Source organism: Halomonas sp. GD1P12 (genome assembly GCF_025725645.1).
Classification (GTDB): domain Bacteria; phylum Pseudomonadota; class Gammaproteobacteria; order Pseudomonadales; family Halomonadaceae; genus Vreelandella.
The window spans coordinates 3,180,868-3,236,996 of sequence record NZ_CP107007.1; the positions used below are offsets into that span (position 1 = coordinate 3,180,868).

At 64.1% G+C, this 56,129-nt stretch carries 56 protein-coding genes and 1 tRNA gene (2 of these 57 only partly in view); 19 read left to right on the forward strand and 38 right to left on the reverse strand.

The features are described 5' to 3' along the window. The 5 genes from OCT39_RS14655 to radC all read right to left on the reverse strand — a co-directional run. Nucleotides 1–1,162, reverse strand: partial view of a class I SAM-dependent rRNA methyltransferase gene (locus tag OCT39_RS14655; protein WP_318152969.1) — the 5' portion only. 47 nt of this gene lie to the left of the window's left edge; only the first 1,162 of its 1,209 coding nucleotides appear in the window; it begins with the start codon at nt 1,160–1,162; its stop codon lies off the left edge, out of view. Between the two features lie 21 nt (nt 1,163–1,183). Further along, a complete protein-coding gene (gene mutM / locus OCT39_RS14660; protein WP_263585194.1) occupies nt 1,184–2,011 on the reverse strand; it encodes a bifunctional DNA-formamidopyrimidine glycosylase/DNA-(apurinic or apyrimidinic site) lyase in 828 nt (275 codons plus the stop codon). 157 nt (nt 2,012–2,168) lie between these two features. After that, on the reverse strand, nt 2,169–2,324 hold the full coding sequence (gene rpmG, locus OCT39_RS14665) for a 50S ribosomal protein L33 (protein WP_227391162.1): 156 nt from the start codon (nt 2,322–2,324) through the stop codon (nt 2,169–2,171). A 46-nt stretch (nt 2,325–2,370) separates the two neighbouring features. Then, nucleotides 2,371–2,607: a 50S ribosomal protein L28 gene (gene rpmB, locus OCT39_RS14670; protein ID WP_038481085.1), complete on the reverse strand. Its 237-nt coding sequence runs from the start codon at nt 2,605–2,607 to the stop codon at nt 2,371–2,373. 228 nt (nt 2,608–2,835) lie between these two features. After that, complete coding sequence (gene radC, locus OCT39_RS14675; RefSeq protein WP_252109492.1) at nt 2,836–3,510, reverse strand: RadC family protein; 675 nt, start codon at nt 3,508–3,510, stop codon at nt 2,836–2,838. A gap of 171 nt (nt 3,511–3,681) precedes the next feature. Here radC and coaBC point away from each other — a divergent pair, with 171 nt between their 5' ends. From coaBC to slmA, 5 genes are read left to right on the forward strand one after another with little or no spacing between them, the layout of a single operon-like run. Then, entirely contained in the window at nt 3,682–4,953 is a 1,272-nt protein-coding gene (gene coaBC, locus OCT39_RS14680; protein ID WP_263585195.1) for a bifunctional phosphopantothenoylcysteine decarboxylase/phosphopantothenate--cysteine ligase CoaBC, read from the forward strand. Beyond that, on the forward strand, nt 4,953–5,408 hold the full coding sequence (gene dut, locus OCT39_RS14685; protein WP_263585196.1) for a dUTP diphosphatase: 456 nt from the start codon (nt 4,953–4,955) through the stop codon (nt 5,406–5,408). Before coaBC ends, dut begins: the two co-directional genes overlap by 1 nt. A 33-nt stretch (nt 5,409–5,441) precedes the next feature. Further along, complete coding sequence (locus OCT39_RS14690; protein ID WP_263585197.1) at nt 5,442–6,836, forward strand: phosphomannomutase/phosphoglucomutase; 1,395 nt, start codon at nt 5,442–5,444, stop codon at nt 6,834–6,836. A 47-nt stretch (nt 6,837–6,883) separates the two neighbouring features. Continuing rightward, the gene (gene argB, locus OCT39_RS14695) at nt 6,884–7,783 is read left to right on the forward strand and encodes an acetylglutamate kinase (RefSeq protein ID WP_263585198.1); all 900 of its coding nucleotides are present in this window, start codon (nt 6,884–6,886) and stop codon (nt 7,781–7,783) included. A gap of 16 nt (nt 7,784–7,799) precedes the next feature. Then, nucleotides 7,800–8,408: a nucleoid occlusion factor SlmA gene (gene slmA / locus OCT39_RS14700; RefSeq protein WP_263585199.1), complete on the forward strand. Its 609-nt coding sequence runs from the start codon at nt 7,800–7,802 to the stop codon at nt 8,406–8,408. Between the two features lie 75 nt (nt 8,409–8,483). Here the strand turns inward: slmA and rpoH are convergent, their stop codons facing one another. The 4 genes from rpoH to ftsY form a co-directional block, all read right to left on the reverse strand. Beyond that, entirely contained in the window at nt 8,484–9,350 is an 867-nt protein-coding gene (gene rpoH / locus OCT39_RS14705) for an RNA polymerase sigma factor RpoH (protein ID WP_263585200.1), read from the reverse strand. A 180-nt stretch (nt 9,351–9,530) separates the two neighbouring features. Next, nucleotides 9,531–10,610, reverse strand: a complete 1,080-nt coding sequence (ftsX, locus tag OCT39_RS14710) for a permease-like cell division protein FtsX (RefSeq protein ID WP_263585201.1) — start codon at nt 10,608–10,610, stop codon at nt 9,531–9,533. After that, a complete protein-coding gene (gene ftsE / locus OCT39_RS14715; RefSeq protein ID WP_263585202.1) occupies nt 10,607–11,275 on the reverse strand; it encodes a cell division ATP-binding protein FtsE in 669 nt (222 codons plus the stop codon). The genes ftsX and ftsE overlap by 4 nt, the downstream gene beginning before the upstream one ends. Further along, complete coding sequence (gene ftsY, locus OCT39_RS14720; RefSeq protein ID WP_263585203.1) at nt 11,272–12,798, reverse strand: signal recognition particle-docking protein FtsY; 1,527 nt, start codon at nt 12,796–12,798, stop codon at nt 11,272–11,274. Before ftsY ends, ftsE begins: the two co-directional genes overlap by 4 nt. A 90-nt stretch (nt 12,799–12,888) precedes the next feature. On the opposite strand from ftsY, the gene rsmD reads away from it, so the two are divergent. Together rsmD and zapB are read left to right on the forward strand one after the other, a co-directional pair. Beyond that, the gene (rsmD, locus tag OCT39_RS14725) at nt 12,889–13,500 is read left to right on the forward strand and encodes a 16S rRNA (guanine(966)-N(2))-methyltransferase RsmD (RefSeq protein WP_263585204.1); all 612 of its coding nucleotides are present in this window, start codon (nt 12,889–12,891) and stop codon (nt 13,498–13,500) included. Between the two features lie 71 nt (nt 13,501–13,571). Next, on the forward strand, nt 13,572–13,763 hold the full coding sequence (gene zapB, locus OCT39_RS14730) for a cell division protein ZapB (protein ID WP_263585205.1): 192 nt from the start codon (nt 13,572–13,574) through the stop codon (nt 13,761–13,763). A gap of 8 nt (nt 13,764–13,771) precedes the next feature. Here the strand turns inward: zapB and OCT39_RS14735 are convergent, their stop codons facing one another. The 19 genes from OCT39_RS14735 to OCT39_RS14825 all read right to left on the reverse strand — a co-directional run bounded on the left by OCT39_RS14735 (nt 13,772) and on the right by OCT39_RS14825 (nt 32,537). Continuing rightward, on the reverse strand, nt 13,772–14,245 hold the full coding sequence (locus OCT39_RS14735) for a GNAT family N-acetyltransferase (protein ID WP_263585206.1): 474 nt from the start codon (nt 14,243–14,245) through the stop codon (nt 13,772–13,774). After that, the gene (locus OCT39_RS14740; protein ID WP_263585207.1) at nt 14,242–15,060 is read right to left on the reverse strand and encodes a hypothetical protein; all 819 of its coding nucleotides are present in this window, start codon (nt 15,058–15,060) and stop codon (nt 14,242–14,244) included. Before OCT39_RS14740 ends, OCT39_RS14735 begins: the two co-directional genes overlap by 4 nt. Beyond that, entirely contained in the window at nt 15,057–15,365 is a 309-nt protein-coding gene (locus tag OCT39_RS14745; RefSeq protein WP_263585208.1) for a BolA family protein, read from the reverse strand. Before OCT39_RS14745 ends, OCT39_RS14740 begins: the two co-directional genes overlap by 4 nt. 41 nt (nt 15,366–15,406) lie before the next feature. Then, nucleotides 15,407–16,807 (reverse strand): MFS transporter, encoded by a 1,401-nt coding sequence (locus OCT39_RS14750; protein ID WP_263585209.1) that lies wholly within the window; start codon nt 16,805–16,807, stop codon nt 15,407–15,409. 178 nt (nt 16,808–16,985) lie between these two features. Then, nucleotides 16,986–17,372, reverse strand: a complete 387-nt coding sequence (locus tag OCT39_RS14755) for a hypothetical protein (RefSeq protein WP_263585210.1) — start codon at nt 17,370–17,372, stop codon at nt 16,986–16,988. 63 nt (nt 17,373–17,435) lie between these two features. Beyond that, entirely contained in the window at nt 17,436–18,947 is a 1,512-nt protein-coding gene (lysS, locus tag OCT39_RS14760; protein ID WP_263585211.1) for a lysine--tRNA ligase, read from the reverse strand. A 33-nt stretch (nt 18,948–18,980) separates the two neighbouring features. Further along, nucleotides 18,981–20,079 (reverse strand): peptide chain release factor 2 gene (gene prfB, locus OCT39_RS14765; RefSeq protein ID WP_409335780.1). Its coding sequence is split into 2 segments (ribosomal slippage): nt 18,981–20,003 and nt 20,005–20,079, totalling 1,098 coding nucleotides; the frame shifts between segments, so codons are not numbered across the junction. Between the two features lie 232 nt (nt 20,080–20,311). Further along, complete coding sequence (locus tag OCT39_RS14770) at nt 20,312–21,667, reverse strand: OmpP1/FadL family transporter (RefSeq protein WP_263585212.1); 1,356 nt, start codon at nt 21,665–21,667, stop codon at nt 20,312–20,314. Between the two features lie 304 nt (nt 21,668–21,971). Further along, a complete protein-coding gene (locus OCT39_RS14775) occupies nt 21,972–22,589 on the reverse strand; it encodes a YitT family protein (RefSeq protein WP_263585213.1) in 618 nt (205 codons plus the stop codon). A 52-nt stretch (nt 22,590–22,641) separates the two neighbouring features. After that, complete coding sequence (locus OCT39_RS14780; RefSeq protein ID WP_412031128.1) at nt 22,642–24,441, reverse strand: single-stranded-DNA-specific exonuclease RecJ; 1,800 nt, start codon at nt 24,439–24,441, stop codon at nt 22,642–22,644. An 8-nt stretch (nt 24,442–24,449) separates the two neighbouring features. Continuing rightward, complete coding sequence (gene thrC, locus OCT39_RS14785) at nt 24,450–25,844, reverse strand: threonine synthase (RefSeq protein ID WP_263585215.1); 1,395 nt, start codon at nt 25,842–25,844, stop codon at nt 24,450–24,452. Nucleotides 25,845–25,848: 4 nt separating this feature from the next. Next, the gene (locus OCT39_RS14790; RefSeq protein WP_263585216.1) at nt 25,849–27,165 is read right to left on the reverse strand and encodes a homoserine dehydrogenase; all 1,317 of its coding nucleotides are present in this window, start codon (nt 27,163–27,165) and stop codon (nt 25,849–25,851) included. 93 nt (nt 27,166–27,258) lie between these two features. Continuing rightward, entirely contained in the window at nt 27,259–28,020 is a 762-nt protein-coding gene (locus OCT39_RS14795; protein ID WP_263585217.1) for a DsbC family protein, read from the reverse strand. Between the two features lie 5 nt (nt 28,021–28,025). Further along, the gene (xerD, locus tag OCT39_RS14800; RefSeq protein ID WP_263585218.1) at nt 28,026–28,907 is read right to left on the reverse strand and encodes a site-specific tyrosine recombinase XerD; all 882 of its coding nucleotides are present in this window, start codon (nt 28,905–28,907) and stop codon (nt 28,026–28,028) included. Between the two features lie 99 nt (nt 28,908–29,006). After that, entirely contained in the window at nt 29,007–29,363 is a 357-nt protein-coding gene (rplS, locus tag OCT39_RS14805) for a 50S ribosomal protein L19 (RefSeq protein WP_263585219.1), read from the reverse strand. A 137-nt stretch (nt 29,364–29,500) separates the two neighbouring features. Continuing rightward, the gene (gene trmD, locus OCT39_RS14810; RefSeq protein WP_263587351.1) at nt 29,501–30,262 is read right to left on the reverse strand and encodes a tRNA (guanosine(37)-N1)-methyltransferase TrmD; all 762 of its coding nucleotides are present in this window, start codon (nt 30,260–30,262) and stop codon (nt 29,501–29,503) included. 59 nt (nt 30,263–30,321) lie between these two features. Then, nucleotides 30,322–30,864 (reverse strand): ribosome maturation factor RimM, encoded by a 543-nt coding sequence (gene rimM, locus OCT39_RS14815; protein WP_263585220.1) that lies wholly within the window; start codon nt 30,862–30,864, stop codon nt 30,322–30,324. A gap of 83 nt (nt 30,865–30,947) precedes the next feature. Then, complete coding sequence (gene rpsP, locus OCT39_RS14820) at nt 30,948–31,196, reverse strand: 30S ribosomal protein S16 (protein WP_007111767.1); 249 nt, start codon at nt 31,194–31,196, stop codon at nt 30,948–30,950. A gap of 345 nt (nt 31,197–31,541) precedes the next feature. Beyond that, entirely contained in the window at nt 31,542–32,537 is a 996-nt protein-coding gene (locus OCT39_RS14825; protein ID WP_263585221.1) for a LacI family DNA-binding transcriptional regulator, read from the reverse strand. 160 nt (nt 32,538–32,697) lie between these two features. On the opposite strand from OCT39_RS14825, the gene OCT39_RS14830 reads away from it, so the two are divergent. The 5 genes from OCT39_RS14830 to OCT39_RS14850 are packed head-to-tail and all read left to right on the forward strand — an operon-like array spanning nt 32,698 to nt 37,431. After that, a complete protein-coding gene (locus tag OCT39_RS14830; RefSeq protein WP_263585222.1) occupies nt 32,698–33,732 on the forward strand; it encodes an ABC transporter ATP-binding protein in 1,035 nt (344 codons plus the stop codon). Further along, on the forward strand, nt 33,729–34,895 hold the full coding sequence (locus OCT39_RS14835; protein WP_263585223.1) for an extracellular solute-binding protein: 1,167 nt from the start codon (nt 33,729–33,731) through the stop codon (nt 34,893–34,895). The genes OCT39_RS14830 and OCT39_RS14835 overlap by 4 nt, the downstream gene beginning before the upstream one ends. A gap of 59 nt (nt 34,896–34,954) precedes the next feature. After that, nucleotides 34,955–35,827 carry an ABC transporter permease gene (locus tag OCT39_RS14840; protein ID WP_263585224.1) on the forward strand — a complete coding sequence of 291 codons (873 nt, stop codon included), beginning with the start codon at nt 34,955–34,957 and terminating at the stop codon, nt 35,825–35,827. Continuing rightward, entirely contained in the window at nt 35,824–36,636 is an 813-nt protein-coding gene (locus OCT39_RS14845) for an ABC transporter permease (protein WP_263585225.1), read from the forward strand. Before OCT39_RS14840 ends, OCT39_RS14845 begins: the two co-directional genes overlap by 4 nt. Before the next feature lie 27 nt (nt 36,637–36,663). Next, nucleotides 36,664–37,431, forward strand: a complete 768-nt coding sequence (locus OCT39_RS14850; protein ID WP_263585226.1) for a metallophosphoesterase — start codon at nt 36,664–36,666, stop codon at nt 37,429–37,431. A gap of 93 nt (nt 37,432–37,524) precedes the next feature. On the opposite strand, the gene ffh is transcribed toward OCT39_RS14850, so the two are convergent. Next, a complete protein-coding gene (gene ffh, locus OCT39_RS14855) occupies nt 37,525–38,943 on the reverse strand; it encodes a signal recognition particle protein (RefSeq protein WP_263585227.1) in 1,419 nt (472 codons plus the stop codon). A 255-nt stretch (nt 38,944–39,198) separates the two neighbouring features. Between ffh and OCT39_RS14860 the strand changes: the two genes are divergently transcribed. Together OCT39_RS14860 and OCT39_RS14865 are read left to right on the forward strand one after the other, a co-directional pair. Continuing rightward, nucleotides 39,199–39,996, forward strand: coding sequence for an inner membrane protein YpjD (locus tag OCT39_RS14860; protein WP_263585228.1), 798 nt, complete (start codon nt 39,199–39,201; stop codon nt 39,994–39,996). 77 nt (nt 39,997–40,073) lie between these two features. After that, nucleotides 40,074–41,348, forward strand: a complete 1,275-nt coding sequence (locus tag OCT39_RS14865; protein ID WP_263585229.1) for an HlyC/CorC family transporter — start codon at nt 40,074–40,076, stop codon at nt 41,346–41,348. A 58-nt stretch (nt 41,349–41,406) separates the two neighbouring features. Here OCT39_RS14865 and OCT39_RS14870 read toward each other — a convergent pair whose 3' ends face one another. After that, a complete protein-coding gene (locus OCT39_RS14870; protein ID WP_263585230.1) occupies nt 41,407–42,108 on the reverse strand; it encodes a 1-acyl-sn-glycerol-3-phosphate acyltransferase in 702 nt (233 codons plus the stop codon). Then, complete coding sequence (locus OCT39_RS14875; RefSeq protein WP_263585231.1) at nt 42,105–42,749, reverse strand: TetR/AcrR family transcriptional regulator; 645 nt, start codon at nt 42,747–42,749, stop codon at nt 42,105–42,107. Before OCT39_RS14875 ends, OCT39_RS14870 begins: the two co-directional genes overlap by 4 nt. 181 nt (nt 42,750–42,930) lie before the next feature. Here OCT39_RS14875 and OCT39_RS14880 point away from each other — a divergent pair, with 181 nt between their 5' ends. Together OCT39_RS14880 and OCT39_RS14885 are read left to right on the forward strand one after the other, a co-directional pair. Continuing rightward, on the forward strand, nt 42,931–43,608 hold the full coding sequence (locus OCT39_RS14880) for an SOS response-associated peptidase (protein WP_263585232.1): 678 nt from the start codon (nt 42,931–42,933) through the stop codon (nt 43,606–43,608). 24 nt (nt 43,609–43,632) lie between these two features. Next, the gene (locus tag OCT39_RS14885) at nt 43,633–46,482 is read left to right on the forward strand and encodes an insulinase family protein (RefSeq protein ID WP_263585233.1); all 2,850 of its coding nucleotides are present in this window, start codon (nt 43,633–43,635) and stop codon (nt 46,480–46,482) included. Between the two features lie 16 nt (nt 46,483–46,498). Here OCT39_RS14885 and sbcB read toward each other — a convergent pair whose 3' ends face one another. From sbcB to minC, 4 genes are all read right to left on the reverse strand, one after another. After that, the gene (gene sbcB / locus OCT39_RS14890; protein WP_263585234.1) at nt 46,499–47,995 is read right to left on the reverse strand and encodes an exodeoxyribonuclease I; all 1,497 of its coding nucleotides are present in this window, start codon (nt 47,993–47,995) and stop codon (nt 46,499–46,501) included. 158 nt (nt 47,996–48,153) lie between these two features. Further along, nucleotides 48,154–48,408 carry a cell division topological specificity factor MinE gene (minE, locus tag OCT39_RS14895; RefSeq protein ID WP_252109457.1) on the reverse strand — a complete coding sequence of 85 codons (255 nt, stop codon included), beginning with the start codon at nt 48,406–48,408 and terminating at the stop codon, nt 48,154–48,156. Next, the gene (minD, locus tag OCT39_RS14900; protein ID WP_263585235.1) at nt 48,405–49,223 is read right to left on the reverse strand and encodes a septum site-determining protein MinD; all 819 of its coding nucleotides are present in this window, start codon (nt 49,221–49,223) and stop codon (nt 48,405–48,407) included. Before minD ends, minE begins: the two co-directional genes overlap by 4 nt. 159 nt (nt 49,224–49,382) lie before the next feature. After that, complete coding sequence (gene minC / locus OCT39_RS14905; RefSeq protein WP_263585236.1) at nt 49,383–50,141, reverse strand: septum site-determining protein MinC; 759 nt, start codon at nt 50,139–50,141, stop codon at nt 49,383–49,385. Nucleotides 50,142–50,333: 192 nt separating this feature from the next. Here minC and OCT39_RS14910 point away from each other — a divergent pair, with 192 nt between their 5' ends. Continuing rightward, entirely contained in the window at nt 50,334–53,144 is a 2,811-nt protein-coding gene (locus tag OCT39_RS14910) for a DUF349 domain-containing protein (protein ID WP_263585237.1), read from the forward strand. Nucleotides 53,145–53,270: 126 nt separating this feature from the next. Here the strand turns inward: OCT39_RS14910 and phbB are convergent, their stop codons facing one another. After that, a complete protein-coding gene (phbB, locus tag OCT39_RS14915) occupies nt 53,271–54,017 on the reverse strand; it encodes an acetoacetyl-CoA reductase (RefSeq protein ID WP_263585238.1) in 747 nt (248 codons plus the stop codon). 289 nt (nt 54,018–54,306) lie between these two features. On the opposite strand from phbB, the gene OCT39_RS14920 reads away from it, so the two are divergent. After that, nucleotides 54,307–54,383 (forward strand) — tRNA-Met (locus OCT39_RS14920). 163 nt (nt 54,384–54,546) lie between these two features. On the opposite strand, the gene OCT39_RS14925 is transcribed toward OCT39_RS14920, so the two are convergent. Together OCT39_RS14925 and OCT39_RS14930 are read right to left on the reverse strand one after the other, a co-directional pair. Then, nucleotides 54,547–54,747, reverse strand: coding sequence for a helix-turn-helix domain-containing protein (locus OCT39_RS14925; protein ID WP_263585239.1), 201 nt, complete (start codon nt 54,745–54,747; stop codon nt 54,547–54,549). Beyond that, nucleotides 54,738–55,848, reverse strand: a protein-coding gene (locus tag OCT39_RS14930; protein ID WP_263585240.1) for an IS3 family transposase whose coding sequence is annotated in 2 segments (ribosomal slippage) — nt 54,738–55,596 and nt 55,595–55,848 — 1,113 coding nt in all. Because the reading frame shifts where the segments join, the coding sequence is not laid out codon by codon here. The genes OCT39_RS14925 and OCT39_RS14930 overlap by 10 nt, the downstream gene beginning before the upstream one ends. Nucleotides 55,849–55,985: 137 nt before the next feature. Here OCT39_RS14930 and OCT39_RS17450 point away from each other — a divergent pair. Next, nucleotides 55,986–56,129: the 5' portion of a BPSL0761 family protein gene (locus tag OCT39_RS17450; RefSeq protein ID WP_172515350.1), read on the forward strand. Its footprint extends 75 nt past the window's final position; the window shows 144 of its 219 coding nt (coding positions 1–144); its start codon is at nt 55,986–55,988; its stop codon lies off the right edge, out of view.

Consider the following 56,129-nt stretch of genomic DNA (forward strand, 5'->3'; position numbering starts at 1 on the left):
CGGGAATCGCCGGGTGCACCGGGTGATCCGGCCCCTGATGGCCCTGGAAAATGACCTGGCCGTGGCGGTCCTGGTGGCGCACCGCGCCGCGCACCACGTCGACCAGGCGGTCGTGGGCCAGGTGCATCGAGCAGGACGCCGAAAGAAGCAGGCCATCGCGGCCCAGAAGGCGCATCGCCTCGCGGTTGAGCCGCGCGTAGGCGCGCTCGCCGTTGGGGATGTCCTTGCGCTTTTTGATAAACGCCGGCGGGTCGAGAATCACCACGTCGAACTGCTCGCCGTCCGCCTTGAGCGCGGCCAGCGCCTCGAAGGCGTCACCTTCGCCCACCGCCACCTGCTCATGCACGCCGTTGAGCTCGGCGTTACGCGCGACCTGCTCGAGCGCCGCCCCGGAGCTGTCCACACAGAGCACTTCACTGGCGCCGCTGGCCGCCGCCTGAACGCCCCAGCCGCCGACGTAGCTGAACACGTCCAGCACGCGCTTGCCCGCCACCTGGCCGTTGAGCCAAGCGCGGTTGACGCGGTGATCAAAGAACCAGCCGGTCTTCTGACCGTTAAGCACCGGCACCACGAAGCGCACACCGTTCTCCTCGATCACGACCTCGTCGGGCAGCACGCCCTTGACCACCTCGACCTGGGCCTCGAGCCCCTCCTGACGGCGGCCGCCGGTGTCGTTACGAAACACGATCACTTCGGGTTTGACGACTTTTTCCAGCGCATCGACGATCTCGTTCGCCAGCGCCTGCATGCCAGCGGTGTTGAGCTGTACCACCAGCACGTCACCGAAGCGGTCGATGATCAGCCCCGGCAGCAGGTCGCCCTCGCCGTGAATCAGGCGGTAGAACGGCTGGGCGAACATGCGCTCGCGCAGCGCCAGCGCCTGGTTGAAGCGGTGCACGAACAGCGACCGGTCCAGGCGCATCTCCGGGTCGCGGGACATGATGCGTGCGCAGATCAGCGAGTGCGGGTTCACGTAGGCCACGCCAATGGCCTTGCCGTTGGAGGCCTCGATCAGCGCGGCCTCGCCGGCGCCAAACTCCTTGAGCGGCGTCTCTTTGGTATCCACCTCGTTGGAGTAGATCCATAGATGCCCCGCCTTCAGGCGGCGGTCGGCATTTTTATTCAAGCGCAGGCGTTGGGTCACTGGTTTCTCCAAAAACATCGGCAAAGCGTGAAAATGAGTTTAGCGCTGACATCCCGGGCAGAAAACACTCGCCCGCTGGCCCAAAACGATACGCTTCAAGGGCTGCCCGCAGCGCCGGCAAGGCTCGCCCTGACGCCCGTAGACGTTGAGCTTTTGAGCGAAGTAGCCAGGCTCGCCCTGACCGCTGACGAAATCGCGAAGCGTGGTGCCGCCTTGCGTAATGGCGGCGGCCAGCACGTCCTTGACCGCCAGCGCCAATCGATCGAAGCGCGCTTTCGAAATGCGACCGGCGGCGCGGCGAGGGTCGATGCCGGCGAGGAACAGCGCCTCCGCGGCGTAGATGTTCCCCGCCCCGACCACCACGCGGTTGTCCATTAAAAACGGCTTGACCGCCATGCGCTTGCCCAGCGAGAGCCGGTAGAGCCAGGCGCCGTCGAAGGCCTCGCTCAAGGGCTCCGGGCCCAGGTGGGCCAAACGCGTATCCTCGGTGCCATCGCCCTGCTGCCAGTCGACGAAGCCGAAACGGCGCGGGTCATGATAGCGAAGCACGAAGCCCTCACCGGTCACAAGATCCACATAATCGTGCTTTTTGGGCAGATCCCCGACACGGGCGATGCGCAGGCTGCCGGACATTCCCAGGTGCCATAGCAGCGTACCCTCGCCCTCACTCGAGGCCAGCGGCAGGCGCAGATACTTGGCCCGGCGCGTGACGCATCCCACCCGGGCGCCGATCAAGCGCTGCTCGAAGTCCTCGGGTACCGGCACGCGCAGGCGGCGGTTGCGCACGCGCACCTCAACGATTTCACGCCCCTCGACGTAGGGCGCGATTCCCAGACGGGTGGTTTCGACCTCGGGCAGCTCGGGCATGACGGGGTCCTGTGAGAGTTGACGTCAGGCAAGGGTAGCGTAGCGAGCGCAGATGACTATCCGGCGGCGCAGGGGCCATGCATGCAAAAACCCGGCTTTTAGGGCCGGGTTTTCGGCAGGCCAGGCCTGCGGTGAAAGCCGATCAGCGTAATCGAAATTACTTGATCTTGGCTTCCTTATAGATGACGTGCTTGCGAACCACCGGATCATACTTCTTGAACTCGAACTTGTCGGGGGTGTTCCGCTTGTTCTTGTCGGTGGTGTAGAAGTGGCCGGTACCGGCGCTGGACACCAGACGAATCTTATCGCGCATGGTTCAATCTCCCAAAATGCGTCGCTAATAATAGCTGAAAACGAGCTTAGATGGCGTCGCCGCGCTTGCGGATGTCGGCCAACACGGTCTCGATACCTTTCTTGTCGATGATGCGCATGCCCTTGGAGGAGACGCGCAGCTTCACGAAACGGTTCTCGGATTCGACCCAGAAACGGTGCGTGTGCAGGTTCGGCAAGAAACGACGACGTGTCTTACGCTGGGAGTGTGAAACGTTATTACCAGTTACCGGACGCTTGCCGGTAACCTGACATACTTTGGACATGAGAGCCTCCAACCGCTTGGCCAGGGTATAAGCCTGAGTGTTCAAAACTGTCGGGCAAACCGGAAGGGAGGGAGTCAGTCGATGCCGCGATGGCCTGGCTGTACCCGAATCCGTTATTCAACCCAAGTTTAAAGGTGGCACTTTATACCAGAGCATCCGATCAGCGGCAAGCAAAAGCGTGCCTGAAGGGTCAAAAAGGCCCTTTTGAACGGTAAAACGCCGACTTTTTCAAAGCCAGCCGCGCTCGGCAAAAGAGATGACATCCGCATCCCCCACCACGAAATGATCCAGTACCCGCACGTCGAAAAGCCCCAGTGCCTGGGTCAGACGCTCGGTGATGCGTCGATCGGCATCGCTGGGTTCGGCTACACCGGAGGGGTGGTTGTGAGCCAGAATCACCGCGCCCGCATTGAGTTCCAGGGCGCGCTTGGCGACATCGCGAGGGTAGACAGATGCGCTGTCTAGGGTACCGCGAAACAGCGCCTCATAGCGAATGATTCGGTGCTGAGTATCCAAAAAAAGCACCGCGAACTCCTCATGGCCCAGATGCCTCAACTGCGAGCGCAGATAGTGGCGCACGAGTGACGGCGAGGTCAGCGCGTTACCCCGGGCGAGCTGGGTGGCCAGGTGGCGCCGCGAGAGCTCAAGCGTTGCCTGTAGCTGGGCGAACTTCGCCGAGCCCAGCCCATGGGCCTGGCAAAAGGCGCGCTCATCGGACTCCAGAAACGGCCTGAGCCCGCCAAAGCGGGTGAGCAGGTCGCGGGCGAGATCCACCGCCGAGCGCCCCTTGACGCCAACGCGCAGAAAGATCGCCAGCAGTTCGGCGTCCGACAGCGCCTGGGCGCCCAGCGTTAAAAGCTTCTCCCGGGGGCGCTCGCCCTCCGGCCAGTGATTGATGCCCATCGCCTACCCCTTGCGTATCGCTATTGTGTCGATGTGCGCGGTCAGCGCTCACTATACCTAGCCTAGAAGCCCGCGAGCGAACCTGCCAAAACCGGCGCCCAAATGGTATGGTGAGCCCCTTCACGGCGGGCAGTAGCCCGGCTTTTAAAGCGTTTCATTCAGGAGGCGTGTATGGCGTCGACCCAGGCCTTCCCGCACGCGGCGCTGGCGGGCAAACGCATCCTTCTAGGCGTCAGCGCCGGCATTGCCGCTTATAAAAGCGCCCAGATCATCCGGCTGATCAAGCAGGCCGGCGGCGAGGTGCGCGTGGTGCTCACCGACGGCGCCCAGGCGTTCATCACCCCGCTGACCCTGCAAGCGCTCTCCGGCGAGGCCGTGCGCACCTCCCTTCTGGACCCGCAGGCGGAAGCCGGCATGGGCCATATCGAGCTCGCCCGCTGGGCGGATGCGCTATTGATCGCGCCGGCCACGGCGGATCTGATCGCGCGCCTGGTGCACGGCCTGGCCGATGACCTACTCACCACGCTGAGTCTTGCCTGCGAGGCGCCCCGGCTGATCGCCCCGGCGATGAACCAGGCGATGTGGCGCCATCCGGCGAGCCAGCGAAACGCGGCTCAGCTCGATCACGACGGCTGGCAGGTGATCGGCCCCGCCGCCGGCGAGCAGGCCTGTGGTGACGTCGGCCCCGGGCGCATGAGCGAGCCCGAAGAGATCGTCGACGCCCTGGCGCGGCACCTGACGCCGGCGGCGCATACGCCGGATGCACAGCGCCCCCACGTGGTGATCACCGCCGGCCCCACCCGGGAGGCGCTCGACCCGGTGCGCTACCTCACCAACCAAAGCTCCGGCAAGATGGGCTACGCGCTTGCCGCCGCCGCTGTCGAGGCGGGCTGTCGGGTAACGCTGATCAGCGGCCCGGTCACGCTGGCCACCCCGGCCGGCGTTGAGCGCATCGACGTCGAAAGCGCCCGGCAGATGCACGATGAGGCGCTGCGTCTGGCGCCGAGTGCCGCGCTTTTCATCGGCTGCGCGGCGGTGGCGGACTACCGCGCCGAGCACCCCGCCGAGCACAAGATCAAAAAGACTCAAGGTGTCGACACGCTGACCCTGACGCTGGTCAAGAACCCGGACATCATCGCGGACGTCGCCGCGCTCGACGCGCCGACGCGCCCCTTCGTGGTGGGCTTTGCCGCCGAAACGCAAGACGTGGCGCACTACGCCGGCGAGAAGCTGTCACGCAAGCGCCTCGACATGGTAGTGGCCAACGACGTCTCCCACGCGGGCCTCGGCTTTGGCAGCGATGACAACGCCGCGCTGCTAATCTGGCGCGTCGGCGCAGACGTTGACCAGCAAAGTGCTGCGCCCCAACCCAAGACCGCCCTTGCCCGCCTGATCGTCGGCAAGGCGCTTTCACTGATCGACTCAACCGCGGAAACGATGTAATGAGCCACACCCCCTTGAAGTGCAAGGTGCTCGACGAGCGTATGCTGGATTATCTACCGAGCTACGGCTCCGAGGGCGCGGCAGGCATGGACCTGCGCGCCCTGTTGGATGCGCCCCTTACGCTTGCCCCCGGCGAGTGCGAACTCGTGGGTACCGGCCTTGCCATCCATATCGGTGACCCAGGCCTTGCCGGCATGATCCTGCCGCGCTCGGGGCTTGGCCACAAGCACGGCATCGTGCTCGGCAACCTGGTGGGGCTGATCGACTCAGACTACCAGGGCGAGCTCAAGATATCGGTGTGGAACCGCGGCCAGACGAGCTTCACCATCGCCCCCTTCGAGCGGCTCGCTCAGTACGTGCTGGTACCGGTGGTGCAGGCGTCGCTCGAGATCGTCGAGCGCTTCGACGACAGCGCGCGCGGCGCCGGCGGCTTCGGCAGCACCGGGCGCGGCTAGCTTCTTCCTTTTGGCTGACTTCAGGACACGCTCATGACGGTACCCGCCTCCATCTTTCGCGCCTACGATATCCGCGGCGTCGTGGACGACACCCTGACCGAGGCCACGACCGCGCTGATCGGCCAGGCGGCAGGCTCCGAGGCCGCGGCCAGGGGCGAGCGCGCGGTGATCGTTGCCCGCGACGGGCGCCTCTCCGGGCCCAGACTCCACCAGGCACTGGTGGCAGGGCTTCTGCGCGCCGGCGTCGACGTCATCGACATCGGCCGGGTGCCCACACCAACACTCTATTTTGCCACCCATACGCTCGCGACCAGCCGCTCCGGGGTGATGATCACGGGCAGCCACAACCCGCCTGAGTACAACGGCTTCAAGATCGTGCTCGGCGGCGAAACGCTCTCCAATGAGACCATCACCGCGCTTTACGAGCGCATCAAAAGCGGCGAACTGGCCGAGGGCCACGGCACGTACCGCGAGGTCGACGTGCGCGAGACGTATCTTGCGCGCGCAACCAGTGACGTCACCGTGGCCCGGTCGCTGCACGCCGTGGTGGACTGCGGCAACGGCGTGGCCGGCGAACTCGGGCCCGAGCTGATCCGGCGCCTGGGCGTTCATGTCACGCCGCTTTTCGATGAAATCGACGGGCGCTTTCCCCACCACCACCCGGACCCGGGCAAGCCGGAAAACCTTACGGCGCTGATCGACGAGGTCAAACGACAGGGAGCGGATATCGGGCTGGCTTTCGATGGCGACGGCGACCGGCTGGGCGTGGTCACTCAAAGCGGGCGCATCATTAACCCGGACCATCTGCTGGCGCTGTTCGCCACCGACCTGCTCGACCGCCACCCGGGGGCCGGCGTGATTTTCGACGTCAAGTGCAGCCGCCGCCTCGCCCACACCATCATTGATGCCGGCGGCGAGCCGGAAATGTGGCGCACCGGCCACTCGCTGATCAAATCGCGCATGATCGAAACCGGCGCGCTGCTGGGCGGCGAAATGAGCGGACATATCTTCTTCAAGGAGCGCTGGTACGGCTTCGACGACGGCCTCTACGCCGCCGCCCGGCTTTTGGAAATCTTGAGCGGGCAAAGCGAGAGTGCAGAGGCGCTGTTCGCGCGCTTTCCCCAGGAAATCAGCACCCCGGAAATCAACGTCGCGGTCGCCGATGAAGAAAAGTTCGGCCTGGTGGAAGCGCTTGCCAGAGATGGCGACTTCGGCGAAGGTATCAAGACCACGATCGACGGCATTCGGGTGGACTATAGCGATGGCTTCGGGCTTTGCCGGGCATCGAACACCACGCCGGCGCTGGTGCTTCGCTTCGAAGGGGAAAGCGACGCCGCACTTGCCAGGATCAGGGCGCGCTTTGCCCGGGCGCTGGCCCGCACCGCGCCTGATCTGGACATCGCCGTGATTGCCGAGCCGACATCATAGAGCGCGCCCAACGCGCCGTAAAAAAAGACAAGCCAAGGGATAATCCAATGAATCCAAACAGTCGCGACCCGCGGGTCGTCGTGGAGGTGCTGTCAGAAGCACTTCCCTATATCCAGCAGTTCTCCGGCAAGACCGTCGTCGTCAAGTACGGCGGCAACGCCATGACCGAAGACACCCTGATCAACTCCTTCGCCCGCGACATCGTGTTGATGAAGGAAGTCGGCATCAACCCGGTGGTGGTCCACGGCGGCGGCCCGCAGATCGGAAGCCTTTTGGAGAAGCTCAACATCGAGTCGCGCTTCGTCAACGGCATGCGCGTCACCGACGCCCAGACCATGGATGTGGTCGAGATGGTGCTCGGGGGGCTGGTCAACAAGAGCATCGTCAACCTGATCAATCAAAGCGGCGGCAAGGCGATCGGTCTGACCGGCAAGGACGGCGCCCAGATTCGCGCCCGCCAGCTCAAGGTCGAGCACAAGACGCCAGAGATGACCGCTCCAGAGATCATCGATATCGGCCACGTCGGCGAGGTGGAGTCGATCTCCACCGATCTGATCGAGATGCTCGCCGCCCGCGATTTCATCCCGGTGATCGCGCCGATCGGCGTGGATGACGAAGGCCACAGCTATAACATCAACGCCGACCTGGTCGCCGGCAAACTCGCCGAGGCGCTCGGCGCCGAGAAGCTGATGCTTTTGACCAACGTGGCGGGGCTGATGAACAGCGAAGGCCAGGTGCTCACCGGGCTGACCACCGCTCAGGTCGACGAGCTGATCGAGGACGGCACCATCTACGGCGGCATGCTGCCCAAGATTCGCTGCGCGCTGGACGCCGTGAAAGGGGGCGTGGTCAGCGCCCAGATCGTCGATGGCCGCGTGCCCCACGCCATTTTGCTCGAAATCTTCACCAAGGCGGGCGTCGGCACCTTGATCAGCGACGCTGGCTAAAGCAAGGGGATGGCACATGAGCGATGACAATAAACCGCGCCGGCGCGAACAAATCCTGCAGGCGCTGGCCATCATGCTCGAAGAGGACAGCGGCAAGCGCATCACCACCGCCGCGCTGGCCCGCCAGGTCGGCGTCTCCGAGGCGGCGCTGTATCGCCACTTTCCGAGCAAGGCGCGCATGTTCGAAGGTCTGATCGACTACATCGAGGAGAGCGTCTTCGCGCGCATCACGCGCATTCTCGAGGACATCCCCGACGCCGAGCGCCGCTGCGCGACGATCCTCTCGCTGCTTTTGGGCTTTGCCGAGAAGAACCCCGGGCTTGCCCGGGTGCTCGGTGGCGACGTGCTCACCGGCGAGACGGCCAGGCTCCGACAGCGGGTGCACCAGCTCTTCGAGCGTTTGGAGACTCAGCTCAAGCAGATTCTGCGCGAGGCGGAAATTCGCGAAGGGCGACGCACGACCATCACCGCCTCGGCGGCGGCGAATTTATTGATCGCCCAAGCTGAAGGGCGCATTTCGCAGTACGTGCGCAGCGACTTCAAGCGCGCCCCGACCGAGTACTGGGACGACCAGTGGGCACTGATCGCCTCCGGGTTATTGAAAGAGAGCGCCTTGTCCGCCTGACCGCTCCATCCAGGACGTGCGGACATGAAAAAGCCCCGGAGACTGCCGGGGCTTTTCGTTTTGAGTCGCTTCTCATCAAGCAGCGAGTGTGTCGCCCATTTTCGCGCGAAGCTTCTTCATGGCGTTCTTCTCGAGCTGGCGAATCCGCTCGGCGCTCACACCGTACACGTCGGCCAAATCGTGAAGCGTCGACTTGTCGTCGGTCAACCAGCGACGCTGCAGAATATCCCGCGAGCGGTCGTCGAGCTCGCCCAGCGCCAATTGAAGGCGGCGCGTGGAGTCCTCTTCGAAATCGCTGTCCTCGAGCTGAGTCGCCGGGTCGAGGGTGGCATCGTCCAGAAACTGCGCCGGCGCCTGGTAGGGGCTGTCCTCATCATCGCTCGGCGAGGCATCGAAGCCCGCATCGAACGCCGACAGCCGCCCTTCCATGTCGCGCACGATCTCGGGTTTGACGTCGAGATCCTTGGCGATGGCGGCGACTTCATCGTTGTTCAGCCAGGCCAGGCGTTTTTTCGCGCTGCGCAGGTTGAAGAACAGCTTACGCTGCGCCTTGGTGGTCGCAATCTTGACGATGCGCCAGTTACGCAGCACGAATTCATGAATTTCGGCCTTGATCCAGTGCACGGCAAAAGAGACCAGCCGCACGCCCTGATTGGGGTCGAAGCGCTTGACCGCCTTCATCAGGCCCACGTTGCCTTCCTGAATCAGGTCGGCCTGAGGCAAGCCATAGCCCGAATAGCTGCGCGCAATATGCACCACAAAGCGCAGGTGCGACATGACTAGCCGCCGCGCCGCCTCGAGATCGCCCTCGTCATAGAGCCGGCGCGCCAACGCCTGCTCCTCTTCGACGGTCAGAACGGAAATGCCGTTGACCGCTTGAATGTAACCGCCCAGGTCGTTGCCTGGAGACAGCTGACCCACCGGTAGAAGACTAGTGCTCATGCAGATGGTCTCCTTGTCACCTATCCTGATCGACCTGCTATCGTCATCAACATGAGCCAATGTGTGCGGTTCACGATCGACATAGCGTGTCGGAGTAATCACTAAGACAGTAACTAAAGTATAAGGTTCAAGGTATCCCGACCAATAACCGGTCGGGCAACGCGCCCGCTCAAAACCGACTCAGCGCGGGCGAATGCTGGATAGATGGCGCGACACGGCAAGCCATGCGCCCAGCCAGCCCAATAGTGTACTGCAGAATAGCAAAATTGTAGAGCCTGCCACGTCGAGCTGGGGCAGGCTGAAGCTCGCCCCGTAGCTCGCCGCCAGCGCCGCCACCGGAAGCGAGAGCCAGTGGTTGCCCAGCGCCAGCAAAAGGAGCGCGATCACGCCCCCACCAACGCCGTACCAGGCGCCGCTGTACAGAAACGGGCGACGCACGAAAGCGTGGGTCGCGCCGATCAGCATGACCACCTCGATCTCCCGGCGCCGGCTCTCCACCGATAGCCGTATGGTGTTGCCCACCACCAGCAGCACGCCAAAGCCGAACAGCACGCCGAGCGCCAGCGCCACGCGCCGGCCCAGGTCCGCCAGATGACGAAGCCGCTCCACCCACGCCAAATCCACGCGCACTTCGTCCACCCCGGCAAGTTGCTCGAGCTGCCCGGCAAGCGCCTCCATGGACGCGGACTCGACGCTTTGCGGGTTGATCACGATGCTCGCCGGCAGCGGGTTCTCCGTAAGGCCCATCAGGGTGTCATCGATGCCCAGCGAGCGCTGGAACGTCGCCATGCCCTCCTCGGCGCTGATCAGCCGGGTTTGCGAAACGCCGGCCTCGGCGCCCACCGCCTGTTCGATGCGTTCGGCCTCGGCCGGCCCTACGTCGGTTTGTAGATACACGGTGAGCGTGGCGCTCTCGTCGAGCTCGGCGTCCAGCAGTCGGGCGCTGTCCAGAGTCAGCCAAAGCGCGGCAGGCAGTACCAGGGCGATCGCGATGGCGAGCATGGTGAGCAGGTTACCCAGCGGATGGCGCACCAGCCGGTAGAGGCTATCGCCGAGCATGGCGCGATGGTGGCGCCCCCAGGCGCGCGCCCGGCTGCCGAACCCCGGGCCCGTCGGGCGCGGCTTTTTGGGCGCAGGCGGTACCGGCGCCTTGCCGGCCTTGCCGGCCTTGCCCGCCGGTGCGCCACGGCGGCTCACCGCGCCGCTGCGTCGGGAGGCCGCGCCGCGGGGCTCCGAGGGCGGCGGTGTGGGGCGCTTCATACCGCCCCCTCGTCGCCGATCAGGCGCCCATCGCGCAGGCGCAGAATGCGGTGGCGCAAACGGGCGATCAGTGCCAGGTCGTGGCTTGCGATCATGACGGTGGTACCGATGCGGTTGAAGTCCTCGAACAGGCCCATGATGTCGGCTGATAGATGCGGATCGAGATTCCCCGTGGGCTCGTCGGCGAGCAGCAGCGCGGGCTTGTTGACCACGGCGCGGGCGATGCCCACGCGCTGCTGCTCGCCGCCGGAGAGCTCTACCGGCAGCGCCTTCTCGCGATGCAAAAGCCCCACCTTGTCGAGCGCGGCGCGTACCCGGCGCGCGGACTCGCGCGGCTCGAGGCCCTGAATTTCCAGCGGAAGCGCGACGTTTTTGAACACGCTGCGGTCGAACAGCAATTGGTGGTCCTGAAACACCACGCCGATCTGGCGCCGATAAAACGGTACCTGGCTTGCGTGGAGTTTGGCGATGTCGTGACCGGCGACCACCACGCGCCCGCGGCTGGGTTTCTCCAGACGCATGATCAGGCGTAAAAGCGAACTCTTGCCCGCCCCGGAGTGGCCGGTCAGAAACACCATTTCGCCAGGGGCGACGTGAAAATTGAGATGCGCCAGCGCCTCGAAACGGCCGCCGTAGCGCTTACCGACGTGCTCGAACGCAATCATCCGCGCGTTGCGCCCTCGGGCTGATCGAACAGCGCGTTGACGAAATCGTTGGCGCTGAACGGGCGCAGGTCGTCGAGGCTTTCACCGACGCCGATGAAGCGGATCGGCGTTTCGAGCTGTTTGGCGAGGGCAAAGATCACACCGCCCTTGGCGGTGCCGTCGAGTTTGGTCAGCGTGATGCCGCTGATCGGAACGGCTTCATTGAAGGTGCTGGCTTGGGAGATGGCGTTCTGACCGGTCCCGGCGTCGAGCACCAGCATCACCTCGTGCGGGGCGCTGGCGTCGATTTTCTGCATTACGCGGTGAACCTTCTTGAGCTCCTCCATCAGGTGGCTCTTGTTGTGAAGCCGCCCGGCGGTATCGGCGATCAGCACGTCGACCCCGCGGGCCCTGGCTGCCGACACCGCGTCATAAATCACCGAGGCGCTGTCGGCGCCGGTGTGCTGGGCGATCACCGGCACGTCGTTGCGCTCGCCCCACACCTTGAGCTGCTCGACGGCCGCGGCGCGAAAGGTATCGCCGGCGGCGAGCATCACGCTTTTACCCTCGCGCTGAAAGCGCTGGGTGAGCTTGCCGATGGTGGTGGTCTTGCCCACGCCGTTTACCCCGACCACCAGAATAACGAAAGGGCCGTCGCCTTGCTTGTCGAAATCGAGCGGCTTGGCCACCGGCTCGAGCATCCGCCCGAGCTCTTCCTGCAGCCCCTTGTAAAGCGCGGCGGGATCATTGAGCTCCTTGCGCGATACCCGCGCCTGAAGGCGCTCGATGATCGCGGTAGTCGCCTCGATCCCCACGTCCGCCATCAGAAGCTGGGTCTCGAGGTCCTCCAAAAGCTCGTCGTCGATCTGCTTTTTGCCCAGAAAGAGATCCGCCAGCCCGTCGGTCAGATTTGCCCGGGTCTTGCCGAGCCCGGATTTGATCCGAGCGAAGAACCCCTTCTTCTCCTCTTTTTTCTCCTCCCTGGCCGCGACCGGCTTGTCCTGGGGCGAGGGGCTGGGCGCGCTCGGCCCCGGCTCGATTTCAGGCGCGCTGGGCGCAGGCTCGACTTCCGGTGCGCTGGGTTCGGGCGCTACCTCGGGCGGACGTTCGGGCTCGATTTCCGGCGTTTGAGGCGCCGGTTCGATCTCGGGCTCAACCTCGGGTTGTGCCGGTTCCGGCTCGACTTCCGGGGTTTTATCGGGCTCGACCTCGGGCTTTTCGGGTTCCGGCTCCACCTCGGGGGGTTCCGGCGCAGGCTCGATTTCGGGCTGCTCGGGTTCGGGTTCGATCTCGGGCTTTTTGGGCTCGGGTTCGACCTCGGGCTCTATCTCGGGCTTCTCCGGGCCCGGCTCGCCGTCCGGCTCGCTGGGGCGCGGCGCCGGCTCGGCTTGCTCCTCGACCGGCGCCTCTTTCACGACCGGGCTTAGTGCGGGTTCGCGCTCGGCGCTCTCATCCTTCGCGTCGCCCAGGCCCACCTCGTCGCGTTTGCGCTCGTCCTGGGGCTGCGAATCCTGCTTTTTCTTGCGTTTTAAGAAACCGAACATGGAGGTATCCAACTAAAAAAGGTGAACATTGTGCCCATCCTAACACCGCCGGCCAGGACTTTGGACACGGACCCCGCTACAATCGGCGCCATGAAACGACAACGCTCTACACGCAAAACCACCGCGTCGCGCGAGACGTCCAAAGCGTCCGGCAAGCTACGTATTATCGGCGGTGATTACCGCCGCCGCCAGCTTCCCGTGCTGGATCACCCAGGGCTTCGCCCAACGCCGGACCGGGTGCGCGAAACGCTGTTCAACTGGCTGGGCCCGGCGCTTGCCGGCAAGCGCGCCCTCGACTTGTTCGCAGGCTCCGGAGCGCTGGGTATCGAGGCACTCTCCCGGGGGGCGCGTGAGGCGACCTTCGTCGAGCTGACCCCGCGCGTGGCCGGGCTGATCGAGCAGAACCTGGCCACGCTTGGTGCGGCCAACGCCCGGGTCGTGACCATGGAGGCCGGCGCGTTCCTGGCGAGCGCACCGAGCACGTATGAGCTGGTGTTTCTCGACCCGCCCTTTCACAAGGGCCTGGCCGGGCCGTGCTGCCAGGCCCTGGAGAACGGCTGGCTTTCGCCAAAGGCGTTCATTTATCTCGAAACCGAGCGGGATTTGGCCGTCGAGGTGCCTGCCACCTGGCAACTTCACCGCGAAACCAGCGCCGGAGAAACCAGCGCGCGGCTTTACCGGCGCGGCGCGCTTGCCCAATAGTCGGCGTGGCGTTACGCTCAACGCGTCATTTACCGGGGGCAGGGCTTTCTGCCCCGTTTTTGGAGGTCGGCATGAGCCTTGAACTATTCAATCAGCTGGAACAGAAAGTCACCGATACCGTCGAAGCGCTGGAGCTGATGAAGCTCGAAAACGAAGAGCTTCGCCGCGAAAACGCCGAGTACAAGCAGGAGCGCGAAGAGTGGGAGCGCCGCCTGCAGGGGGTGCTGTCGAAGTTCGAGGAAAGCGCCACCGAAAGCGCCTGAGTCAACCGTCAGGGCGCGCGCGACATTAGCAGCGCGTCCTCTCGCCCGGTCGCCGAATCGCTGGCCGCCGGAGCGCCGGCCGCCGGGGCGCCGGGCGAATAGTAGTTGCGCCGCCGACCGTCCACGCAAAACCCCGCCGCCTCGTAAAGTCTGATCGCTGAGTGATTGGATGCGCGCACCTCGAGCAGCGTGCGCTCGCTTTGCCACGTGCGGGCATGCGCCAGCACAGTCTCCAAAAGCGCGCCGCCGATGCCCTGACCGCGCTGCCCGTTTGCCACGCCGATCGCCTGCAGCTCCGCCTCGAACGGCAGCCTTGCAAGCAGCGCGTAGCCGACCAGCGCTTTTTCTTGCCACGCTCCCAGCACGATCATCGCCTCATCTTCTAATGCGCGCGCAAGCGATGCCGCGCTCGCGCCGCTTTGCGCATCCGCCTCCAGCGCGACCAGCGCCGCAAGGTCACCCGTCGAAAGCGGTCGTATCACGTCGGGCCGCTTTGAGTCAGTTTCAAAAGCTTTGGCCAGAGCGCGCGCTTGGCGGGCGCGTCAAACAACGAGCCCAGCGCCGGAGCGCGCCAGACGGGAAGTTCGAGGGTGCGGCTGTGGTCGCCTTCAAACGCCAGTACCCGAGCGAGCGTATCCTCGCCTTCGTCCTGCGTCGGCGCGTTCGCCCAATAAAGCAGCCGCTCGAGGTGCCACCCCTGGCGCTGCGCGGCGCCGGCGATGAACGCCGCCACGCCTTCCCGGGCCTCGGCAAGCGGGTCGTCCGAAGCGAAAGCGCCGGCCATCGGCGGCCATTTGAAAACGGTGAACGTGGGCGTGGTGCCGGCCGGGGCGCCGGCGGCGATAAGCATGTTGGCAAGCAGGCGCCGCTCGGTGGGGCCCAACTCTCCGGCATGTACGCTGAGCCAGCGCCCGTCGATGCAGGCGCAGGTCAGGGTGAACACGACCGGCTCGGCGCGCGCCGCAGGCTCGCTCTGTGGAGTGGCGGGCGCGGCGGCGGGTTCCAGCGCCGGCCGAGCGGGTGGGGCGATATCGCCCAGCAGCGCTCGCGCGGATTTGGGCGGCGCGCTCGAAGGCGCTTCCTGGGGTGGCGCGCTCGGGGCGCTCTCCGGGGCCCTAGCGGGGGCTTTCTGCGGCTCGTCGAGCAGCGCGTGCAGCGCCTGGCGCGGCTCGGCTTTCTCTGGCGCTTCCCACTCGCAGGCCTCGGTCGCCAGGGCGTTGGGCAGCTGATAGCGGCACGCCCAGGCGGTGATGCCCATGGCGTCCAGGTAGTGGCGTCGGCTGGCTTCCGGGGTCACTTCTCGCCGCCACGACAGTTCGGAGAATTGGGTCGCTCGCCGCCGCGCGCAGCCCACTCCTCAGGTGTATAAAGGTGCATCGCCAGCGCGTGGACCGGGCCGCCGAGCTCGTCGGCGAGCAGCGCATAGATCTGCTGATGGCGCTTGACCGGCATCATCGCCTCGAAGCTGTCAGAGACCAGCGTCACCTTGAAGTGGGTTTCGGAATTGGCCGGCACGTTGTGCAGGTGACTTTCGTTCTCTACGCGCAGCACGTCCGGCGAAAGCGCCGTTAATTTCTGCTCGATCTGTGTCTGCAACGTCATGACAGGCCTCCTCGGTGTGTGGACGGCTTCATTGTACGCCCTTACCGAGGCCTCGACGATGCCCGCCGTTCAACGAGTGCGCGCCCGGCAAGCGACACCCGCGAAAGGCTCGCTGCCAGCGCCAAAAGCGTCGTGAAAGCGCCGAACCAGAGCGTGACCTGCACCGAAAACCCCAGCGCCAGCGCCGCGCCCACCACCGCCACGCCGAAAGACTGGCCGACGGTGCGTACCGTGCTCATCATGCCGGAGACGTTGGCACTGCGCTCCGGCGGCAGGCTCGCCATCATTTCGCGGTTATTGGGCGGCTGGAAAAGCCCGAAGCCGATCCCGCACAGCGCCGTGCGCCAGAGACTGCCCGCCGCCCCGGTGGTCTCATCCACCAGCGCCAGCGCCATCAGCCCAACCACCAGAAAGCCAAGGCCCACGCTCGACAGGATGCTCGGGTTGACCTTGTCGGCAAGGCGCCCGGCCAGCGGCCCCACCACCATGATGGCAAGCGGCCACGGGGTGAAGAGCCAGGCGGTTTCGAGCGGCGAGAACCCCATCTGGTTCTGGTAAAAAAGCGACAGCGCGACGAACGTCAGCCCGTGGCCGATGAACGCAAGCCCCGAGGTACAGACTGCCAGGGTGAAGCGCATCTCGCTAAAGAGCGTCAGCGGTAAAAGCGGATAGCGCGCCCGGCGCTGGCGGCGAATGAACAGCGTCGCGGCGATCAGGCAGAGCCCGGCCCAGGCGAGCGCCGCCAACGGCTCGGCATGACCCAGCGCGTCCATCGAGAGAAAGAAGCTCGCCAGCATCACGATCGAGCAAAGCGCTCCGGCGATATCGAAGGCGCCCGAGCGCGGCGTCTCGCGAGGCAAGGCCGTGGCGGCAAAATAGAGCGAGCAGAGCCCGAGCGGCACGTTCAGCGCAAAAAGCCAGGGCCAATCGGCAAAAGAGAGAATCGCCCCGCTCACCGTGGGCCCGGCGGAGTAGCCGGCGGCGACGATCAGCGCGCTCAGACCCAGGGCACTGCCCAAAAGCCGGGTCGGAAAAATCATCCGATAAAGCGACGGGCCGATGGAGAGCGTGGCCGCCGCGCCCAGGCCCTGGAGTGCCCGAAACACCAAGAGCGTCTCAAGATGTCGGGAGAGGGCCGCCCCGATGGAGGCGCCAACGAAGATGGCCAGCCCCAGCAGATAGAGCCGGCGCCGGGTGATCAGCTCACTGAGCCCCGCAAACACCAGCAAGAACGCCGCGCACACGACCTGAAAGATATTGGTGATCCACACCGAACGCGAGGCGGAGGCGCCCAGATCCTCTGCGATGGTGGGCAGCGCCAAATTGACCATGGTGGTATCCATTACCGCCATGGTGGTACCGGTCATCAGCGCCAGAAGCGCCAGCGCACGTTCACGGCCGGGCAGGCCGTCGTCGCCTGGGCGGGTTTCGAACAGTCGCATGGAGCAAGGCTTCCTTAAGGCAGGCCTGCGTTTGAGTAAAGCGCTCCCTGGGCAGGACTTCGAGCAGGACGTTATTGCAGGGCTTTTTTACAGCGCTTTTTTACAGCGCTTTTTTGCAGGGCCTTGACGGCAAAACCGGCCGAAGCCGGTTTCGAAAAACGTACGCTCTGCGAAAGCGTCAGGCCGGGTCGTTGTCGAGCAGCAGCGCGTCGTCGACATCGGAAATTTCAAGCGCCGTTTCATCGTCGAGATCGATCGCCAGGTAGCTGTGCTCGACGCGCAAAAACGACTGGAACAGTGACCAGTCCAGCGTCTCGGGCCACTGACGCTCGTCCTCTTCCCAGGCGCGCAGTTCGGTTTCGAGAATTTCCACGCAGCGCTCGCGCACGAAGGTCTCTAGCGCCTCGGGGGTGTCCATCTCGGGGATCAGGTAAATGGTACTTTCACGTTCGACGTCGTCCAGTGTCAGGTCGTCGTCTCCCATGGTGGGTTCCAGCGCGTTGATCCAATCCAGAAAGGATTGGGTCGGCCTGACGCTCAGAGCGGAGCGGTTAAGCAGTTTCATGGGATTCTCCTCGCCGTCGAAACGTTGACCATTATGGGCGCTAAAACGCGCCCTTACCAACTTTTACTCGACTTCCGGACGCATCGCCGGGAACAGCAGTACGTCGCGAATCGAGGGGCTGTCGGTGAACAGCATCACCAGCCGGTCGATCCCGATGCCCTCGCCCGCCGTGGGCGGCATGCCGTACTCCAGCGCCCGCACGTAGTCGGCGTCATAGTACATCGCCTCCAGATCGCCCGCGTCCTTCTCGGCGGCCTGCTCGCGAAAGCGCTCGGCCTGGTCCTCGGCATCGTTGAGCTCGGAGAAGCCGTTGGCGATCTCGCGCCCGCCCACGAAAAACTCAAACCGGTCGGTGACGAAAGGATCGGCGTCGCTGCGCCTTGCCAGCGGGCTCACCTCCGCCGGGTACTGGGTAATGAAGGTGGGCTGATCGAGGCGATGTTCGGCAACCTCCTCGAAGATCTCGGTCTGGACCTTGCCCAGCCCCCAGCTCGGCTTCACCTTCACGCCCACGCGCTCGGCGACTTTCACGGCGCCTTCAAGCGACTCGAGCTCAGCGGCATCGATGCCGTCACCGTACTCGAGAATCGAATCCTTGAGCGTCAGACGGCGAAACGGCGCGCCGAAATCGTACTCGTTGCCTTGATAGCTCAACGTGGTGGTACCGAGTACCTGCTGGGCGGTGGCGCGCAGCATCGCCTCGGTCATGTCCATCAGGTCGTTGTAATCGGCGTAGGCCCAGTAGAACTCGACCATGGTGAACTCGGGGTTGTGCCGGGTCGAGAGGCCTTCGTTACGGAAGTTGCGGTTGATCTCGAAGACCTTCTCGAAGCCGCCCACCACCAGCCGCTTCAAATAAAGCTCCGGGGCGATACGCAGGTACATGTCCATGCCCAGCGCGTTGTGGTGGGTGATGAACGGGCGCGCCGTGGCCCCGCCGGGGATCGGCTGCAGCATGGGGGTTTCCACCTCCATGAAGCCCTTGTCCTCGAAAAAGCGGCGCATCGCGCTGATTACCGCAGCGCGGGTCTCGAACGCTTTGCGCGACTCCGGGTTCATGATCAGGTCGACGTAGCGCTGGCGATAGCGCGCTTCCTGGTCGGTCAGGCCGTGAAACTTGTCAGGAAGCGGGCGCAGGCTCTTGGTCAGAAGCTGGGCATCGACCATCATCACGTAGAGATCGCCCTTGCCGGATTTATGCACCGGGCCGCGCGCGGCGACGATATCGCCGATGTCCCAGCTCTTGATGTCTTCCAGAAGCTCGGCGGGCAGGCCCTTTTTATCCACGTAGAGCTGGATCTGACCGGCCACGTCCTGAATGACGATGAAGGGGCCACGCTTTCGCATGATGCGCCCGGCCACCGCCGCCTGATGATCCAGCGCCTCGAGCTCCGCCTTGTCCTTGTCACCGAACTGCGTTTGCAGCTCGACGGTCAGGCTATCCCGGCGAAAGTCGTTGGGAAAGGCGCTCTTGCCGGTGGTGGCGGCGCTCTCGCGGCGCGCGGCGAGCTTGCCGCGGCGCTCCATGATCAGATGATTTTCGTTTTCCGCAGAAGACGCGTCCTGGTTGGCCATCAGACACCCTTGAATGATCGAACCCAAAAAAGATTACAAACCCTGCTTGAGGCTTGCGATGATAAATTGATCCAGATCGCCGTCGAGCACCTTGTCGCAGTTGCTGGACTGCACGCCGGTGCGCAGATCCTTGATGCGCTGGTCGTCGAGCACGTAGGAGCGGATCTGGCTGCCCCAGCCGATGTCGGCCTTGGAGTCCTCGGCTTCCTGCTTGGCGGCGTTGCGCTTTTGCATTTCGTGCTCCCAGAGCTTCGCCTTGAGCTGCTTCATGGCGAAGTCCCGGTTGGCGTGCTGGCTGCGCTGGTTCTGGCAGGCCACGACGATACCGGTCGGCTCGTGGGTGATCCGCACCGCCGAGTCCGTGGTGTTGACGTGCTGACCGCCGGCGCCGCTGGAGCGGTAGGTGTCCACGCGCAGATCCGACGGGTTGATCTCGACCTCGAAGCTGTCGTCGACTTCCGGCGATAAAAACACCGAGGCGAAGGACGTGTGGCGGCGACCGCCAGAGTCGAACGGGCTCTTGCGCACCAGCCGGTGAACGCCGGTTTCGGTTCTGAGCCAGCCAAAGGCGTGATCGCCCTGAATATGCACCGAGGCCGACTTGATGCCCGCCACTTCGCCGGCGGAAGCTTCGATGATCTCGGCCTTGAAGCCGTGATGCTCGGCCCAGCGCAGGTACATGCGCAGCAGGATATTCGCCCAGTCCTGGGCTTCGGTGCCGCCGGAGCCGGACTGAATGTCGAGGTAGGCGTTGTTTTCGTCCATCTCGCCGGCGAACATGCGGCGAAACTCGAGCCGTTCGAGCGACGCCTGCATGGTATCGAGTTCGCGCTTGACCTCTTCGACGGTGCTCTCGTCCTCCTCCATCTCGGCCAGCTCCAGAAGATCCCGGCTATCGCCAAGCCCCTGGTCCAGCTCGTCGATAGTGGCGACGATGGTCTCAAGCGTTGCCCGCTCCTTGCCGAGTTTCTGGGCGTACTCCGGGTCGCTCCAGACGTTCGGGTCCTCGAGTTCGCGGGTAACCTCTTCTAGCCGATCCTTCTTCTCGGCATAGTCAAAGATACCCCCTAAGAACGTCTGTCCGCTCAGACAGGTCCTTGATTTGGGTATGAATCGGGTTGGTTTCCAACATGGGTCGCGCCTTGATCTGATCAGTACCGCCAGGGTACTCAAATGGGGTGGTCGTTGGTCGGGGCGCTCGCTGAGCACGGGGGGCGGCGCAAGGCCGCTGACCCGACAAACGAAACCGATGCATTAATGGGCGCCTAGTGTAACGAAAGCGGGGGGTGGGTGCATCTACCGCCCTGCCCGCACACGCAAAAACCCGGCCGGAGCCGGGTTTTCAAGAGAGTACCGAGACGTACTTAGAAGCGGTAGGTCAGCTGCGCGCCAAAGCCATGAGCTTCGTTTTTGTAGTCCGCCGAGTAGGTCGCCCCGCCCACCGGGATACCGCGAGTCGCCGGGCTTGCCAGCAGATCCTGGCGCGACTGCTCGACGGAAGTGCCGCGCTCGGTCAGGTACGAGTAGGCCACGTCCAGCGTCAAATCGGGAATCGGCGTCCAGCCCGCGCCCAGTGAGAAGATGCGCCGGTCATCGGAGGGAATGCGCACGCTTCTGAACTCGTCATTGGTCGGCGTGAAGTCGAGCGTGACGCCCGCGCGCAGCGCAAGCTCGGGGGTGAGCTGGTACTCACCGCCGGTGGCGAACGCCCAGGCGTTGGAGTAGTCCTGCTGCTCCTGAGTGATCACGCCGCCGCCGGTGCCGGTGACGCGAATCTCGTCGAACTGGCTCCAGCGTACCCAGGAAGCGCCGAACATCAGCTTGAGTCGGTCGCTCATCTGCTGGGTCAGCGAGAAGTTGACCGTCTCCGGCGTGGTCAAATCGAGCGAGGCGTTTGAGTCGGCGCGCACCACGTTGCCCAGCGGGTCGGTCGCGGAGAAATCGCCTTCCAGGGTGTAGTCGACCTTGGAGCGGTAGGTCAGACCGAAGGTGGTCTCCGGGACCGGCTGATAGATCACGCCGAGGTTATACCCCCAGGCCTCGTCGTCGCCTTCGACGCGCGAGTCGATATCGGTGGCGGCGCTGAACGCCGGGCCGGAAGGCAGCTGGCGGCGCAGCTCACCGTCGACCTTGTTGTAGGTAACGCCCGCGCCCACCGACCACTGGTCGTTGAAGCGGTAGGAGACCGTCGGCTGCGCCGACTGCACGACCACTTCGGTGTAGTCCCCGAAGTAGCGGCCCTGAAACGAGCCTTCGTACTCGGTCTTGGAGCCAAACGGGGCGTAGACGCCGAAGCCGAACGCCAGCCGCTCGTTGACCGGATGCGCGTAGAACGCGAACGGCACCAGCGTGCCGGGCACCATGTCGCCTTCGTTGGTACCGGGGATACCGCCCACGGGCACCTGAACGCCGTTGGGTGCGCCGCCGGTCGCCACGCCCGAGTCCAGCGTGCGGCTGGCCTGAACGTTACTGATGTCGGTTTTCGGGTTCAGGTACGTGCCGCCGGCGGTGATCTGCGCGCGGTCGAGAAACGACATGCCCGCCGGGTTGCCGTAAACGATGGTGGCGTCGTTGACGTTGGAGCTGCGTCCGGCGTGCCCATAACCTTGGCCGCTGACGCTCTGTTCGTTGATCTGGTAGCCCCCGGCGTTGGCCTGGCTTGCGAAGGCCGCCGCCGCAACGGCGGACACCAGCGCGAGTTTTTTTACGTTGTTATGCATAGTGAGCCTCGTTTTCGAATGATCCGGCAGGCACTACGACTCGCCCGCCCTATTATTGTGTTCCAGTGATTAGTTTTCGCCCAATGCGGGCGCGGGTTCAAGAGGCAAACGCTCGTTTTATTTATTTTCGGGGCTATCCATTAGTCGTACGAGCATTTTAATGCGCGCCGAACGGCTTTTCTCAAACTCGTAGGCACGGTTTTAATGCCGCCATGAAAACACAGCGCAGCGTTGAAAGGACGGGTAAAGATCGCCCCCGCCGGGGCTAAAGTTTTGGCCCGCCGACACGAGCGCCAGCCGCGGCCTAGCTCACGCCGATATAGCGCCCGGGCTTGTGGTTGAGCGCGATGATGAGATTGAGCGTCAGCGCGCCCAGCACCGAGTAAGCGACGCGATCCAGCGGCAGCTGGGTGAGCGCGACGGCGAGAATCACGGAGTCGACGCCAAGCTGCACGTAGCCCGCCCGCAGGCCATGGCGCTGCTGCAGGTAAAGCGCGAGGATGTTGATGCCACCCAGGCTCGTGCGATGGCGAAAGAGCATCAGCATGCCAAGACCCATCAGCGCCCCGCCCATCAGCGCGGCGTAGAGCGTGGGTACGCTCTCGAAGACCACCCACTCGCCGGTCAGCTCGGAGAAAAGTGACACCAGGCCGATGGCAATGAAAGTGCGCAGGGTAAAACTCCAGCCCATGCGCTTGATCGCGAGATAGTAAAACGGCAGGTTGATGGCGAAGAACCAGGCGCCGAAGCCCCAGCCGGTCATGTAGTTCAACAAAAGCGCCAGCCCCGCCGTGCTGCCGGTGAGCAGGACCGCGTGGGTATAGAACGTCACCCCCAGCGCCACGAACAGCGTGCCGAGCAGCATCGCGATGGCGTCTTCGACCAGGGTATGCGGGTCCTGGGGCAGGTCTTCCACGCGCATGAGTGCGTCCCTTTTATGTCCTTGTTGATACTACGGCCGCGTCGCCAGGCGCTTATATGATCTCGGCGTGCTCGACCATCAGCTGCAGTGACTCGCGTCCGCGCCAGCGGTTGCGGTTGAGTTTGAACGCGCAGGTCAGCGTATCGCCGACGCCGAAGGCGGGCAGCTCCCCGGGCGTCAGGGCGCGAAACCAGATCGCCTTGCAGGTCACCGGGCCGCTCGAGAGCTCCAGCATCAGGTGCACGCCGTCGCCGCCCACCGGGCGCAGCGACTCGACGATGAAGTCGCCCTGAAACAGCGGCGCCTCGAACTCGCGGCCAAACGGGCCCAGCGCATCGATTTCGCCAAGCGTCGCCAAATTTAGCTGGGCGGGATCGAGCGTGCCGTCGGTGTAAAGCTGCGGGGTGCGCGGTTCGCTACCGAGTTGCTCGGTCACGGCCTGTAGAAACGCCGCCTTGAACGCCTCGCGCTGCTCGAGCGCCAGGCCCACCCCCGCCGCGCCGCTGTGCCCGCCAAAGCGCGGCAGCGCCTCGGGGGCAAGTTCAAAAGTGCGCTGCAGGGCGTCGCGCAGGTGAAGCCCATCGATGGAGCGCCCGGAGCCGGTGAGCATATTGGGTGCGGCGGCTTTGGTCAGTACCACCGCCGGGCGCCCGTACGCCTGCACCAGGCGGGAAGCGACGATGCCCTGCACGCCGGCGTGGCCGTCTTCGAGAAATACCACTACCGCGGGCTCGCCGGCCTCGATCGCCGGCAGCGCCAGGCGCTTGGCCTCTTCGGCCATGTCCGCCTCGATCGCCTTGCGCGACTGGTTGTCCTGATCCAGCACCTCGAGCTGGCGATTGGCTACCGCGTCGCTTTCGGCCAGCATATAGTGAAGCGCCGCGTAGGGGTCATCGAGGCGCGAGCGGGCGTTGATGCGCGGGCCCATTTGGAAGGCCAGCGTCTCGGCGTTGAACGGCACGCTGTCCGCCCCGAGCCTTGCTGCCATGGCGCGCCAGCAGGCGGCGTCCATCCGGTTGATCAGGGTCAGCCCGTGGCTGACCACCGCGCGGTTGGCGGGGCTTGCGCCGAGCGAGACGCAGTCGGCCACGGTCCCCAGCGCCACGTACGAGAGCCAGGGCGAGAGCTTGGGCGTGGCCTCGTTCAAAACGCCCCACTCGATGAGCACGCCGCGAGCCAGCGACATCAAAAGCCAGGCCACCATGCAGCCGGCGATGGTCTTGTCCGGATAGTCGCAGTCCTCGCGCGTCGGGTTGATACAGGCGTATGCCGAGGCCGGCGGCCCCGCCTGGGGCAGCGCGTGGTGATCGCTCACCACCACGTCGATGCCCGCCTCCTTCAAGCGCGCGATCCGCGGCTCGTCACTACTTCCGCAGTCGGCGGTAATCACCACGCTCGGGCGCGGCGACAGCGCCAGCGTGCGCTCGACCAGCGGCAGGCTGATACCGTAGCCGTCGTTGATACGATGGCCGATCAGGCTGTGAAGCCGCTTTTCCGGCACGCCAAAAAGCTCTACCAGCGTGCGCCGAATCACCACGTGAGAGGTGATACCGTCGACGTCGTAGTCGGTCAGGATGCCGATCGACTCGCCCTCGGCGACGGCCTTGGCGATACGCTCGGCGCCGCGCCTGCCGTGGGCCAAACGCGCCGGATGGGCGAGGTAACGAAGGCTCGGCGACACCAGCGGCGCAAGCGGCTCGGTGTAGCCCGGCAGGCGCGAGGCCAGAAGCCTTGACTGCAGCTCGGAGAGGCCCTCTTTTTGGGCGCGAGCGTAAACCGCCTCGTCCAACGGACGAGGCGTCAAGCGGGGCCGGCTGGCGTTTTGCGAAAGCGTTGCGATGGCGTCGCTCACATCAACCATCAGTGCTTGCGACGATGATCGATCACGAACTGCTGGACGCTTTCAAGCTCGGCCGGCAGCACCGCGTAGCGCTCTTCGCGCTCGAGCAGGTCGTCCATGTGGGTCGGCAGCGCCACGCCCTGAAAGCCCGCCTTGACCACGGCCTCGGCGAACTTGGCCGGGTGAGCGGTGGCCAGCGTGATCACCGGTGTGTGGCTGTCGGCGCGTTCGCGCTCGGCGGCCCGGTAGCCGGTCGCGGTGTGCGGGTCGAGCATCTCGCCGGTGCGGTGATGCGCCTCGCGGATCACTTCCAGAATGGTCGCGTCATCCACGCTGTGGCTGGCGAACTTCTCCCGCAGCCGCGCAAGCGGGGCCTCGGCGAGCGCCGTCGGCTCTTTTTGGAAGCGCTCGAGCAGTGCCGCGACCGCCTTGCCGTCGCGCTCGTAGGCGTCGAACAACAGCCGCTCGAAGTTCGACGAGACGACGATGTCCATCGACGGCGCAAGCGTCGCTTCGAGCTCCTTTTTGGAGAAGTCGTTGGCGGCAAGCGTACGGTGCAGAATGTCGTTGGCATTGGTGGCGATGATGAACTGCTTCACCGGCAACCCCATCTTGTAAGCGGTGTAGCCCGCAAACACGTTACCGAAATTCGCCGAGGGCACACAGAAGCTCACTTCGCGGTGCGGCGCGCCGAGCGCGACGCCGGCGGCCACGTAGTAGACGATCTGGGCCATGATGCGCGCCCAGTTGATCGAGTTGACCGCGACCAGCCGGGTACCCTGCAAAAAGTGTTGATCGGCGAAGCTCGCCTTGACCATCGCCTGGGCGTCGTCGAAATTGCCTTCGATGGCGATATTGAAGACGTTATCGGCCAGCACCGAGGTCATCTGGCGTCGCTGCACCTCGGATACCCGCTTATGCGGATGCAGAATGAAGATATCCAAATTGTCGCAGTGGCGACAGCCCTCGATCGCCGCCGAGCCGGTGTCCCCGGAGGTCGCGCCCATGATCACCGCGCGCTCGCCGCGCTTTTTCAAGAAGTGATCGAGCAGACGCCCCAGAAGCTGCAGCGCGACGTCCTTGAACGCCAGCGTCGGGCCGTGGAACTGTTCGAGCAAAAAGTGGTTGGCGTCGAGCTGCTTGAGCGGCACCACCGCGTCGTGGCTGAAGGTGGCGTAAGCCTCCTCCACCAGACGCTTGAAGGTAGCGTCGTCGATCTCGCCGCCGACGAACGGCTTCATGACGCGAAAGGCGATCTCGGCGTAGGAGAGCCCGGCCATCGCCTCAAGCTCTTCCTGCGAGAACGTGGGTAGCGTTTCCGGCACATAAAGCCCGCCGTCGCTGGCCATGCCGGTCAGCACCACTTCCTCGAACGAGAGCGCGGGGGCCTGGCCCCGCGTGCTGATATAGCGCATGTGACTACTCCCCTTCGTCCAGGCTCTCCACGCGGATACGCGTGACCGGGCCAGCAATATCGGCCATCGCCTCGATTTCGCGAATCGCCTCGTTCATCTGCTTCTCCCGGGTGCGGTGCGTCAGCAGGATGATCGGGACGAGCTCGCCTTCGGTGGCCTCTTTCTGAATCAGCGCTTCGATGGAGATGCCCTGCTCGGCCAGAATGGTGGCGACCCGTGCCAGCACGCCGGGACGGTCCACCGCCAGAAGGCGCAGGTAGTAGGCCGTGGTGATCTCCTCCATCGGCATGATGGGCAGATCGTTGATATCGTCTTCGATGCCGCTGAAGGCGAGATACGGCACGCGATAGTGATGGTCGGTGGTGATGTCGCGGGCGACATCGAGGATGTCCGCGACCACCGCCGAGGCGGTCGGCTCGGCGCCGGCGCCGGCGCCGTAGTAAAGCGTCGGGCCGACCGCATCGCCCATCACGGCGATGGCGTTCTTGACGCCGTGCACGTTGGCGAGCAGGCGCTCTTTCGGAATCAGGGTGGGGTGAACGCGAAGCTCGAGCCCCTTGTCGGTGCGCTTGCAGATGCCCAGATGCTTGATGATATAGCCCAGGTTGTCCGCCTGCTCGACGTCCTCGGCGGTGATGCGCGCGATGCCCTCGGTGAAGGCTTTCTCGAACTGCAGCGGCACGCCAAAGGCAATGGAGGCCAGAATGGTCAGCTTGTGGGCGGCGTCGATGCCTTCCACATCGAAGGTCGGGTCGGCTTCGGCGTAGCCCAGCGCTTGGGCTTCGGCGAGCACGTCCTCGAATGCCCGCCCTTCGTCGCGCATGTGGGTCAGAATGTAGTTGCCGGTACCGTTGATGATACCCGCCACCCAGTCGATGCGGTTGGCGCCCAGGCCCTCGCGCAGCGACTTGATCACCGGGATACCACCCGCCACCGCCGCCTCGAACGCCACGATCACGCCCTTCTCATGCGCGGCGCGGAAGATTTCGTTGCCGTGCACGGCGATCAGCGCCTTGTTGGCGGTGACCACGTGCTTGCCGTTTTCGATGGCGGTGAGCACCAGCTCGCGGGCGACGTCGTAGCCGCCGACCAGCTCGACGAGTACGTCGACGTTGGGGTTGGTCGCCACTTCGAACACGTCGGTAGTGGCGTTGATGCCGGTAATGTCGCAGTCGGGATGAATGCTGCGATGGGCGACCTGCTCGATCACGATCGGACGGCCGGCGCGGCGAGCAATGTCATCCGCGTTGCGCATCAAAACGTTGAACGTGCCGCCACCGACGGTTCCCAAACCACAAAGGCCTACTCTTACCGGTTTCAAAATACTTCCCCTCTAGCTTCGCACCCTAGGGTGCGGCGTCTTGATAGTTGAGTTTGGCGTGCGCCACCCGTGGCGGCATTTTAATCGTTTACGTCAGTCATCCAAGCCTAACATGCCGACCAGCCGATCCGGCGGAACAAATCCCGGCACCAGCTGCCCATCGGGCAAAATAATCGCCGGCGTGCCCGTGACGCCGAGCTGCATGCCGAGCTGGTACTGATCCGCCACCGGATTGTCGCAGATCTCGCCGCTCACGCTCTCACGGCTCTGGGCGCGCGTCATCGCTTCGCTGCGATTATCCGAGCACCAGGCGCGCTCCAGTGTTCTGGCAGCGTCGCTGTCCATGCCTGCCCGCGGAAAGGCCAGGTAGTGCACCGCAATGCCGCGCTCGTTGAGCTCCGGCACGCTTTCGTGCAGCCGCTCGCAGTAGGGGCAGGTCGGGTCGGTGAAGACCACCACGGTCGCCCGGGGCTCGTCCACGCCGCGATAGACGAAGCGCTCGGACGCCGGCACCGCGTCGAGCGCGGCCATGCGCTGCTGGTTTTTCGCCTGCTCGGTCAGGTTCACCAGGCCCTGCTCGGCGTTCTGATAAAGATCGCCGACCAGAAAGTAGCTGCCGTCTTCGTTGGCGTAGAAGGACTCGCCGTTTTCCAGACGCACCTGGTAGATGCCCGTCATGGGCGTTTCGAGCACTTCCTCGACGAGCATGGGCTGGCCGTTGACTTCGAGCGACTCGGCCAGGCGCTCGGCGTCGGCCTGGGCGGCGGCGGGCAGAAGCGCCGCGCCCACCAGCAAAAACGGCGCAAACCGTGAGCCCGACCCGGCGCGTGATGATAACGTCGTGCGTTGACGCATGATATTCAACCTCGTGGATGGTGATCGGCGTGCAGCTGCTCCAGACGCGCCTGGGCAACGTGCGTGTAAATTTGCGTCGTGGACAGGTCGCTGTGTCCAAGAAGCAGCTGTACGACCCGCAAATTGGCCCCATGATTCAATAAATGCGTCGCAAACGCGTGGCGCAGCGTATGCGGCGATAAAGAGCGGGTGATATTGGCCGTGACGGCGTGAATTTTAATCCGATGCCAGAAGGTTTGTCGCGTCATGGCGTTGCCGCCGCGGCCGGGAAACAGTGCCGGGCGAGTCACGTCCGCCATCAGCGCGGGCCGGCCGCGCGCCAGATACTCCTCGAGCCACCCTACCGCCTCGTCGCCCATCGGCACCAGCCGATCCTTGTCGCCCTTGCCGCGTACCCGCACCACGCCCTGGCGCAGGTTCACCGTGTCACTGGAAAGCCCCACGAGCTCCGAGACACGCAGCCCACAAGCGTACAAGAGCTCGAGCATGGCGCGGTCGCGAAGCCCGAGCGCGGTGGTGGTGTCCGGGGCGAGCAGCAGCCGGTCGACCTCTTCCTCTTCGAGCGTATTGGGCAGGCTCGGGCGCACCCGGGGCAGCGCCACCTCGGCCAGCGGGTCGTGGTCGATGTGACCACCGAGCTGCGCCCAGCGGTAGAAGCTTCGAAGCGACGACAAAAGCCGGGCGTTGCTTCGAAGCTGATAGCCGGCCTGCTGGCGCTCGTCGAGCCAGGCGGAAAAGCGCGCGGGGTCTGGCGCCAGCAGGGTCTCGTCGAAGCGTTCGAGATACGTCTGCCAGGCGATCAAATCGCGCCGGTAGGCCGACAGCGTATGCTCGCTTGCGCCCTGCTCGAGCCACAGGGCGTCCAAAAACACATCGATGTCGTTCAAGGCCAGACTCCCGGCGCGCAGCCAATAAAAAACCCCGCCCCGCAAAGCGGAGACGGGGTTGTGTACCCGGGCGCGAACGCGCCCGCAAAAAAGCCGCGATTACGCCAGCTTTTCCTTGATACGGGCCGACTTACCGCTGCGCTCACGCAGGTAGTAGAGCTTGGCCTGACGTACGTCACCGCGGCGCTTGACTTCGATAGAGTCGACCAGCGGGCTGTAGGTCTGGAAGGTACGCTCGACGCCGACACCGTGAGAGATTTTACGCACGGTGAACGCGGAGTTCAGGCCACGGTTACGCTTGCCGATGACCACACCTTCGAAGGCCTGCAGACGCTCGCGAGTGCCTTCCTTGACCTTGACCTGAACGACGATGGTGTCGCCCGGTGCAAAGCCCGGAATTTCCTTGCTCATCTGCTCGTTTTCGATCGCCTGGATCACCTTGTTCTTGCTGCTCATGTCTTACTCCTGAATAACGTAATGGTTTGCCACGCAGTTGTGGAAGGGGCAAACCGTGATCCCGGCGCTCGAAACGAGCCACGCGGGAGTCGTTATGGGTGACGCAGGTGCGTTAAGCCCTGCACCGCCGCCCTGGCCTACCCGTGGGGCAGGGCGTTTTCTTCGATGAACTCGTCAAGCAGACGCTGCTGCTCGGCGCTCAAGGTGCGTCCGGCCAACAGATCGGGCCGACGCTGCCAGGTGCGCCCAAGCGACTGCTTCAACCGCCAGCGCTTGATCGCGCCGTGATGGCCGCTTAGCAGCACATCCGGCACCCGCTTCCCGTCGATGACTTCCGGCCGGGTGTAGTGCGGGCAGTCCAACAGACCGTCGTTGAACGAGTCCTCGATGGCGGAGTCCTGATGCCCCAGCACGCCGGGAATCAGCCTTGCCGCTGCGTCGATCAGTACCATGGCCGGCAGCTCACCGCCACTCAGCACATAGTCGCCGATCGACCACTCTTCGTCGATGTCACTTTCCACCACCCGCTCGTCGATACCTTCGTAGCGCCCGGCAACCACGACCAGCGGGCCGCCTTGCACCAGCGCCTCGACGCCCGGCTGATCGAGCTTTCGTCCCTGGGGCGAAAGATAGATCACCTTTGGCACTCGCCCTGTCCGCGAAAGCCCATGGGCTTTTGCATCGGCGATCGATGCGCGTAGCGTATCGACTTTCATCAGCATCCCGGGGCCGCCGCCGTAAGGTCGGTCGTCCACGCTGCGATGCTTGTCGGTGGCGTAGTCGCGCGGGTTCCAGAACCCGAGTTCGATCTGGCGCCGTTCGACGGCCCGACCCACGACCCCCTGGCCGGTGAGCGCGTCGAACATCTCGGGAAAAAGCGATACCACGCCAAACCACAGGGCGGGTGCTTCTTCACCGCGTTCGCTTTCAAAGGGCGCGTTCTGAAGCGTTGGATCGCTCAAAATTCGCTGTCCCAATCGACGATCATACGGCCCTCGACGAGGTCGATATCGAGCACCACGTCATCGGGCAGATACGGCAGCAGCCGCTCGCGCTTATCGATGGCCTCGCTATCGCCGCGTACGACGATGACATCGTTGGCGCCGGTTTCGAACAGATAGCTGATCTGCCCCAGGCGCTCGCCTGACCGAGTGAAGACGTTCAAACCTTCGAGCTCGTGCCAGTAGTACTCATCATCCGCCAGTGTCGGCAGCACGCTCTTGGGCAGCAGGATTTCGGCCTGGGCCAGCGCTTCGGCGGCCGTTCGGTCGTTGACATCCTCGAGCTGCACCACCAGCGCCTTGCCCTGCTGGCGCCCCTGAATGACCGGCATTCGCGTCAGGGTATCCCCCTGGCGAACCCACCACTCCGGGTACTGCAGGATACTGTCGATAGGACTTGTGTAGGAGTATACCTTGAGCCAACCCTTTACCCCGTGGGGGCTGGTCAGCTTGCCGAGCACCACGTGCTCGTCTGTCTGGCCGGCGTCTAAACGCGTCATTGGCCCGTGCTCCTACAGTGCATTACCACAAAACCGCCATCCTACGAACCGTATCCCTGTTCGTCATCGACGAACGTTCAGGCTTACGCCTGCTTGCGTGCTTCTTTCACCAGCTCGGCAACGCGACCAGAGAGCTGTGCGCCCTGGCTTTGCCAATGTACGACGCGGTCCAGATCGACGCGCAGACGCTCTTCCTGACCACGGGCTACCGGGTTGAAAAAGCCGATGCGCTCGATGAAACGGCCATCACGGGCGTTACGCGAGTCGGTGACGGTGAGGTGGTAAAAGGGACGCTTCTTGGCGCCACCACGTGCCAAACGAATGGTAACCATACGATAACTATCCTTCGGTTGAGGTTACGAGAGTGGAGCATGGCGACATCGCCATCAGAACACTCATCATGCTGTTTTCCGGACTATTTTCCGGCACAACTTCCGCGATACAGCGCGCGCCTGGCGATACTATCAGCAGGCCGTTTTGTACCTTTTTTCACGCCCAGGCGACAGGCTCGGACGGCGCACTCGACGCCCCGCTTGCCAACACCCACGCATGAAGAGGCCGCATTCTACGCAAATGCGGCCTGCTTGGAAAGCCTGACAGCCAGAAAACTCGCAGGGCGTCAACCGCGCCCAGCCTCGTTCCCGGCGTTTTTCATCGCACGGCTCGAGGGCCTTTCGTCAGGCGCTGTCGCGCACGACGAGCGACCCGGCCACGCGAACGACATTGACCGCGGCCGCGGGCGTGGCCATGCGCCGCTCCAGCAGCCGAAGCGCTTCAGAAGCGGTCGTTTTTACCGGATTGGTGACGGTCGTCAGCGGGCAGAGCCCAAAGGCCGCGCTCGGCACGTCGTCAAAGCCGGTCACCGCAAGCGCCCTGGGTACCTCGATACCCAACCGCCGGGCGGCTTCGAGCGCTCCCAGGGCCATGGCGTCGTTGGCGCAGACGATGGCGTCGATAGCGGTTTTCGAGCGCAAGAGCTCGGTGGCGGCGAGGACGCCGCTTTCCAGCGAGAAGTCGCCCTGGGCGTGGGCCACGAACGAATGCCCGGCGCTTGCCAGCGCGCGCTCGGCGCCGCTCAGACGCTCCTGGTGGGAGAAGGCGTCCGCGCGCCCGCCAAGCCAGGCCAGACGCCGGCGCCCTTGGCTCAAGAGCCTGTTCACCAGTGCCGCCATGCCGGCCTGGTTGTCGCAGCACACCGCATCGGCCTGACAGTTGTCGAGCACTCGCCCGATCAGCACCAGCGGGGCGCCACTTCGGCGACACAGCGTGGCGATGTCCGGGCTCACCGAGCCCGCCGCCACGATCGCGCCTTCCACCTGATAAGAAAGCGCGTGGTGAATCATCTCGCTCATGTTGTTGCCCCCGGCGGGCAGCAGCAGCGGCTGATAGCCGCGCTCGGTCAACGCCGCCAGCAGGTGCTCCAGAAGCCAGGCCTCATAAGGCTTCGAGACGCTGCCGACCACCACCGCGACTAGCCCGGTGCGCTGCCCGGTCAAGCCCCGGGCGATCAGGTTGGGCCGATAGCCGAGCGCGGCGGCCACGCCCAGCACGTGTTCGCGCTTTTTCACCGACACCGACGCCCCGGGTGTGAACGCCCGCGACACCATGGCGCGAGAGACCCCCGCCGCCGCCGCCACGTCGTCCGCCGTCACGCGGCGCTTTTGCTGTGTCATGGCACACCTTCTGCCTGGTCGTGGATAAAGAGCGCGCGCGATAAAAAAGCAGCGCCATGCGAGCGACATCAAAGCGTCACAGTGACGTTTTAGGATCGCCTCATCACTTTTTTGCACGCGCTTTCAAAATACCCGTTTGGCGAGGAGCCTGCCAGTGCCGATGAATGCTCTCACTCTGCGCGACGTGACGGTCGACCTCAAACAACGCCGCATCCTCGAGCGCATCAGGCTCGACGTGGCACCGGGCAGTTTCACCTGTCTTCTGGGGCCGTCAGGCTGTGGCAAGACCACGCTCTTGCGCGCCATCGCCGGCTTCACGCCGATCAGCGACGGCGACATTCGCCTTGGCACGCGATCGATCGCAGCGCTCGCTCCTGAGAAGCGCGAGACCGCGATGGTGTTTCAATCCTACGCGCTGTGGCCGCACATGAGCGTGGGCGAGAACCTCGCCTACCCGCTGAAGCTTCGCGGCGTGCCAAGCCTCGAGCGCCAGCGCCGGGTAGCGGCGATGCTCGAGCGGCTGGCGCTTGGTGGCATCGAGGCACGTTCGGTCACCCAGCTTTCCGGCGGCCAGCGCCAGCGCATTGCGCTGGGGCGCGCGCTGATCATCGACCCGCCACTGCTGCTGCTGGATGAGCCGCTTTCGAATCTCGACGCCGCCATTCGGCGAAGCCTGCGCGGGGAGCTTCGACGCCTGCAGAAATCGCTCGGGCTGACCACCGTCATGGTGACTCACGATCAGGAAGAAGCGCTGCAGATGGCCGATCAGATCGTGCTGATGCGCGAAGGCCAAATCGTTCAGGTGGCCCCACCCGCCACCCTCTACGAAGCCCCCGCCGATCTGGACGCCGCCCGCTTTCTGGGCGTGGACAACACCGTTGCATGCACGGCACAGGACCCCTTGATGCGTGCCGGCGCCGCGACGCTTGGCTTTCGCACCCGCGATGCTCGCATCGACGAGACCGCACTCGATCAAGGCCTGCGCCGCCAGGGCCAGGTCATCGAGTGCGTCTACACCGGCGACGGCTATCAGGTCAGCGTCGATGTGCTGGGCACGACGCTCTTCGCCACCGCCGCCGCGCCGCTGCCACCGGGGCGCTTCGTCACCCTGCAGGTTCCCGAGAAGGCGCTGATGCCCTTCGACACCCACCAGCGTTATCTATCCACCGCCCACCGTCAGGAGCACACCGCATGAACACATCCCGTGAAAACGCCCTTCGCTCGCCCCTCTTTCGTATCGCGCCACTGGCGCTCGCGCTTGCCGCGGTGACCGGCCAGGCGAGTGCCGATACCACGCTCAACGTCTTCACCGCCGGCGACGACAACATGGTCGCCTACGTGAACGAGTTCCTCGCCCCGCGCTTCGAGGCAAGCCACCCGGATGTCACCGTGCGCGCCCTCGGCACCGGCCCGGGCGATGCGGGCAGCCAGGCGATTTTTGAAACCATCAGCGCTCAGCGCGACAGTGAAAATTGGGACGTGGACGTCGCCGTCCTGCATCAGCGCATGGCCGGGCAGATGGTCGAAGAGGGTCTGCTGCGCCGCTACACCGATGAGCTGGACACCGCCGCGCTGGCCACCGGCGAGAGTGCGAAAAACGCGCTCGGCGTGGACGTCGAGGGCTACGTGATGCCGATGTTTCAGAGCCAGATCGCGCTGGCCTACAACCCGGCGCTGCTGGCCGAGCCGCCGCAAAGCTACGCCGAGCTTGCCGAGTGGGTGACCGAGCACCCGGGCGCGTTCGGCTATAACGGCATCACCGGCGGCATGGCCGGCGTCGGCTTCGTGTTCGGCTGGATGTACGCCTTCACCGACATGGCGGACACCCTGCAAAACGGCCCCTGGCAGGAGAATGCCGAGGCGCGCTGGAGCGATGCGCTCGAGGGGCTTCGCGCGTTCAATGCCGATGTCACCATGACGCCGGGCAACGCCGGCACTCTGGATGCCATGAACCGCGGCGAGATCAGCATGGGCCCGGTGTGGATGGACATGTACTACACCTGGAAAGCCGACGGGCGCCTGAACCCGGATTTCCGCCTGCTGCTGCCCGAACCCGGCATGCCTGGCCAACCGATGTACTACGCCATTCCCGAACGCGCCGAGCACGCCGAACTTGCCGCCGAGTTCATCGCGCTTGCCACCAGCCCCGAGGTACAGGCCGAAGGCATCGTCGGTGAGTTCAACTGGTTTCCGGGGATCGACGCCGAGCACGTGAAAGACGAGCTGAGCCAGGCGCAGTGGGACGCGCTCTACGCCGATGTCTCGCCAGAGACGCTGGCCAGCCGTGGGCGTTCGATGCCCCAGGGCGACTACTTCCGCGCCATTCTCGAAGCCTACGAGCAGAAAGTCAGCCGCTGAGCCGGCACCGACCCGCCACCGGGGGCGTCTCGCCCCCTTCACGTTGACGAGCGACCCTCATGACTTCGTCCTCTCTTGCCACATCCTGCACGCCGCCGCGACGGCGCCTGGTACCGAGCCTCGGGCTGCTGCTGGTGTTTCCGGCCATGACCGCGGTGGTGCTGCTATATGCGCTGCCGCTGGTGCGCTCGCTGGCGAGCGCCTTTACCGATAAAAGCGGGCTCACCTTCGATCATCTGACGCGCGCGCTCACGCTCTACGGGCGCGACGTGGCGTTTTCCATCGGCGTAAGCCTCGGGGCGCTGGCGCTCATCGCAGCCTGCTCGGTCGCCATCGCGGGCTACCTGACGCTCGGCGCCACGCCCTGGGCGGTGCGCGCCCTGCGCTGGCTCTATCGCTGGCCGCTGTTCATCCCCTTCGTGGTGGCCGGGCAGCTGTCGCGCTCGTTTCTTTCCACCAATGGCATGATGAACACCGCGCTGATCGAGGCCGGGCTCATGAGCGCCCAGAGCGCACAGAGCTTTCTGGACTGGCGCGGCTTGATCGTGACCTTCGCCTGGAAGCAGATTCCTTTCGTCACCCTGCTGCTGGCCGGCGCGATGGCGGCCATCGATCAGAGCCACAGCGAGGCGGCGCGCAATCTGGGCGCCGGGCGGCTGCGCTGCCTGTTTCAGATCGTGCTGCCCCAGGCCGCGCCGACGCTCTGGGTGGGGCTGATTCTCTCGCTGGTGGCGATGCTCTCGGTACTGTCGGTGCCGATGATGCTGCTGTCCGGCAACCCCACCATGATGACCTCGATGATGGCGCACCGCATTACCTACTACGGCGACTACGGCGTGGCCAACGCCCTGGGGCTCTTCTCCTATGCGCTGACCGCCGTGACCGCCTGGATCTATCTACGTCTGACGCTCGCCCGGGAGGCCCGCCAATGAACGCCTCGCGTCTCGTTTCACAGCTGAGCCTTGGGCTTGCGCTCGGGCTTTTAGCCTTCGTCGTCTTCGGCCCACTTTTGAATCTCGGGCTCTGGGCCTTCGCCGAGCAGTGGTTCTACCCCCACACGCTGCCCACCCAGTGGGGCTTCGATTTCTGGGCGCGGGTCTTTCGCCCCCGCGCCGGCGCCTGGAGTTCACTGTTCAATACCGTGCTGGTCGCGTTCTCCGCGGTGGCGCTCTCCATGGCGCTGGCAGTACCGGCGGGCTACGCCCTGGCGCGGCTGGCGCTGCCCGGGCGCCACGCCATCATGCTGCTGTTTTTGCTGCCCCAGGCATTTCCCAACCTGCCGATCTTCGTCAACATCGCGGCGATCTTTCACCAGCTCGGGCTAAACGGCACGCTGATCGGCGTGGTGCTGGTGCACTCGCTGCCGGGGCTGGTCTACGCAGTGTGGATCGCGACCGCCGCGTTCTCGGCGGTGGATCGCTCGCTGGAGGAGTCGGCGCGCAACCTGGGGGCTTCACCGCTGCGCGCGTTTTTCGATGTGACGCTGCCCCAGGCCCTGCCGGGGCTGCTCGCCGCATCGATCTTCGTGTTTCTGGACAGCGTCGACGAATTCACCGGCACGTTCTTCGTCGGCGCGCCGGAAATCACCACGCTGCCACTTCTGATGTTCAACGCCTCGATGGGCGGGAACTATCAGGTGGCCGCCATCACCGCGCTGATTCTGCTGATTCCGTCCATCGGCTTCATGCTCGTCATCGAGCGTTTTCTCAAGGCGGACGTGCTGTCCCGCATCGGCCGCTAGGCCGGTGCCTACCCGAGTCTTTCCTTCATGCTGATCGCCCACCTTTCTGACTTTCATCTTTTCACCGAACGCTCCGAGACCGGCGAGGCGCGCGGCGATATCGCGCGCGTGCTCGAAGCGCTGGTGGCGGATATCGCCGCCCTCGCCCCCCGCCCGGATATCGTCGCGATTAGCGGCGATCTGGCCGACGGCGGCACCCCGGCGGATTACGCGCGCCTGACTGCGCTGCTCGCCCCTCTCTCCATGCCGATACTGGCGGTGCCCGGCAACCACGACCGGCGCGGCGCGATGCGCGAGGGGCTCGGCAGCCGGCTGACGGGGCTGGTGCCGGGGCCGTTTCTGAATGCGCGGGTGGCGCTTCCCGGCGTGACGCTTTTGGGCCTGGACACGGTGGTGCCGGGGGCGCCCCACGGGACACTTTGCGCCGAGCGTTTGAACTGGCTGGAAGGCGAGCTCGCCTCAAGCAAGGGGACGACGGTGATCGTCATGCACCACCCGCCGGTTCAGACCGGCCACCCGCACTGGGATACGTTCAGTCTGATCGAGGGGCGCGAGCGGTTCGCCGAACTGCTGGCGGGTCGCTCCGTGAGGATTCTGTGTGGTCACATCCATCAGCCGTTTCATACCGACTGGGGCGCGCACCACGTGGGGGTGGCGGGTAGCCCGGCGTTCGAGTACCACCTGACCCCAGGCAGTATCGAGACGCCGTGCCCGCAGCCGGTGCCCTTCAGCTACCCCCTCCATCACTGGGGGCCGCAGGGCGTGAGCGTGTACCGGCGCCACCTGCGCGCGTAAGCGATACCCCAACGCAAGAGCGCCCGCCGGATCACCGGCGGGCGCTCTCGTCATTCGCTCTGGGGTTGGGGGTCAGGGGCCAGACGCTTTAGCCTAGCGCCAGGGCATGCCGCCGGGGCCACCCATGCCGCCCATTCCACCGGGGCCGCCGGGCCCGCCCGGGCCACCGCCGCCCATCATGCCGGACATGCCGCGCATCATCTTCTGCATGCCGCCCTTCTTGCCGGCTTTCTTCATCATCTTCTGCATCTGCTTGTGCTGCTTGAGCAGGCGGTTAAGCGCCGGTACGTCCAGCCCCGCCCCGGCGGCGATGCGCCGCTTGCGCGAGCCATTGATGATGTCCGGCGAGCGCCGCTCCCTGGGCGTCATGGAGTTGATCAGCGCCTCGAGCTTGCCCATCTCCTTTTCCGGACCCGGGCCCTGAGCCATTTCGGCCATCTGGCCCATGCCGGGGAGCTTGCCGAGAAGCCCGCCCATGCCGCCCATCTTCTTGAGCTGCTGGAGCTGTTCGCGGAAGTCCTCGAGATCGAAGCCGTCGCCCTTTTTCACTTTTTTGGCGAGCTGGGCGGCCTTGTCCTTGTCAACGGTGCGCTCGGCTTCCTCGATCAGCGAGAGCATGTCGCCCATGCCGAGGATGCGCGAGGCGACGCGGTCCGGGTGGAACGGCTCGAGCGCATCGACCTTCTCGCCCACACCCATGAACTTGATCGGCTTGCCAGTGATGTGACGCACGGACAGCGCGGCACCGCCGCGGGCGTCACCGTCGGCCTTGGTCAGGATCACGCCGGTCAGCGGCAGCGCTTCGTGGAAGGCCTTGGCGGTGTTGACCGCGTCCTGGCCGGTCATGGCGTCGACGACGAACAGCGTCTCGCTTGGCGTGATCGCTTTGTGCAGCGCCTGAATCTCCGCCATCATCGCTTCGTCGATGGCCAGACGCCCGGCGGTATCCACCAGCACCACGTCATGGAACTGGATTTTGGCGTGCTTGATCGCGGCGTTGGCGATATCGACCGGCTTTTGATCCGAACTTGACGGGAAGAAGTCGACCTCGACCTCTTTCGCTAGCGTTTCGAGCTGGTCGATCGCCGCCGGGCGGTAAACGTCCGCCGACACCACCAGCACCTTTTTCTTCTCACGCTCGCGCAGATAGCGGGCGAGCTTGGCGACCGAGGTCGTCTTACCGGCGCCCTGCAAACCGGCCATCAGCACGACCGACGGCGAGCCTTTCAGGCTAAGGCCTTCGTTGGCCTCGCCCATGATCGCCTCGAGCTCCTGCTGGACGATCTTGACGAACTGCTGGCCCGGCGAAAGGCTTTTGGACACTTCCTGGCCGACGGCGCGCTCGCGCACACGCTCGATGAACGCCTTGACGACGGGAAGCGCCACGTCCGCCTCGAGCAAGGCCTTTCGCACCTCGCGAAGCGTTTCCTTGATGTTGTCATCGGTCAGGCGCGCCTGACCCTTGATCGACTTCAGCGTCTGGGAAAGACGCTCGCTCAAATTCTGGAACATGGGGCCTCTGCCTTTGTCGCTGTCGCCGGGCGTAGACGCCGCCGGACGTGTGTTAGCTCGATTATACGCGCTCAGCGCGTGAGTCTCTATGGCTCTTCGCGTTGCGCTGCTGTGCGACGCTTTACGATTGGTTATAGTAGACGCTAGTCTCTAGGCTCTTTGGTCGCTCGTGGCCATCGCTCATGACCACGTTCTCGACCACGTTCTCGCGTCGTTTCCTCATCACTTATGCGCAACATGCGCACGGATAGCATCATGCAGGCGCTGCCTTTCGCGACCATCGCTTTCGTACTCTATATCGCCGCGGCCATCTGGCAGGGCATGACTCTGGTTCGCCGCGTGCCACCGCGCCGGGGCATGGTGCGCCTTCTGGGCGCTATCGGGCTTCTGCTGCATATCCCTGTGGTGGTGATGCTGCTTCGGGAAGCGCCGGGGCTTTTGCCCGGCTTTACCACCAGCGTCACACTGTTGATGGCCGTGGCGGTGAACGTGGTGCTGATCGCCAGCCTCTTCAAGCCGGTGTTGAACGCCGCCATCGCACTGTTTCCACTGGCCGGGGTGGCGCTGATCTTCGCCACCTGGCTACCCAACCAGGGCAGCCACACCGGGCTTACGCCGGGCATTTTGCTGCACGCGGCAAGCTCGGCGCTGGCGTTTGCGGTACTGGCCATCGCGGCGGTGCAGGCGGTGCTGGTCGGGCTTCAAAACCAGGCGCTCCGGCATCACCACATTCGCGGCATCGTGCAGTCGCTGCCGCCGCTGACCACCATGGAGCGCGTGTTGTTCGAGCTGGTCTGGGCCGGCGTTTTGCTGTTGACGCTGTCGATCGCCAGCGGCCTGATCTTTCTGGACAACTTCTTCGCCCAGCACCTGATGCACAAGACGGTGCTGTCGATCGCGGCCTGGGTGATCTTCACCACTCTTTTGGTCGGGCGCCACCGCTTTGGCTGGCGCGGCATGCGCGCCGTGCGCTGGACGCTGGGCGGCTGTTTGCTGCTGGTGCTGGCCTATTTTGGCAGTAAATTCGTGCTGGAAATCATTCTCGCGCGTTAGTGCCGACGGGGGTGCGCTTGACAGCCACCCCCCACCCTTTTACAACGAGTTTGATACGCCACAAAGGAACCTTCGACTTGAGTGACGATTTCCCACTGGGATTACTGTTTGGCCTGCTGGCCCTGCTGATACTGCTATCTGCCTTCTTCTCGAGTTCTGAAACGGGCATGATGTCGATCAACCGCTATCGACTCAGCCACCAGGCCGGCAGCGGCGACCGCCGCGCCAAACGGGTCATGCGTCTTCTGACTCGCCCGGACCGGCTGATCGGTGTCATCCTGATCGGCAACAACTTCGTCAACAACCTGGCCGCCTCGATCGCCACCATCATCGCCATTCACTTCTTCGGCGACGTCTCGGGCCCGGCCATCTCCACCGCGCTTTTGACCATCACCATTTTGATCTTCTCCGAGGTGACGCCCAAAACCTACGCGGCGATCAAACCCGAGCGCATCGCCTACCCCTCCTCGATGGCGCTGGAGCCGCTTTTAAAGCTTCTGTACCCGCTGGTATGGCTGGTCAATGCGGTCTCGAACGGGCTTTTACGGCTGGTGGGTGTCAAAAGCGTGGAAAACGGCGGCGACAGCCTGACCCGCGACGAGCTGCGCACCGTGGTCCACGAGGCGGGCACGCTCATTCCCTATCGCCACCGCGCCATGCTCCTGTCGATTCTCGATCTCGAGAACGTCACGGTGAACGACATCATGGTGCCGCGCCACGAGGTGCTGGGCATTGATCTCGACGACTCGCTGGAGGAGATTCTCGCCCAGATTCGCACCAGCCAGCACACAAGGCTTCCGGTCTACAAGGGCGATATCAACAACATCATCGGCATGCTGCACCTGCGCAACGCCGCGCGCTTTCTCTCCAAGGAGGAAGTGACCAAGGCGGCGGTGGTGCAGGAGGCGCGCGAGCCCTACTTCATTCCGGAATCGACCCCGCTTCATACGCAGCTTTTGAACTTTCAAAAGCAGAAGCGGCGCATCGGCATCGTGGTCGATGAGTACGGCGATGTGGAAGGCCTGGTGACGCTGGAGGACATTCTCGAGGAGATCGTCGGCGAGTTCACCACCGACGTCTCCGAGGACGAGGAGATTCACCAGCAGGACGATGGCAGCCACGTGATCGAAGGCACCGCCAACATTCGCGAGATCAACAAGATGCTCGGTTGGCAGCTGCCCACCGACGGCCCCAAGACGCTCAACGGGCTGATTCTCGAGCATCTGGAAGCGTTTCCGGAAGGCCCCGCGTCGCTGCAGATTGGCGGCACGCGCATGGAGATTCTGGAGATTCGCGACAACCTGATCACCTCGGCACGCTGCTGGCCGCTGATGCGCCTGCAGCGTCGCTAGGCCAGGCACGCCCGGCCGACGATCCAGCGCTACCGGCTGACGCGACTTTTTTGCAAGACTACTTGTTGCGCGACTGCACGCTCTTCTCGCCCGCCTGTTCGCGGCGGGCGATATCCTGCTCGCCGGCAGCCTTCAGCGCTACGACGCGCGCCTGCAGGTAGTGACGAAGTGCGGTGTCCTGGGCCTCCTGAGCCATGATCGGCGGGCCGAAGGTGACCTGTACCCGCGCGCGAAAACGCCTCGGCCACTTTTTGAAAGCGGGGCCATTGCAGCGCGACGCCCAGGAGCCCCAGAGCCCGGCAAGCCCGGCGGGCACGACCGGCACGTTGTCTCGCGAGAGCATCGTTTCGAGCCCGCGACGAAATGCCTGTACCTCACCGTCCGGCGTTAGCCGACCTTCGGGAAAAATCATCACGACTTCGCCGTCGCGCAGCGCTTCGCTGATCTTTCCAAGCGTACGTCGGAGCCCGGCCGGGGTACGCCGCTCGGACTCGACCGGAATCGCGCCCACCAACAAAAACCACCACTTGAGCCAGGGCGAGTCATAGATCGGCTGATCCATGACGAAGCGCAGCGGCCGGGGGCTCGCGCCGCCCAGCACCAGTGCATCCATGAAGCTTACGTGATTACACACCACCAGCGCTGCGCCCCTGGCGGGCAGGTGCTCGCGGCCATGAACGCGCAGCCGATAGCTTGCGCGCATGGTGATATAAATGGCGTGGCGCAGCACGAAGCGCACCGGTTTGACCAGTCGTTTCATGCACCCCGCCCTTGAGCGCCCACTCCTTCACCATCAGTTCCCTGAGCGCGAAGCCCGGCCAGCACCGTGCTCATCAGCTGATCGAGCAGCTCGTCGACCTTGAGCTGCTGGCCTTGCCAGTAGCCCAACCGCTCGTTCAGGCCAAGCTGCACTAGCCCATGCACGCTGCCCCACAGAGTGCGCCCGAGTCGCCGCGCCTCCTGGTCGTCCAGCGCCGGCTGATAGCGGGTGAGCGATGACTCTACCTGGGTAAAGAGCGCCTCGATCAGATCGCTCTGGCGCTGGTCGAGTTCGCCCTCTTCGGCCAGGGGGTAGTCGAACAACAGCTGCCAGCGGTAGCAGCCCTGCTCGGCGAAGCGCCAGTAGGCGTGGGCCAGCGCGCGAAGCCAGGGCTCGGGCTCGTCCTCGGCAAGGCTTTCGATGGTTTGCTGCAACCGCGCCAGGGTGTCGACGTTGACGTGCTGGAGCAAATTGTTGAAGCTGCCGTAGAGTTTGAGCAGCGTACTCGGCGCGCACCCCACCTCCCGGGCCAGCGCACGCAGCGATAGGCCGTGCACCGGCCGCGTGGCCAACCACTCATCGCAGGCCTGCATGACCTGCGCATGAAGGGTGTCGGGCGCGTGCTGTCTGGGACGGGCCATGGCGGTCTCTTGAAATCATGCAAAAAGGCGAAAGCCTCAGCGCACTTGAGTTTGAGGAAGGGTTAATATAAGACAGGATACCCCACATCGAACACTGTTTTCGATACTATATGACGACTTTAAGCGTATTCTTGTCGTCTGGCTCTAATGCGTTTTATCCCCGGGTGACAAGGAGGCCGGCATGACGGGACGCCTACACGTGCAGCGCCTTTCGCTTTCACGCATGGTGCCATCGCTTGATCAGCACGACGCGTTCATTACCTCGCCCAACCTGGCCCCGCGCCAGCCGATTTCGGCCATCCGTATGGTGCAGGGCGTTTATCGCCACGAGCCGCTTTTCTGGGGGCTGACGCCGCCCTGGCTCAAGGTGCTCGACCACGCCCCGCACTGCGCCCGCGCGGAGTCGCTCGCCGCCCGGCCGATGTTCGAGGAAGCCTTCAACGCCCGGCGCTGCGTCATTCCCGTCACCGGCTTCTACGTGTGGCAGCCGCGTCACGGCGGTAAACAGCCTTATCTGGTCACCGCCACCGACCGCGCGCCGCTTTTGCTCGGCGCGCTGTGGTGTCGCTATCACACCACGCTCACGGCGTTTACCGACTCTACCGCGCTGATCACCGTGCCCGCCAACGTGTGTCTGTCGTCGCTGACCGACCGCCTGCCGCTGGTCATCGACGCCTCCCAGCTGGAGACCTGGCTTGACCCCGAAAGCCCGCCGGAGAAGCTTCAGGCGATGATGACCCCGGCACCGCTGGAACTGCTGGGCGCGTTTCCGGTATCAAAGCATGTCAATAGTCCCGCCAATCAGTCGGCCGCCTGCGCCCATCCGCAGGGGCCCATGCTGCGGTGGAGCGCCCCTTAGCCGTATCTCGACAACGGAGTTTCAATGTTACCAAGCGACCCTTTTTCTCGCGTCTCCCTGCGTGACGCCTTGACCGGCGCGCTGCTCGGCACGTGCCTGTACGCGCCGATGCTCTGGGCCGAACCGCCCCAGGTCGCAAAGGCCTCTACGCCCATCACCAGCCCTTTCGATGCCCGCGACTACCGGGTACTGACCCTGGAAAACGGTCTGCAGGCGCTACTGGTGAGCGACCCCGACGCCGACAAGGCCGCCGCATCGATGAACGTGCGCGTTGGCAGCGCCCAGGACCCGGAGGATCTTCTGGGCCTTGCCCACTTTCTCGAGCACATGCTGTTTCTGGGCACCGAGCCCTACCCGGAGCCGGACGCCTACCAGAGCTACATCGCCAACAACGCGGGCTCGCACAACGCCTTCACCGCGCAGCAGGACACCAACTACTTCTTCGATGTCGACCCCGAGGCGCTGCCCGGCGCGCTCGACCGCTTCAGCGCGTTCTTTCTCTCGCCGCTGTTTAACGCCGACCAGCTCGAAAGCGAGCGCAACATCATCCACTCCGAGTACATGGCGCGCATTCGCGATGACGCCCGCCGCGAAAGCGACGTGCTCGACCAGGTGCTGAACCCGGACAACGCCACCACCGGCTTCGCCGTGGGCAGCCGCGAAACCCTGGCCAGCCCCGCAGAAGGCGAAGCCTCACTGCGCGATCGCATCATCGAGTTCTACCACCAGCACTACGATGCCAACGTCATGAATCTGGCCGTGGTCGCCCCGCAGCCGCTGGATACGCTGGAGGAATGGGTCGCCGAGCGCTTTGCCGACATCCCGGACCACGACCTCTCGGCGCCGACCATCGACGCGCCGCTCGTCCTGAGCGACGAGCTTCCGACGTATCTCGAGCGTCAGTCGCTCGAGGATCGCCGCCGGGTCAACTTCTACTTCCCAGTGCCGGACCCGGTCGACGAGTACCGCACCAAGCCGGCGCAGCTCATCGCGCATCTGCTCGGCGATGAAAGCGAAGGCAGTCTGCTCGCCGTACTGCGCGAAGCGGGCCTGGCGCTTGGCCTCTTTGCCGGGGTCGGGCGCGGCGACGGCGAGCACGCGCTGTTCACGGTCTCGATCAGCCTGACCGAGGAGGGTACCGAGCGGCTGGAGGACGTGCAGGCCACACTCTTCGCCGCCATCGACGAGATTCGCCGCGAAGGCATCGACACCTGGCGTTATGACGAGCAGGCCGCCCTTGCCGAGCAGGCGTTTCGCTTCCAGCAGCACGGCGACCCGCAAAGCGAGGCGACCCGGCTTTCCATGAGCCTGTCGCGCTACCCGGTGGAGGACGTGCAGTACGCTGCCTACCGCATGGACGGCATGGATAGCGCGGCGCAGCAAACCTACCTGGAGGCGCTGACGCCAGAGAACATGATTCGCGTCTACTCGGATCAAAGCGTCGAGGGCGACACCGCCTCGCCCTGGTTCGATACCCGGTGGGCGCGCCTCGACGCGCCGGACACCACAGGCCAGGCGCTGTCCGGGCTTGCGCTTGCCCAGCCCAACCCGTTCATTGCCAGCGACCTGACGCTGGAGCCGGGCCAGGACGAGGCGCCTGGCGTGCTGATGCAGACGCCCTCCTTCACCGCCTGGCACATGCAGGACAGCCGCTTCAATACGCCAAGCGTGGAGTGGCGGATCAGCCTGCAGCACCCAAGCGCAAGCTACTCCGCCGAGGAAGCGGTGCTGACGCGGCTGCTGTCCGGCTGGCTCAACGACAGCCTCAGTAGCGCCCTGTACCCGGCCTGGCTCGCCGGGCACTCCTTCAGCGCCTACCCGCACGCGCGCGGCATGACGCTGGCGTTTTCCGGCTGGCGTGACGGCCAGGCGCCGTTCATCGAGCAGGCCATCGAGCAGCTCAAGACCGCCGAGATCACCGAGGACAGCTTCGAGCGCGTGCGCAGCCAGCTTACGCGCGAGTGGCAAAATGCCCCCCAGGCATCGCTCTACGGACAGGCCAGCCGTTTGGTGGGCGAGGCGCTGTTGTCTCCGCAGTGGGGAAGTCGCACGCTGCTCGAGGCGAGCGAGCACCTCGACCGCCACCACCTGGAGGACTTCCGCCAACGCTTTTTGCGTGGGCTTTACGTCGACGCCATGGCGGTGGGCAACCTGACAAAGGCGCAGGCCCGGGAAGAGGCCGAGACGCTTCGCAACGCGCTGACGCCGCGCCTGACCCGCGATGAGATCATTGAACTCACGCCGCTCTCGGTCGAGCAGGGAGATACGATACTGCGTCCGGATAGCGCTCGAGACGAGTCGCTGGCGCTTCGCTACGTGCAGGGGCGCGATCAAAACGAGCGCGAACAGGCAACGCTCAGAGTCATCGCTCAGTGGCTGGATACCGATTTCTACCAGGCGCTTCGCACCGAGCAGCAGCTTGGCTATATCGTCAACGCCAGCTACTCACCGCTGCTCGAGGCGCCGGGGATCGCCTTTCTGGTGCAGTCGGCGGACGTCGACAGCGACGACATCGCCGCACGCATCGAACGCTTTTTGGAAGAGGCCGCCGAGGCGCTGGAAACCCTCGATGACGAGGCGCTAGCACCTCACCGCCAGGCCGTGGCGCGCCGGCTAGAGCAGCGCGACACGAGCCTTTCCAGCATGGCCAGCCGCTACTGGCAGGCCACCGCCCTAGACCCGGTGCGCTTCGACCGCCAGGCGCAAATGGCCGAAGCGGTGCTCAAGGTCAGCGCTGATGATGTGCGCGACAGCTGGCCATCGCTGATGGCCCACGTGCTGGAGGTGCGTTTCGATCCGGGTGACACGCCAAGCGACGTGGCCGCCTACCGCGCCACGCTCGACCCCTTCCCCCAGGACGACGCGGCGCGCTAGTGTGAGCCGCGCCCGCTCAGGCGTCGAACGCCTGGGCGGGCAGCATCGCCTCGACGAACATCACCACCTCTTCGAGAATCTGGCGCTGGTAGTCGGTCAGGCTCTGCTGGTTGTAGCGCTCGATCTCCCGAGCGAAGGCCTTGAGCGTAAAGCCGGACACCGCCGGGTCGTTCAACCGTGCCCAGCGAAACGCCTCCCACTGCTCGCGCTCCTCGCCTTCCAGGGTGTCCGGGTAGTTGCGCGCGCGAAAGCGAAACAGCATCTCCTCGAGCCGCGGATCCTGAAAGGCAAAGCGCGCCCCGACCAGATCCCAGGCCGGCGTCTCGCGCACCCGCTCCATCTGCTGGCGATCCGCCCCCGAGAAGAAGCTGCCCGAGTAGAGCATCAAATCCGGGTCCTGGGGCCCGTCCTCGAAGCCGGCACTGAACACGCTGGCGACCTTTTCGGCAATCACCGTGCCCTGATCGCGAAGCGTCTTCCAGTGGGCGCGACACTGGTCGACATCGATCCCTAAGCGCGCCTGGATATCGCCGTACTCGCCCTTTTTCGGCCCCTCGACGTCCTTGAGCGCGGTGGCGGGAAACACCACCGGACAGCGGTTGATGTGGATCACCTTGAGCGGAATGCGCGACTCCCCTTCCGCCAGATCCTGATGGCTGACGAACACCCGCTCACGAATCTGCTCGACGCTTAATGAAGTAAGCGCACTCGGATCAGCGCTCAAATCAAACGCGATCACGCCGTTGGGGTTGGTGGGGTGCTCGGCCAGCGGCATCACCAGCGCGCTACAGGCGCGGCTGGCCGGGTAGCGCCTGGAAATGTGCAGCACCGGTTTGGCGCTGGCGACATCCAGCTGGGCGGCCACGGCGCGCTTGCCGCGAAGACCGAGCAGGTAGTCGAACAGTCTGGGGTTCTGGGCTTTGAGAAGCCGCGCCAGACTGATCGTGGCGCGCACGTCCGCCAGCGCATCGTGGGCGCCGGCGTGCTCGATGCCGTTGGCCGCGGTCAAATCCTCGAGCCTGAAGCTTGGCGCGCCGTCGTCGCGTTTGGGCCAGGTGATGCCAGAGGGGCGCAGCGCGTAGAAGGCGCGCACCACGTCGATCAAATCCCAGCGGGAATTGCCGTTTTGCCACTCGCGGGCGTAGGGGTCGAGAAAGTTACGGTAGAACAGATGACGCGAGACTTCGTCGTCGAAGCGCAGGCTGTTGTAGCCCACCACGCAGGTGCCGGGTTCGCTCATCAGCGCCTGGATGCGCCCGGCGAACTCGGCCTCGGGCAGGCCGTGACGCCGGGCCTTTTGCGGGGTGATACCGGTGATCAAACAGGCCGCCGGGTGCGGCAGCGCATCGTCACCGGGTTTGCAGTAGATCTCGACCGGCTCACCGATTTCGTTGAAGTCGGCGTCGGTTCTGATCGCGGCGAACTGCGCCGGTCGGTCGCGGCGCGGGTCGGCGCCGAAGGTTTCGTAATCGTGCCAAAGAAAACTGGCAGGGGCGGCGTTGGCTGGCGCCATGTGCGGATACTCCCGTGGACGTATCCCGCCACCCTACAACAACGGCGGTGAACACAAAAGTTCCGCCGTTCTCCCGGCTTACGCCCGCCCGTTACTCACGACTTACCCTCAACCGCTCACGCCTTGCCCTTCACCGCTCACCGCTCACGACCAACCACTCACGAGTCGCGCGGCAAGGTCACGTTGAGTTCGAGCACCGAGCAGTTGTCTTCGCTATCGAGCGATACCTGGATGGCATCGTCGGCGACGTGGACATAGCGGCGCACCACTTCCAAAAGCTCGCGCTCGAGCATCGGCATGTAGTCGGGCTGACCGCGCTGGCTGCGCTGGTGAGCCACGATGATTTGCAAACGCTCCTTGGCCACCGAGGCGGACTTCTTGCGCTCGCGCTTCAGGAATTCGAGCAGTTTCATCGCCGACCTCCTCCAAACATGCGGCCCAGAAGACTCCTGCGTTGTACTTCGTGAAAGCGCAGCGGCACATCTTCACCAAGCAGGCGCGACACGGTGTCGGCGTAGGCTTGACCTGCATCGCTGGCGCCGTCATGGGTGACCGGCACGCCCTGGTTGGAGGCGCGCAGCACCGCCTCGGACTCCGGAATCAGCCCCAGCAGATTGATGGCGAGAATCTCGCGAATATCTTCCAGGGTGAGCATATCGCCGGAGGTGACGCGCGACGGGTTATAGCGGGTAATCAAAAGGTGCTCGCGCACCGGGTCCTGGCTTTGCTCGGCGCGGCGAGTCTTGGAGCCCAAAAGCCCGAGGATGCGGTCGGAGTCGCGCACCGAGGAGACTTCCGGGTTGGTCACCACCACCGCCTCGTCGGCGAAGTACATGGCGAGCTGCGCGCCGCGCTCGATGCCGGCGGGCGAGTCGCAGATCACGAAGTCGAAATCGCCGCGCAGCTGCTCGAGTATCTCTTCCACGCCTTCCTGAGTCAGCGCGTCCTTGTCGCGGGTTTGAGACGCCGGCAGGATGAACAGATTCTCCACGCGCTTGTCGCGAATCAGCGCCTGGTTGAGCGCCGCCTCGCCCTGAATGACGTTGACCAGGTCGTACACCACGCGCCGCTCGCAGCCCATGATCAAATCCAGGTTACGCAGACCCACGTCGAAATCGATGACGACGGTCTTTTTGCCGCGCAGCGCAAGCCCGGTGGCGATGGCCGCCGCGCTGGTGGTTTTACCGACCCCCCCTTTACCTGAGGTCACTACGATAATTTTGGCCAAGAGTTATATCCTTTAAGAGGTCGTTGAATCGCGCGGCGCCTCTTCTTATCGTCATCGCGCGCAACGCACATATCGGTGTCAATCCGGTGACGTCGCCTGTATCGCTACTCTATCGAAAAGCGCCCGCCACGTCGCTACGTCAATCGTACCAGCCACACCCTAGGCCAGACGTTTGATCTCGAGCTGTTCTTCACTGAAGTGCACCTGCGCGGCCAGCCCCAAAAGCTTCGGGTCGATGTCCTCGAGGCGCTTGTAGTTGCCGGCCACGGATAGAAGCTCCGCTTCGAGCTCGCGACAATAAATGCCGGCGTGGGTATTGCCGTGAATGCCCGCCAGCGCCCGCCCTCGTAGCGCGCCATAAACATGAATGCTGCCCGCCGCGAGCACCTCGGCGCCGGCGTTGACCGCGCCGATCACGACCAGATCGCCTTCGGCGGCGCTAACCTGCTGGCCCGAGCGCACGGTGCCGCGAAAAAGCCGCGTGGCAACCGCGACCGGCTCGTGCGGGGTTTCGCGCTCGACCTCGGCCGAAGCCGTCTCATGAGATCCTGCATCGGTGCGCTCGACGCTTTCAAGTGCCCGCGAGCGCCCCTCTTCGACCGGCGCAAACCAGCCAAGCCCCAGCGCCCAGGCCGACTGGCGCACCGGCTCAGGGCCGCCGCGCACCGCGACCGGCAAAAGCTTGTGATCGCGACACACCGCGCAGATACGCTCCAGCGCCAGGTGCGGCTCATCGAGTTTTTCCACGCCCAGCACAACCGGTGTATGCTGGAAGAAGGCGGGAGATTGGGAGAGTTTGCCGGCCAGTTGACGCCTGATCTGCTCGGGGTCGGCGCTGCTCAACTCCATGACGGTCATGGGCAGCATGCCGCCTTTAAAGGTAAAGGCGTTGTCGGCACTATCGGCGTTGAGGCTCATGGCCGAACTCCATGTCATGTTCAGGTAAGATAAACTTAGCGCTGGTACGCGCTGGAATGCGACGGCTCGCCCACCTCTTGCGGCCAGCGCACATTGCCACTGGCAAAGCTAAGCGACAGCGACGGTGACTGCAACTACCAAAGCACCGATGGCTGATTTTTTTCACGCGATGCACCTCTTGCAGGAAGATTCATGCACGGACTGTTAAGACGCTTGTTCGCGCCTCGGTGGCAGCACCCCAACGCCGAGATTCGCCGCCAGGCTCTCGAAACGCTGGACCCGCAGCAGCCCGATCAGCGCGACGCGCTGAAAACGCTGGTCGACGACCCGGACCCCACCGTTGAGCTGGCCGCCCTGTTGGCGCTGGGGGACCTCGACACGCTGACCAGCCGGCTCCCCGAGCGCCAGCACGTTCCCGGCTGGCGCGAGGCCGTGATCGAGCGCCTGACCGGCCGGGAAGGCCAGACCGACCTTTATACGCGCAGCCGGCTGGTCGACTCACTTTCAAACACGGCACTGCTCAACGAGATTGCGCTGCGTGGCGACAACCTCGATCTTCGCCTGACCGCTTTGGAGCGGCTCGTTGATGACGAGGATCTGATCTATCAGGCCTGCAACAACGGTGTGGCGAGCGTGCGCAAGCGCGCCGCCGAGCGCCTCGACAGCGAAGCGAGTTTGAAGACGCTGTTGAAACAGGCGCGCCGCGATCGCAACGTCATGCGCCTGGCGCGCGAAAAGCTCTCACGGCTTCGTCACGACAACGAGTGGTTCGATCAGCAAATGACGCGCCGCGAAGAGCTGCTGGAAAAACTCGAGCAGCACGCCCGCGCGCCTTGGGAGCCGCTTTACGGCGGCCGCCTTCGTCATCTGGAGCGCGAGTGGCGAAAGCTCGACCATCCGCCCGGCCCCCGCGAAGAGGAGCGCTTTCATCAGGCGCTGCTCGGCGCACGCAAGACCCTGAACGACCACGAAACCCAGGAACAGGCGCGCCAGGAGCGCCAGGTGCACCGCGAAGAGATCGAAACGACCCGCGAGCAGCTGCTCGCCGGGCTCGAGGAGACCTTGAGCGGGCTCGTTCACGCCGAGGCCGTCACCCTTCAGGACATCGACAGCCTGCGCGCCCAGCGCCAGCTCTTGGGCCAGCGCTGGCAGGCGCTGTCGGATCTTCACGCACCGCCGGAGACGACCCAGGCGCGCTACACCCAGGCGCTTGCCGCGTATGAGCGCGTCACAGAAGCCTGGCAGCGCTGGCAGACGCACCAGGCCGATGTCGAGCGAGGACTGGCCGACCACGACCCCGCGACACTCGAGGATCGAGTCAAACGCGTTGCCTGGCCCAAGGACCTTTCCAAGCCAGCGCTTTTACAGCGCGCCCAGGCACTTCTGGCGCTGGAGCAGCCAGCCGGCGAGCAAACACAAAAAGCGCCTTCACTCGAGGCGCTGACCGCCGAGCTCGACAGTTTCGAGCACATGCTCGAGCGCGGCGCGTTCAAAAGCGCCAGCCGGCTCCACCAGCGCCTCAAACCCGCGATCGACGCGCTGGACAGCGCCAAGGCCAAACCGCTCAAGGCGCGCCTGAAACAGCTCGGCGCGCAGCTGGCGGAGCTTAGAGACTGGCGCGGCTTCGTTGCCGGGCCCAAGCGCGAGCAGCTCACCTTGAGCATCGAGGCGTTGGCCGAGGCGCCGGCGATGGCGGATGCGGCGCTGGACCGCCGCCATCGCCAGCTGGTCAAGGAGTGGAAGGAGCTTGGCGACGCCGCGGCCAGCCGGGCGCTGTCGACGCGCTTTCGCGCCGCTTCCGAGCGCATTCACGAACGCCTGGCGCCCTGGCGGGAAACCCTCGAGCAGACGCGTCAGGCCAATCTTCGCCACCGCGAAGCGCTTTGCGAGCAGCTCGAAACCCTGTGCGAGCAACCCGCCGACAACGCCGACCCGGACGCGCTGCGCGACATTCGCGATCGCGCCCGGCATCAGTGGCGCGAATACACGCCCATCCCGCGGGAAGCCTCGGAAACGGTCGGCCGGCGCTTTGGCAAGGTGCGCCATCGGCTGCAGGCGCTGATCGACCAGCGCGCCGAGCAGATCGCCGCGCAAAAGCGCGCGCTGATCGACGAGGTGAATGCGCTTTTGCACGCCACCGAGCGCCCCATTCACGAGCGTACCACCCGCACCAAGGCGCTTCAGCAGCAATGGCGCACCCTGGGCCGGGCCCCAAAGGGCGAGGAGCAAACGCTTTGGAAGCACTTTCGCGGGGCCTGCGATCAACTGTTTGCCCAGCGCGACGCGCACAAGAGCGAACAGTCGGCGCGCGCGCAGCAAAAGCTCGACGCCATGCAGGCCCTGATCGACGAAATGGACGCCTGGCAGCCGGAAAGCGTCCGCGAGGCCCAGGCACTCGAGACGTTCATTGCGCGCGCCCAGCAGCTCGAACCGCTGCCGCGCAACCGGCGAAGCGAAGGCATGCAGCGCCGCCTGAGCGGTATTCTTCGCGCCCGACGCGAGCGGTTGAGCCGCCTGGAAGTGGCCGATACCGTCGCGCAGTGGCACGCGCTCATGCCGCTGACCCGGGCGCACCTGAGCGCGGATCAGCGCGCGTTTGAAGCGCAGCAAAACGACGCCGTCGAGGCGGCGCAGGTGCTCGCGACCCCGCCGACCGGAGCGTTTTTGGACGCGCACCAGCGCCGCAACGCCGCTCGATGCGCGGCGATCAGCGCCCCGGAGCAGAGCCGTCGAACCGTCGAAGAGGGCGTGGCACGGCTTCGCGTACATCTCTCGCTTTTGGCGCTGGGCAGCGTCAAGCCCGAAGACGAGCCGCTTCGTCTGGCCATTCAAGTTGAGCGCTTGAACGACGGCTTGGGCGGCGAGCGCAGCCAGGCCGAAGAGACCCGCAGCGTACTGGCAGCCCTCATGGCGCTGGGGCCGATGCCCGGCGATGTGTGGGAGCGGGAGGTGGGTGAGCTCGACGCGCTGCTGAGCCGGCTTGCGCGCCCGCCCCACGCTTGAGGCGTCAGGAGAGCAGCGCGACAGATGCGTTGCACACGGGAAAGGGAAAACTCAAAAGGAGGCTTGTGGCCTCCTTTTTTTACGCCGTATTCAAGCGGCTGAGTGTCAGCGGTAGGCCAGGGCGTATCAGCCCATGAACTGACCGCCGTTGATATCGATATTGGCGCCGGTAATGAATCCCGACTGCTCATCGGCTAAAAACGCCACCAGCCGGCCGATCTCCTCCGGCGTGCCGTAGCGCTTGACGGGAATGGTTTCACGAATCGCTTCGCGCACCTTCTCAGGGATCTCCATGATCATATCGGTGGCGATATAGCCCGGCGACACGGTGTTGACCGTGATGCCCTTGGTCGCGGTTTCCTGGGCCAGCGACATGGTCAACCCATGCATACCTGCCTTCGCCGCGGCGTAATTGACCTGGCCGAACTGCCCCTTTCGCCCATTGATCGATGAAATATTGATGATGCGCCCGTAGCCCTGCTCGAGCATTGGGTTGATCACGCTGCGGCAGGTGTTGAAGACGCTGTTGAGGTTGGTATCGATCACCTCGCTCCACTGCTCCCGGGCCATCTTCTTGAGCGTACCGTCGCGCGTGATACCGGCGCAATTGACCAACACGCTGATCGGGCCATGGGTATCGGCGATCTCTTGGGCGCCGTCCAGGCACGCCTGGTAATCCGAAAGATCGACGCCGGAAAGCGCCATGTTGTCGAAGCCGTCGGCTTTTTGGCTCTCGAGCCACGTTTTTGCCTTCTCCGGGTTACGGTAACCGGCGACGACCAAATACCCCGCCTCGGCCAGCGACCGGCAAATGGCCGTGCCGATCCCGCCTGTTCCACCCGTCACCCACGCCACCTGGGGTTGATTAGCCATTGTTTACCTCCCTGAAATGACAAATGACCTGCATCCGAGCCACACAAGACGTGGCGCAAGCCACTTCGGATTGGTGCCACCGCAAAGCGTTTGGCACGCACGTGTTGTTATCTTTTGCTCCTGCGCACCGAGCCGGTTTCATTGAAGTTGAGAAAGCCCGTTGCGTCATGGAAAGCATAGCGTTACTCCCCCAATGTTGCAGCACGATGAATCCACGCATGGCGTATCGATTTATCGCACTCGATGATTGACTCCTCCTCAGACTTATGTAGAATACGCCTCACGTTGATGCGGGGTGGAGCAGTCTGGTAGCTCGTCGGGCTCATAACCCGAAGGTCATCGGTTCAAATCCGGTCCCCGCTACCAATATTTTGAAAGGCAGATCAGTTACTTACTGATCTGCCTTTTTTGTGCTTATTTATTAGCTAACTTCCTGTGACATATATGTGACACATTAGCTTTTTCTCTTCCTCAGAAATTTTCCCCTACGACCTTTAGGCAACCGACTGCCCTATCGCTTTGTGCTTGTTTATTTTTCCTGGCCGTCATCAAATTCGAGCAAATCTCCTACCCCGCAGTTGAACAATTTGCATAGCTTATCCAGCGCGTCCAACTCAATGCGCTGAGCCGTTTCTTTGTAAAGCAGCTTGATGGTGTTGCGGTTCAAACCCGTTTCACGCGCCACATCAACGATCTTCATTTTTTGTAAACATCCCGGTTTTAGTGGCATCGCTGATTAGAGTTTTCCACCTGTTGATGTTTCGCCAGGTATTCCCATGGTGTCAGGTCTTCCAGTGAATCGTGGGGACGCTCATCGTTGTATTCCGTCATCCAGGATTCTGTCAGTTCTCGGACTTCGGTGAGGTTCCGGAAGACATACATATTCAGGATCTCATCCCGATAAGTCCGATTGAAGCGCTCAACATACGAGTTCTGAGTTGGTGTGCCCCGCTTGATAAACGCCAGCTCAATACTGCGTTGCTCAGCCCAATCTGCCAGGGCAAGCGAAATGAATTCCGGGCCATTATCCATGCGTCGTTTGGTCGGGTAGCCTCGCCAGGCGATAATGCGTTCCAGAACCCGTATGACCCCTGGTGCTGGTAGATTCAGGTCAATCTCGATAGCCAGCACCTCCCGGTTAAAGCCGTCCACCACATTAAACGTCCGGAACCGGCGACCACAGAACAGACTGTCGCTCATGCAATCCATCGACCAGCATCGATTAACGGTAGCTGGTACGCTCAATGGCGCCGGGGTTCGTGTCGGGAGCCGTTTCTTGCCCCGTCGTCGTTTATTCAGGTTGAGTGCACAATACAGCCGGTGGACCCGCTTGTGATTCCATCCATGCCCCAAGCGTCGCAGCGCCTTGAACAGTTTACTGAATCCGTAGGCGGGATAGCGGTGAGTGGCGCTTTGAAGCACTGTAATCACCGGTTCATCACGGAAAGTATTGGGCCGATACCGGTACACAGAGTCACTGATGCCAGCGATTCGACAGGCTCTGCGGATGCTGACACCATGCGCCTGCTTGAGGTAATCAACCCATTCTCGTCGAACGGCTGGCTTTACAGCTTTTTTCGATCACATCCTTCAGCAACTTGTGATCCAGACTCAGCTCGGCATACCTCTGCTTCAGCCGGCGGTTTTCTTCTTCAAGCTCCTTGAGACGCTTCACATCAGAGGCTTCCATGCCGCAGTATTTAGACTTCCAGTTGTAGTAGCTCGCCTCGGAAATGCCGTACTCACGGCAGACTTCCTTGACCAGTCGACCGCTCTCAACCTCCTTCAGAATTTTGACGATTTGTGACTCGCTGTACCGTGATTTCTTCATGTCGCTCTCCATTTGCCTCATTGTAGGCCGGAGAACTCTAATGACGCATGTACCGATTTTAGGGGATGGTTACATTTTAAAACTGTAAAAGCCGTCATAATTACTTGTGGTGGTTTTTTTCATCAGGAGTAAATTCTATGACCACTCCAAGTGAGCGCACACGCGCCATTATCCAAACTCACAAATTCCTGGCCGAACTTAGCCAGAGTAGACACCTTCCTGAAGGCGTACGCGTAGAAGCAAAGAGACTATTGCGGCACTATCCCTCAGAGCGAGAAATA

Bases quoted from the DNA above. Each gene is read 5' to 3' on its own strand.
- OCT39_RS14840 (WP_263585224.1), top strand. From the start codon at position 34,955: ATGACTTCGTCCTCTCTTGCCACATCCTGCACGCCGCCGCGACGGCGC.
- argB (WP_263585198.1), top strand. From the start codon at position 6,884: ATGAATCCAAACAGTCGCGACCCGCGGGTCGTCGTGGAGGTGCTGTCA.
- minC (WP_263585236.1), bottom strand. From the start codon at position 50,141: ATGAGCCTCAACGCCGATAGTGCCGACAACGCCTTTACCTTTAAAGGC.
- rpmB (WP_038481085.1), bottom strand. From the start codon at position 2,607: ATGTCCAAAGTATGTCAGGTTACCGGCAAGCGTCCGGTAACTGGTAAT.
- OCT39_RS14750 (WP_263585209.1), bottom strand. From the start codon at position 16,807: ATGCGACTGTTCGAAACCCGCCCAGGCGACGACGGCCTGCCCGGCCGT.
- OCT39_RS14825 (WP_263585221.1), bottom strand. From the start codon at position 32,537: ATGACACAGCAAAAGCGCCGCGTGACGGCGGACGACGTGGCGGCGGCG.
- zapB (WP_263585205.1), top strand. From the start codon at position 13,572: ATGAGCCTTGAACTATTCAATCAGCTGGAACAGAAAGTCACCGATACC.
- rimM (WP_263585220.1), bottom strand. From the start codon at position 30,864: ATGACGCGTTTAGACGCCGGCCAGACAGACGAGCACGTGGTGCTCGGC.
- ffh (WP_263585227.1), bottom strand. From the start codon at position 38,943: ATGTTCCAGAATTTGAGCGAGCGTCTTTCCCAGACGCTGAAGTCGATC.
- OCT39_RS14925 (WP_263585239.1), bottom strand. From the start codon at position 54,747: ATGCCACTAAAACCGGGATGTTTACAAAAAATGAAGATCGTTGATGTG.
- OCT39_RS14845 (WP_263585225.1), top strand. From the start codon at position 35,824: ATGAACGCCTCGCGTCTCGTTTCACAGCTGAGCCTTGGGCTTGCGCTC.
- OCT39_RS14910 (WP_263585237.1), top strand. From the start codon at position 50,334: ATGCACGGACTGTTAAGACGCTTGTTCGCGCCTCGGTGGCAGCACCCC.
- sbcB (WP_263585234.1), bottom strand. From the start codon at position 47,995: ATGGCGCCAGCCAACGCCGCCCCTGCCAGTTTTCTTTGGCACGATTAC.
- ftsX (WP_263585201.1), bottom strand. From the start codon at position 10,610: ATGAAGCGCCCCACACCGCCGCCCTCGGAGCCCCGCGGCGCGGCCTCC.
- dut (WP_263585196.1), top strand. From the start codon at position 4,953: ATGAGCCACACCCCCTTGAAGTGCAAGGTGCTCGACGAGCGTATGCTG.
- OCT39_RS14775 (WP_263585213.1), bottom strand. From the start codon at position 22,589: ATGCGCGTGGAAGACCTGCCCCAGGACCCGCATACCCTGGTCGAAGAC.
- rpsP (WP_007111767.1), bottom strand. From the start codon at position 31,196: ATGGTTACCATTCGTTTGGCACGTGGTGGCGCCAAGAAGCGTCCCTTT.
- OCT39_RS14875 (WP_263585231.1), bottom strand. From the start codon at position 42,749: ATGGCCCGTCCCAGACAGCACGCGCCCGACACCCTTCATGCGCAGGTC.
- OCT39_RS14880 (WP_263585232.1), top strand. From the start codon at position 42,931: ATGACGGGACGCCTACACGTGCAGCGCCTTTCGCTTTCACGCATGGTG.
- lysS (WP_263585211.1), bottom strand. From the start codon at position 18,947: ATGGCCAACCAGGACGCGTCTTCTGCGGAAAACGAAAATCATCTGATC.
- mutM (WP_263585194.1), bottom strand. From the start codon at position 2,011: ATGCCCGAGCTGCCCGAGGTCGAAACCACCCGTCTGGGAATCGCGCCC.
- OCT39_RS14690 (WP_263585197.1), top strand. From the start codon at position 5,442: ATGACGGTACCCGCCTCCATCTTTCGCGCCTACGATATCCGCGGCGTC.
- radC (WP_252109492.1), bottom strand. From the start codon at position 3,510: ATGGGCATCAATCACTGGCCGGAGGGCGAGCGCCCCCGGGAGAAGCTT.
- coaBC (WP_263585195.1), top strand. From the start codon at position 3,682: ATGGCGTCGACCCAGGCCTTCCCGCACGCGGCGCTGGCGGGCAAACGC.
- OCT39_RS14860 (WP_263585228.1), top strand. From the start codon at position 39,199: ATGCAGGCGCTGCCTTTCGCGACCATCGCTTTCGTACTCTATATCGCC.
- ftsY (WP_263585203.1), bottom strand. From the start codon at position 12,798: ATGTTCGGTTTCTTAAAACGCAAGAAAAAGCAGGATTCGCAGCCCCAG.
- OCT39_RS14835 (WP_263585223.1), top strand. From the start codon at position 33,729: ATGAACACATCCCGTGAAAACGCCCTTCGCTCGCCCCTCTTTCGTATC.
- OCT39_RS14850 (WP_263585226.1), top strand. From the start codon at position 36,664: ATGCTGATCGCCCACCTTTCTGACTTTCATCTTTTCACCGAACGCTCC.
- OCT39_RS14830 (WP_263585222.1), top strand. From the start codon at position 32,698: ATGAATGCTCTCACTCTGCGCGACGTGACGGTCGACCTCAAACAACGC.
- rplS (WP_263585219.1), bottom strand. From the start codon at position 29,363: ATGAGCAGCAAGAACAAGGTGATCCAGGCGATCGAAAACGAGCAGATG.
- ftsE (WP_263585202.1), bottom strand. From the start codon at position 11,275: ATGATTGCGTTCGAGCACGTCGGTAAGCGCTACGGCGGCCGTTTCGAG.
- OCT39_RS14745 (WP_263585208.1), bottom strand. From the start codon at position 15,365: ATGACGTTGCAGACACAGATCGAGCAGAAATTAACGGCGCTTTCGCCG.
- minE (WP_252109457.1), bottom strand. From the start codon at position 48,408: ATGAAACTGCTCGAATTCCTGAAGCGCGAGCGCAAGAAGTCCGCCTCG.
- OCT39_RS14870 (WP_263585230.1), bottom strand. From the start codon at position 42,108: ATGAAACGACTGGTCAAACCGGTGCGCTTCGTGCTGCGCCACGCCATT.
- rpmG (WP_227391162.1), bottom strand. From the start codon at position 2,324: ATGCGCGATAAGATTCGTCTGGTGTCCAGCGCCGGTACCGGCCACTTC.
- OCT39_RS14795 (WP_263585217.1), bottom strand. From the start codon at position 28,020: ATGCGTCAACGCACGACGTTATCATCACGCGCCGGGTCGGGCTCACGG.
- OCT39_RS14755 (WP_263585210.1), bottom strand. From the start codon at position 17,372: ATGAAACTGCTTAACCGCTCCGCTCTGAGCGTCAGGCCGACCCAATCC.
- rsmD (WP_263585204.1), top strand. From the start codon at position 12,889: ATGAAACGACAACGCTCTACACGCAAAACCACCGCGTCGCGCGAGACG.
- rpoH (WP_263585200.1), bottom strand. From the start codon at position 9,350: ATGAGCACTAGTCTTCTACCGGTGGGTCAGCTGTCTCCAGGCAACGAC.
- OCT39_RS14885 (WP_263585233.1), top strand. From the start codon at position 43,633: ATGTTACCAAGCGACCCTTTTTCTCGCGTCTCCCTGCGTGACGCCTTG.
- slmA (WP_263585199.1), top strand. From the start codon at position 7,800: ATGAGCGATGACAATAAACCGCGCCGGCGCGAACAAATCCTGCAGGCG.
- thrC (WP_263585215.1), bottom strand. From the start codon at position 25,844: ATGCGCTATATCAGCACGCGGGGCCAGGCCCCCGCGCTCTCGTTCGAG.
- phbB (WP_263585238.1), bottom strand. From the start codon at position 54,017: ATGGCTAATCAACCCCAGGTGGCGTGGGTGACGGGTGGAACAGGCGGG.
- OCT39_RS14770 (WP_263585212.1), bottom strand. From the start codon at position 21,667: ATGCATAACAACGTAAAAAAACTCGCGCTGGTGTCCGCCGTTGCGGCG.